Raw genomic sequence first — 56,461 nt, forward strand, 5'->3', positions numbered from 1 at the left:
CTTCTTCGCGGGCGCGGCGCGGATGCTGGAGGGCCGGTCGGCCGGCGAGTACATGGAGGGGATGACCTCCATCGTCCGCCGCGAGCCGATCGGCGTCTGCGCGCAGGTCGCGCCGTGGAACTACCCGATGATGATGGCCGTGTGGAAGTTCGCCCCGGCGCTCGCCGCGGGCAACACGGTCGTGCTGAAGCCGTCCGACACCACCCCGGCGTCGACCGTCCTGATGGCCGAGATCCTCGGCGGCATCCTCCCCAAGGGCGTCTTCAACGTCGTCACCGGCGACCGTGACACCGGGCGTCTGATGGTCGAGCACCCGACTCCGGCGATGGCCTCCATCACCGGCTCCGTACGCGCCGGCATGCAGGTCGCCGAGTCCGCGTCCAAGGACCTCAAGCGGGTCCACCTGGAGCTGGGCGGCAAGGCGCCGGTCGTCGTCTTCGAGGACACGGACATCGCCAAGGCCGTCGAGGACATCTCCGTCGCCGGCTTCTTCAACGCCGGCCAGGACTGTACGGCCGCCACCCGCGTCCTCGTCCAGGAGTCCATCCATGACGAGTTCGTCGCCGCGCTCGCGAAGGCCGCGGCCGAGACGAAGACGGGCCGGCCGGACGACGAGGACGTGCTGTTCGGGCCACTGAACAACCCGAACCAGCTGAAGCAGGTCTCCGGCTTCATCGAGCGGCTCCCCGCCCACGCCAAGGTCGAGGCCGGCGGGCAGCAGGTCGGCGACAAGGGCTACTTCTACGCCCCGACCGTCGTCTCCGGGCTCAAGCAGGACGACGAGATCATCCAGAACGAGGTCTTCGGACCGGTCATCACCGTCCAGTCCTTCACGGACGAGGACCAGGCCACCGAGTGGGCCAACGGCGTGGAGTACGCGCTGGCGTCTTCCGTGTGGACCAAGGACCACGGCCGGGCGATGCGGATGTCCAAGAAGCTGGACTTCGGCTGCGTGTGGATCAACACGCACATTCCGCTGGTCGCGGAGATGCCGCACGGTGGGTTCAAGAAGTCCGGGTACGGCAAGGACCTGTCGGGCTACGGGTTCGAGGACTACACGCGGATCAAGCACGTGATGACGTCCCTGGAGGGCTGATTCTTTCGGCTGTGGCTGTGGCTGCGGCTGTGGTTGTGGCTGTGTGCGGGTGCGTGGGGGCTGGTCGTGCAGTTCCCCGCGCCCCTTCAGGTGGGTTGCGCTGCCCGGGGTTGGGAAGTCCCCCGGGCAGCGTTTTGTTGGCAGCTCCCCGGGTCACGGGGCATGTAACTCCGTGTTGACCTAGGTCATCGACAAGGTGTCGGGTCCGCGGTGGGGGTCTCGACGCAGCGTCGATTGCCCGGTCACAGGGAGGCGAGACATGCTTCAGGTGTGCCCCAGACTCCTTCTCGAACGCCCGAGCTGTCCCGTCGTTCCCTGATGCGCGCGCTCGGCGGCACCGCCGCGCTCGGCGCCCTGGCCGGCTGCGGGGTGCCCGCCGCCTACGTCAAGGCCGGCGACCGGACGGTGACCGACCTGTCCGCCCAGGACCACAGGCTGGTCTTCGCGAACTGGCCGCTGTACATCGACGTCGACGACGACAACCCGAACAAGCGGCCCACCCTCGACGCCTTCGAGAAGCAGACCGGGATCTCCGTCGACTACATCGAGGAGATCAACGACAACGACGAGTTCTTCGGCAAGATCAGCCCGGCGCTGATGAACCACCAGTCCACCGGCCGGGACCTGATCGTCATCAGCGACTGGATGTGCGCGCGGTTCGTCCGCCTCGGCTGGGTCCAGAAGATGGACCGCGCCCACCAGCCGAACGTCGCGAAGTACCTGGACCCGCTGCTCCGCTCGCCCGCCTTCGACCCGGGCCGCCTCTACACGGTGCCGTGGCAGTCGGGCATCACCGGCATCGCGTACAACCGCCGGAAGCTGGGCCGCGAGATCCGGCACGTCAAGGACCTGTGGGCGAGTGACCTCAAGGGCCGGGTGACCCTGCTCTCCGGCCTCGACGAGGCGTTCGCGCTGCTGATGCAGGGCAACGGCGTGGACATCACCAAGTGGACGGCCGACGACTTCTACGACGTCTGCGACGAGGTGGAGAAGCAGGTCGCCCGCGGCCAGATCCGCCGCTTCACCGGCAACGACTACACCAAGGACCTGGTCAGCGGCGACGTCCTGGCCTGCCAGGCGTACTCCGGCGACGTCATCCAGCTCCAGGCCGACAACCCCGACATCCGCTTCCTCGTCCCGGAGGAGGGCGCGGAGCTGTGGTCGGACTCCCTGATGATCCCGGACCGCGCCGACCACAAGACCAACGCGGAACGCCTCGTCGACTACTACTACGAACCGGAGGTGGCCGCCGACCTGGCCGCCTGGGTCAACTACGTCTGCCCCGTCCCGGCGGCCCAGCAGGTCCTCGCCGACTCCAAGGACAAGGACACCGCGGCCCTCGCCGAGAACCCCCTGATCTTCCCGAACACGGCGATGCGCAGGCGCCTGGCCATCGCCCGTGACATCACCTCGACCGAACGCGTGGACTTCGCGAAGCGATGGAACAAGATCGTGGGGTTGTAGCCGGTGGTGCACCGGTGTGTGACGAGGATTTTCGGTTGGCACAAAAGAGGGACAGTCGGCACCAAGATCGCGGGTGTTCTCACAGGTGGCGGCGCATCACCTCGATGCACGCGCTCGGGCCGCGTTTGATCGGTCCCTGGGGTACGGGACTGCGAGGTTCATCCCGCTGTCGGTGGTGATCGGCGGCTGGTTCCAGGCGAGACTCATCTGCGCGCCGGCCTCCGCTCGTGCCGTGGCCACGACAGAGTCCGCTCAGTGCGGCGAATCGGCCTCTCAGGGTGACGGTCAGGCCGGCGGGGCCACGGTCAGGCCAAGTTCTCGCAGTGCCGATCTCGCGGCGTTGTGGCCGCACATGCCGTGCACGCCCGCGCCCGGTGGCGTCGCCGCCGAGCACAGGTAGACGCCGGGGATGCCCGTTGCGTACGGGTCGAGGGCAGGGCGTGGGCGGAATGCGAGCGAGGCGAGGGAGTTGGCGCCGGTGAGGATGTCTCCGCCGACGTAGTTGGGGTTGTACGCCTCCAGCTGGACCGGGGAGCGGGCGGACAGGCCGACGACGCGGTCGCGCAGTCCTGGGGCGTACTGCTCGATCCGGTCCAGGACGGCGGCCGTCGCGTCGCCGTCGTAGCCGTGCGGGACGTGCGCATATGCCCAGACGGGGTGAATGTCGCCGGCCGAACGCCTGGGGTCAGCGAGGTACTGCTGGGCGACCAGAACGAAGGGACGCCGGGGCATCCGCCCGCGGGACGCGGCCTGTTCGGCGTCCGCGATCTCCTCCGCGGTTCCGCCGAGGTGGACGGTGCCCGCCTTGCGGCACACCTCGGCATGCCATGGCACGCCTCCCTCCACCGCCAGGTCGACCTTGTACGCGGCGAGCCCGTGCCGGTAACAGGTGTAGGCGCGTCGGATGCGGGCGGGAAGACGCGGACCGCACACCCGCGCTGCCGCGCGGGGAGCCAGGTCGAGCAGGATCGTGCGGGCGGGGGGAAGGTCTCGCAGGGAACGAACGGGGGTGCCCGTTTCGATGGTGCCGCCGAGTTCAACGAGACGGGCGGCGAGCGCGTGGGCGATGGCCTGAGAGCCCCCACGGGCGACGGGCCAGCCGTGCCGGTGCGCGGCGGCGGTGAGCATGAGTCCGATGGCGGAGCTGCCTGGGGCGGCGAGCGGCTGCAGCGCGTGGGCGGCGATCCCTGCGAACAGGGCGCGGGCCGCTCGGCCCCGCCATCGGCGCAGGGTCCACTGCGTGGGTTGGGCCGCCAGAAGCCCGAACCTGCCCGTCAGGACGGGGTGACGGGGCAGCCGCGCCAAGGGGCGCATGAGGTCTTCGCTCAGGGCGTCGTAGTGGGCGGTCAGGGGTGAGAACAGACGACGCCAGGCCGGGCCGTCGACGCCGAGACCCCGCACGGTCGCGGCCAGATCGCGCTGGAGCACGGCAGCGTGGCCGCCGTCGAGGGGGTGGGCGAGGGCGGTCTCGGCGTGCTCCCAGCGCAGTCCGTGGCGTTCGAGGCCGAGAGTGCGCAGGTAGGGCGATGCGACGGCCATGGGATGCACCGCGGCGCAGTGGTCGTGGAGCAGGCCGGGCACGGTGATTTCGCCGCTGCGTGTCCCGCCGCCGATGGTGGCGGCGGCTTCCAGGACGGTCACGGAAAGGCCCGCCTGGGCGAGCGTGACGGCGCCCGCGAGACCGTTGGGCCCCGCTCCCACGACGATGGCGTCGGCGGTCACCGCAGGGCGCCCTTGGTGTGCTGGAACCAGCGCAGGTATCCCGGGGCGGGGGAGCCCAGGCCCGTGGCGTCGTCGTAGCCGCGGTGCGCGGGCAGGCCGAAGTCATGGCCGAGCGTGTAGAGGATGTAGCGCTGGGCGCCGGTGGAGGTGTCGGTGTCGGGGCCCTCGTCGCGGACCACGGTGAGGGGCGAGGATCCGGCGTTCGCGGGCCGGTCGGTGACGTCGTGGAAGACCTGGGTGCGGGAACCGGAGAGTGCGTACAGGAGCGGGTTGGCGAAGCCGATCCGGTGCCCGGAGGCTTGTTCCGCGTCGGCCTGCAGGGCGGCGAAGGCGGGGGTCGCCGCCGATGTGCCGCCGAATCCGATGAGGTGGAAGGTTCCGGCGTCCGTGAACCCGACCAGTACGGGCAGTGCCCCGTCACCCTCCATCGCGACGTCGGGTGTCGTGCGGTGCCCGGTGTCGCCGGTGCCGCGGTCGCGCTGGTACCAGGGCTGCGGGAAGTCGCTCGCGCCTCCTCCGCCGCCGAAGGCGAAGACGCCGGGGATGGGCCCCCAGGGTCCGTTGCCCTGGTCGGTGCGGATGGACAACTCGTCGCCCATGCTGGTCTCCCAGGCGTAGTCGCCGTGCCGGTCCAGGGCGAGGGTGGTGCCGCCGACCGAGGTGACCCACGGGGAGCCGCTGGGGAAGTCGGCCTGGGCGCGGGTGGTCTTCGGGTCGCAGTTGACGCCGGTCTGAGCTGCCTGGGGCGAGGAGTCGCCGCAGTCACCCGCCGCGAAGTAGACCCCGATGCCTTCGGCGGCGGCCTGTTGGAACAGCAGGTTCCACGCGGCGACCAGGGTAGGGGTGAGATGCCCCGGGTCGGAGTGGATGATCTCGGCCCAGGAGTTCGAGATGACGTCCGCCCGGCGGCCGTCTATGACATACGACTCGGCGTTCATCAGGTCGTTGTCGAGGCAGGAGTTCGCGCCGACGTAGAGGACGTTCGCGTCCGGGGCGAGGCCGTGGGCGAGGTCGATATCGAGAGCCTGTTCGCCGGCCCAGGTGCGCGGAGGCGCGCACGCGTCGCCGATCTGCCACTGGGAGGGGGTGACCTGCTCGCGGTACTGGCCCGGCCGGAAAGGACGGTCGCCGGTGGCGCGGGCGTAGCGGGCCGTGTCGGCGGCCATGTCCGGCGATCCGTAGGCGTCGACGACGGCGACGGTGGTGCCGCGGCCGGTGGCGCTGCCCCTGCCGCCCGCGCCGTAGGCGTGGCGCAGCTGGGCGGGGGTGTAGGGGCAGGGCGCGTAGGTGGAGGTCCTGCCGTACGCCTCAGGCATGTTCGTGGCGGGCTTCTGCCCGAAGTGGCCGGAGCAGACGGCACCGTCGGCGGGTACGTCGAGGGCGGGCGCCGGGGTGGACAGCGGGCGGGCCGCGCCGGGGAGGGACAGGCCGGTGACACCGAGCACGGCGGAGCCGAGGGAGGCGGGCACGCTGAGGTCGGCCGAGGGGGCGTCGATGGTGTCGCGTCCGGTGCGGTAGCGATGCAGGCTCGTGCCGAAGGCCTGCCGGACGGCGCGGGCGGGGCCTCCGATCCGCAGGTAGTGGGGGGTCTGGCCGGTGACGGTGAACCCGGACCTGGCCAGCCATGCCGTGACGGTCTGGATCTGACGGTCGGCCGGGCCGAAGCGGCGCTGGTACTGCGCGGGGGTGAGGAAGTGCCGGTAGTGCGGGCTCCGGGGGTCGGTGACATCGCGCAGGAACGCCTCCAGGCCCCGCGGGTCACGGGAGTTGAGATAGAGCCGTGCGCTGACGCGCCGGTCGCCGGGCACTGGTCCCGCGTCGGCGGCCGGCGTCGCGTAGGCGGGCCGGGATCCCATGAGCGGATGCCGGTCGGCGGCGTGGGCGGTGGGCAGGAATCCCGCGGTGCACAGCAGGGCGGCACAGGAAGCCGCGACCACCGAGCCGCGCAGACGGCGCAGCGGGCGTATGGGGGCAGGGAGGGGCACGGGTGAAGACCTTCTGGTGAGGGGGTGCCGAGGACGCGCAGGACGTGACGAGGCGGCCCGGGCCCGGGCACGTCGTCCGTGCGGGCCGGAGGGCTGCCTGCCGTGATGAAGGGCGTGGTGTGGTCTACGAGCGGACGGTCCGGCCCCGGCACAGCGGGCCCGAGACCCCCTCGAACTCCAGGTCGAGGCCGACGCCGTCGCGTTCGGCGTGGATGTGCAGGTGCGGCTCGGTGCTGTTGCCCGAGTTGCCGACCTCGCCGAGCACCTGCCCGGCGCGCACGGTGTCGCCCTTGGCCACGGTCACGGTGCCGGGGCGCAGATGGACCAGCTTGACGATCTCGGCGCCCGTGTCGATCCACACGTGGTTGCCATAACGGGGCTGGTAGCGGATGAGGCCGGGTTCCTGGTCGTCGATGTGGTCGGCGGCGGAGACGACCGTACCGTCGCAGGGGGCGTGCACGGGCTGCCCGTACACGAGATAGCTCATGTTCTTTCCGCCCGCGCGGTCGCCTCGGGCGCGGTGGCGCGCCCGTGCACCGCCGGGGCCGACCTGGAGGATGTCCAGGGCACCCCGCTGTTCGGGGAAGGCGAAATGGTGGTTGAGGCCGCGCCCTCCGCCCTGCGCGATGTACCAACTGCCGCCCCGCAGGGGGAACACGAGGGGGCGGGAGACGGCCGTTCCCCAGCGGTGGCGTCGTGCCCGGACGAGCAACGCGCCGAAGACGCCGACCAGGACGAGGCCCACGACGGGTTCGGCGGCATTGCCACCGGAGCCGGGCAGCCCGGGCAGACGCCACGCGGAGGCAAGAGCGACGAGCGCCCCGGCCTCCACGGGCCGGCGGATCCACCACGGGAGCCGAGCGGGGGTGAACCGGCCCTCCAGGGCCACGTAGCCGGCCACCACCATGAGCACCCTCCCGCACCAGACGATGCGGGAGGGTGCCTCCCAGCACGCTTCGATGCGCAGGACGAGCAACAGTGCCAGGACGATCCACCCGAACGCTCCGCGCACCTCCGGCGGGATGCGCAGGCGCGGTGGCTGGTACGCCCCCGGCTGGATCAGGAGCTCGTCGAGTCGCAGGCCGTCCTGGCTGACGGCGAAGGCGAGGGCTCGGCCGGTGGTGCCCTCGATCACCAGGCCGTCGCGGCTGTCGCGTATGCCGGTGACGTCTCCGATGCGCGCGAGCGTGACGTCCACGATCTCGTCGAGCCGTGCGCGGCCCACGGCGGCGACCACGCGCGGCGCGAGACGCTCCCGGTCGGCGGCCTCGGCGGTGAGGAAGCGGTACAGGGCTTGCGCCGCGGCACCTGCCGGTCGGGGGTCCGGCCGCCCCGCCTGGCGGGGCGTCGCCGATTCCCCGGTCGTGTCACGCATCGGCCGCACCGTCCTGTCCGGCCACCATGGCCACGGGGGTCATTCCGCCTGTGGGCAGCGGTGCCCAACGACGTTGCGACAGCCGGTCCTTGACGGACCGGAAGCGCCGGGCAAGCGACTGGTAGTCGTCGTCACGCAGGCAGGTGCAGTCCGCGCCGATCATCAGCAGGCCGAAGCATATGAGGCCCATGAAGGCCATGATGCCCAGGTGCAGGCACTCCAGGGCCACGGTGTTGGCCTTCCGGACCCATGGGCGGGCGGACAGGATGGCGAAGGGCAGCGCGAGTTCGATGAAGATCGTGAAATAGCAGACGGCGGTGCCCACGAAGGCGTTGTTCGTGAGATGCGCATAGGCCGACGACATCTCGAAGCCGGTGATCCGGCTGATGTAGTACATGGCCACGCCGTCCTGCCACATCTTCCCCGTGATCTTCCAGTAGCCGGCGGCGAAGTACAGCACCGCGGTCTGGAAGACGATGAGAAAGGCGGCCAGGTTGTGCAGCACGGTGGGGACCGTCGGCTGTTCCTGCTCCCGCATCCGTGCGCGCCGCTGCTTCGCGCCGGGCGCGAAGTAGGCGTTGGAGACGGTGAAGACCATGAACAGGACGAGGATCTGGGCGAGGTTGTCACCGCCCTCCAGGATGTCCTGGTTGCGGTTGTGCAGCGACCACATCATCACGGCCTGCACGAGGGTGAGCGCCCGGCCGCCGAAGATCATGAAGGCCAGGGCGACCAGGATCGCGGCGTGGAAGACGATCTCGAACCAGAGCGTGGAATGACTCCACAGGAAGATCGAGAAGTTCCAGCGCGGCAGGGCGGCCTTCGCCGTGGAGATCGAGTCGTAGGAGTCCGGTCCCCACAGGAAGCGCCGCTTCGAGTAGTCGGACAGGCAGTACAGAACGGTGGCGAAGCCGATGACGACACGGAGGATGGCCACGCCGATCAGCCGGTGCCTCCTGGTCGCGAGGCGCAGCAGCACCGCGTCCAGCCGAGCCGTGCCGTCCCGCCACATCCTGCCCAGCAGGGTGAACACGCCGGTCACTCCGCCACCCCCGGTATGTAGGTCAGCCACGACGTCGCCAGGACCCCGTGCTCGTGCTGCGACGGCTTGGGTACCGCGTACCGCGCCGAGAACGGAACGATGGGCCGGGTTTTGAAGGTCGCCTGGACGGCGCTGATCCGCGCGCCGGGGTAGAGCGTCTTCGCCTGTACGGAGAAGAACCGCTGCATCTCCTCGAAGTTCGGCTTGAACTGTTCGTCGAGACGTTTGCGGGCTGCCTCACGCTCGGCCGCGGGTAGTTTCTGGAGCTTGTTCGCGATCCCCGCGTACCGGTTGGCGTCGGCATCGAACGCGAGCAGCACGCCGGGCAGTTTCGTCGGGTTCACGCGGAAGTCGCGTGGTGATCTGTCGATGGCCTGCTCGATCTCGACGGGACTCGACTCCACGGTCTGTCCGGAGCCGGGAAGCGTCATCCGGACACGCAGGTATATGAGGTCGTCACTGTTTCCCGGGGTGGGTCCGAACAACTGCCAGTCCTGCCAGAAGACCGGGTTCATGAGAGCCGTGACCGGGCCCTTGACACGGTCCTTCGCGGGGGAGTCGGGGGCGTTGTACGCCAGGCAGCACAGGCAGTACATCGCTGCGGCCGCGAGGGCGGTCAGCGCACTGATCCGTACCCTGAGCGGGAGCGGGAGCGGCCCGCCCGCTGTCCGGGGTGTTCCCTCCGATTCGCGCGAGCGCGCGAGAACTCTCATCGCTGTCCACACTCCAGGTGGGGCCGACGTCCAGGTCGGTCGATTCGGGAAAGATCGAAAAGTTCGAAAAGGGCGGTAGGTTCGGGCGACACTGTGTGCCGGGGCGGGGCGCCCCGCCCCGGCACCGGGGGCCAGGCGGTGTGGGTGGTCACCCGGCACCGCATGTCACTCGCACCACTGGTCATGCGGTGGTCATGCCATCCGGCATCGATGGCCGGTCGATACCGGATGGCGTACGACCCCGCCGCCCCGGCGGTGCCGTGCTCCCCCTGCGCCGGACGTCCGCCGGCGCCACAGGTCGCGCGGCGCCGGTGGTCGGCCGGCGCCGGTGGGAGTCGCGCTGCCGCACATCGTGCGGCGTGGTGGAACTCGGGGCCTGACGGTCAGTTGGCGTCGTAGGCGGTGTCGCCCGGGATCACGCCGTGCAGCGACTTGGCGCTGAGAGCCGGGCCACCGCTGGAGGACGACGAGGACTCGCTGGACGACGAGGACTCGCTCGACTTGGGGAGCTTCGTCGTGACCCATTCGGACGCCTTGACGACCGTCGCCGCGGCGACGCTCTGGGCGATCCCGTGCCAGAACTGCGGCTGCACGCCCTTGCCCAGGACCTGGGCGGTGGCGACCGAGTGCTGGGCGGCGGCCTTGTGCTGCGGCAGGGAGGCAGCCGACGCGCTGGACGTGGTGAGACCCGCGGTGCCGACCGCGGCGAGAGCCGCGATGACCGCACCGGCGACGGCACGCTTGCCGTTCATGGTGGTTCCCTTCGAGTGGTGAGAATTCAAGAGGATGCGCGAATCGATTCGCAGACAAGTGCGCACTTTCTCCCGGGGCTCGGCATGGCACGCTTAATGCCTTGAGCAACCGGGGAGTGGCTTCACTCTAACCGTGACTTCACGGGACGCTCAACGGATTTCGCACCCGTCAAACGGAGTTGCATGCTCCAAGCTCAGTCAAAGCTCAAATCCAGTGGGGTTACTGATGGTTCTTACAGGTCATTGGCGTTCAGGTGCCACTTCGGATCGCGCAACCTTTACCTTCGGGTGGGATTTTCGAGAGGAAACTAAACCCGCGCTAACGCATCTCTAAATGGGCGGACAAGAGAGGGGCTTTCGTCCTTTCCGGCCTCTAGGGTTGTACTGTGAACGAGCGTTATCGGAACGGACGGCCATGGGTTCCGTCGGTGGCGGGCCATGTCTGCCGGCTGATCGGTGTCCTGGATCTGGTGAGTGCCGTCTTCGCCGGCTTCCGGCACTCCCGGGTGCACGGCTGGCTCGGTGAGCTTCCCGGCGGGGTGACCACACTGGCCGCGGTGGGCCAGCTGACCAGCGGACCGCTGCTGATCCTGCTGGCCCACGCGCTGCGTCGCCGCAAGCGCCGGGCCTGGTGCGCGGTGGTCGTGCTGCTTCCGGTGAGCGCGGCGCTTCACCTGCTGCACCGCCACCAGCTGGTCACGGCGGTCATCGCGCTGGTGCTGCTGGGGGCGATCGTGGTCCACCGACGTGAGTTCCACGCCAAGGCCGACCCGCGCACCCGGCTGCGAGCGCTCGTCGGCCTGCTCGGTCTCGGTGGTGTCAGCGTCCTGCTCGGCCTGCTCATCGTCAGGCCTGGCCGGGCGCCATCCATGCCTTCATGGCCGAGGCCCGTGAGCACGCCTGGGTGCCCGCCGTCGTGGGCTGCAGTGACGATCTGAAGGCGCTCCTGCACTTCGTGCCCTCGGGACACATGTCTAGGAGACCAGCGGAAGGGCGGCCCCGTCCTCCAGCCAGGAGGCCCGGGAGAGAATGGCGCGCTGCACCTGCCGGAGCCGCAGACTTGGTTCCATTCCCAGCCCTTCGACGAGTTTGTTCCGCAGGGTGTTGTAGACGCCGAGTGCATCGGCGGTGCGGCCGCTCCGATAGAGAGCCACCATCAGATAGAGATAGAGGTTCTCCCGTAGCGGCTGGTCCGCGACCAGACCATGGGCCTCGCTGATCACCCAGGAGTTATGGCCGAGCCGGAGTTCCGTTTCCACCCACAGTTCGTGAGCGGAATTCCGTTTCTCGTCCAGCTGGCGGCCCAGGTCGTCCAGCATGGGCAGGCTGCGGACGTCGGCGAGCGCCGGCCCGCCCCACAGGGCGATGGCTGAGGCCAGCAGTTCCGAGGCCTCCGCCATCCGCCCGACGGTTTTCAGTCCGTGGGCCCTGGCCACCGTCGACTCGAAGCGATGCAGGTCCAGTTCGTGCCGCTGCCCCAGGTCGAGGAGGTAGCCCGGGGCCTGCGTGGCGAGGACGCCCGGGTCCGCGCCCAGCGCCGACAGGTGCTTGCGCAGCCTGGACACGTAGACCTGCAGGGCGGTGGCTGCGGTGCGCGGCGGGTTGTCCAGCCAGAGGAGGTCGGTCAACTGCTGGGCGGAGACGACTCGCTCGGCGTTCAGGCACAACAGGGCCAGCAGCGCCCGCTGTTTGAGCGCGCCCGGGCCCGGCGAGGTCGAGCCGTCGACCGCCGAAATCTCGATTGGACCGAGTATGTGGAAGTTCAATTGTGTCCCCCGTGACGTTCTTCCGTGACGGCGAGATGGTCAGTCCCGCCAACGGTTGATCTTCCACAGCACGCCGGACCCCACGCAAGGTCACGACGTTCCTTTTGCCGAGAGTTGGCGTTTCTCTCACCGCGATTTGAGCCCCGGGGCGACTGGGGCGATCGGGTGTGACGTACGCCATCATTGTGGCAAATGCACTGTCCGTCGCATGAGTGCGAACGGTCCGGCGTATGGAGAAGTTCAGTGGTGCCGTCTGGTCTTTGAAATATCCGCACAACGTCATTTACGGGGGAAAGAGTTGGACGGCACTCGTCTGCCACTTCCGGTTGCCCGGTACGAGATACGGCTCGCCGAGCAGCTGAATCCAAAAGGGCGGCACTCTCGTATCGGTGAGTATCTGGAGATCCGTGGCCCCATCGACACGGAAAGATTCGAAGCCGCACTCCGGCGGACCATCGCCGAGGCCGAACCCTTCCGGGTCCGGTTCGGCGAAAGCGAAGGCGTGCCCTGGCGGATCCCCGACCTGGGCGACGACTGGATCTTCCCCGTTCTCGACGTCAGCGCCGAGGACGACCCCATGGCATCGGCCAAGGCATGGATGCGCGCAGACCTTGCCCGCCGGCTGCCACTGTCCACCGGGCCCTCTTCTCGTACGCCCTGTTCCGGCTCGGTCCCGAACACTTCGTCTGGTACCTGAGCGCTCATCACATCGTGGCTGACGGGCACAGCGGCGCACTGATCTCCCTCAGGGTCGCCGAGCTCTACAGCGCCGCCGTGGAACGGGCATTGGCCTGAGACGGCTTGATCGGGCATGGTGAGGATCGACTCGGGAGAGCCTTCATCGTGGTCCTTGACCGACGTACTGACCGGTCTCGCCATGCCTGGTCCGGTGCTCGTGTCCTGCGGACGTAGAGTCAGGACCTGAATTTCGCGAGCGGGGGGGCGAGCGACGCTGCGAATGCCTGTGGGTTGCCGTGTCCCGCTTCATGGGGGCCCTGGCACCGGGAAACGCCCTGTACATGCCATGCTGGATTGTGGTGATACCCCTCCTGACCTGCGATGTACCAAAGTGCCAACTAACTTGCTGATTCCGTACCTCAGTGGCGGAAACCTAGTTGGCATCAGAGCAGGTCACGAACGTGGCCTAGTGCCAACCAGCGATCGTGGTCACACGGTGCGACGAGGATTTCCGGTCGTGAACATCGCCTCCTCGCACGACCGTGCGCTGCCCCGAGGCGGGGGATTTTGCGGTCAGCTGGGCGCCAGCTGAGGCAGCACGAGGTCCCGGGCCGTGGTGAGGAGGGCGATCACCAGGGCGACAGCGGGACCACGATCGGGGCGAACGGCCTTGCCACGGCCCAGGCGGGCGATCTGCTGCTGGTGCCAGGCGCTGTTGAGGAGATCGTCGATGTTCTTGTGCCCGAGGGTCTTCGGCGTCACCAGGCTCTTCTCGGCGGTTCCGTCCAGGAGACGCTGCGGCAGATCCGGCTCGTAGGTGATGGGTCGGGCCAGCCCGACGACGTCGACCGCACCGCTGTCCAGCGCGTCGTTCATGCCTTGCCGGCTGCGGAATCCGCCCGTCAGCATGAGTGGCACCGACACCTCCTGGGAGAACCGCTCGGCGAACTCGAGGAAGTAGGCCTCCCGTTGACGGGTCGACTCCCGCTGCGGCGCGCCCGAGACCATGGCGGCGCTCTCGAATGTTCCGCCGGAGATCTCCAACAGGTCGATGCCCTCCTCCTCCAGGGCACGGGCGACGGCCAGGGAGTCCTCGGAGTCGAAACCACCACGCTGGAAGTCGGCGGAATTGAGCTTGACCACGATCAGGAACCGGTCTGAGGTCGCCGCCCGGACCTCGCGCACCGTCTCGATGAGCAGCCGCATGCGGTTCTCCAGCGACCCGCCCCAGCGGTCGGTGCGCTGGTTGACCAGCGGCGACAGGAACTGGTTGAACAGGTAGCCGTGCGCGGCATGGATCTCTACGCCGTGGAAGCCGGCATCGGCGGCGACCTTGGCGGCGCGGGCGAAGCGGCCGATGATCGCGGTGACTTCCTCGTCGGACAGCGCACGCGGCGACCGGAACAACGCGTTGCCACCCACGCCGAGGGGCACCGCGGAGGAGCTCACAACGTCCTGCCGACGCCCGGGCAACGCGTTGCCGCGCATCGTCTGCCGCCCAGGGTGTGACAGCTGAAGGACGAACTTGGCGTCGGTGCCCTCGGTCACGGAGGCCAGACGGCGCAGCCGGTCATGGTGTCGACCGTCCTCGATGACCACGTTGCGTGGCGCTTCGAGTGCCGCGCCGTCGATCATGACATTGCCGCTGATCAACAACCCGGTGCCGGAGAGCGCCAGTGCCCGGTAGGCCCTGATGAGCTGATCGGTGGGCGCTCCGTGACGGTCCGCCAGATGTTCGCTGGTCGCGGCCTTCGCAAGCCGGTTCGGCAGGGTGATGCCACTTCGCAGGGTCAGCGGGTTGGACAGCGTATTGAGCCTGCCTCCCGCGCGGTTCTCGTTCATTTGATGTCCCGTTCCGGAAAGAGTGACTGTACAACGTACATGGATGCCGTACAGGTGAACATGTACGGCGTACGGTTGTCAAGGTGGTCGAGGTGATCCCGGCGCGCGGGCGGTCTTGGCGCGTCCGGTGCGGCCCGAGCCGTGGGCGTTCGCGCCGACACGGTTCCTCTCTGGGGGGTCGGCGTCCGGGCGTCGGTCGTCCCTGTTGCCGCCGCGGTGTCGGTGGCGCTCTCGCGGTGGGGTCCCCCGTGCGCTAAGCCCTCCTTCGCTTGACGCCTGTACGTTGTACATGTTTACCTGTACAACGTCCATGTACATCGCATGGCGCACTGTGTCGGTGCGAACGCCCATGGCGTGGACGGAACCCTTTTTGGAGGTGACCGATGAGACAGACTTTGGAGAGTCGAAGGAGTACTTCCGCTGTCGGCGCGGGACGGCCGGACGCCCCACTGGTCCGGAGGCTGACGGCAGGGGTCGTGGCCACCGGCGAACCCGTGGCCACGACGGCCCCGTTCACCGGCGACACGCTCGCCCTTCTCCCTCAGTCCACGGCCGCGGATGTCGCGGCTGCCTTCGCCGCCGCGCGTGAGGCCCAGCGCGGTTGGGCGGCCCTGCCGGCGCGCCGCAGGGCCGAGCCCTTCCTGCGGCTCCATGACCTCATGCTGTCCCGCCGGAACGAGATCCTCGATCTGCTCCAGTGGGAGAACGGCAAGGCTCGCCACCACGCCTTCGAGGAACTGATGGAAGCGGCGTCGTCGACCCTGTACGCCGCTCGGCAGGCCCCGAAGGTCCTGCGGTCCCAGCGCAGGCAAGGAGCCTTCCCCCTGCTCACCCAGGCGGTCGAGACACCTCACCCCAAGGGCGTCGTAGGCATCCTCACGCCGTGGAACTATCCCCTGGCCCTCGGCATGGACGTGATCCCGGCCCTGCTGGCCGGCAACGCGGTGGTCCACAAGCCCGACAACCAGACCGCGCTGTCCAGCCTCTGGCCCCGCGCGCTGCTCCAGGAGCTGGGCCTTCCCGCAGACCTGTGGCAGGTGGTGTTGGGGCGGTCGAAGGTGGTGGGGGAGCCCATGATGGAGCAGGCCGACTTCATCGGCTTCACCGGCTCCACAGCCGTGGGCCGCACGATCGCCGAACAGGCCGGTCGACGTCTGATCGGCTGCTCCCTCGAACTCGGCGGCAAGAACCCGCTCCTGGTGCTGGCCGATGCCGACCTGGACCACACCGTGGACGCTGCCGTGCGCGCTTGCTTCGCGAGCTCCGGACAGCTGTGCGTTTCGGTCGAGCGCATCTACGTCCACTCTTCGCTGTACGAACAGTTCGTCACACGCTTCGGCGCGCGTGTCCGGGCCATGAAGCTGGGGGCGCAGCTGGACTTCACGGCCGACATGGGCTCACTCACCTCCCAGGCGCAGCTGGACCGGATCAGCGGTCAGGTCGAGGAGGCCCGCGCCGCAGGAGCGACCGTCGTGGCGGGCGGCCGGCCACGCCCGGACCTCGGCCCCTTCTTCTACGAGCCGACCGTGCTCACCGGTGTCACCCCTGAGGTGCCGCTGTGGCGGGAGGAGACCTTCGGGCCGGTGGTGTCCGTCTACTCGTTCGAGAGCGAGGAGGAGGCGGTGCGCGCCGCCAACGACTCCGTCTACGGACTCAATGCCAGTGTCTTCAGCCGCGACGTCCGCCGAGCCCGCCGAGTCGCCGCCCGGATCGAAGCGGGCACCGTGAACATCAACGAGGGCTACGCCTCCGCATACGCCTCCCAGGGTGCCCCGATGGGGGGCATGAAGGACTCCGGCCTCGGACGCCGCCACGGCCGGGCAGGTCTCCTCAAGTACACGGAACCCCAGAACGTGTCCAGCCAGCACCTGCTCGGCTTCGACCCCCCGGCCCGGATGAGCAGAGCCGACTACGCCGAACTGCTCACCGCGTCACTGCGCACCCTCAAGACCCTCCGCGTGCGGTGAGTTACTTCCGGTAGCCACACCGTGCGGACGGCCCCCGCCCCAACGCACTCCACCACCCCCCCCACCAAGAGAGATGATCATGAAGGTACTCATCACCGGCGCGACCGGCTACATCGGCCGGGCGGTCGCCCAGCGACTGCTCGCCGCCGGACACGACGTCACCGGCCTGGTCCGCAACGAACTCGGCATACGCACACTGACCACGGCCGGTATCGAGCCCGTGCACGGTGCACTCGACGACGCGGACTCGCTCCACACCGCGGTGGAAGGCGCGGACGCTGTCATCGAGACCGCGAGCGCCGACCACGCCACGTCCACCGCCACTCTGCTGAAGGCCGTCGCCGGCACCGGAAAGCGCTTCATCAGGACCAGCGGCACCGGCATCTACACCGACCTCGCCGGCGGAGAGCCCACCGCCGTCGTCCACACCGAGGACGACGGCTACACCCCCATCCCCCCGCTGGCGCCCCGCTACAGCCTGGACACCATGGTGCAGGAAGCCGCACAGGCCGGCGATCACACCATCGTGCTGCGCCCTTCCATGATCTACGGCTACGGCGGCAGCGAGCAGCTTCCCATGATGCTCCACGCCTCTCTGCGCGACGGCGTGAGCCGCTACCTCGGCCGCGGGCTGAACCGGTACGGCAACGTCTATCTCGATGACCTGGCCGACGCCTACCTGCTCGCGCTGGAACACGCCCCCGCCGGCAGCGTCTACAACCTCGCCGCCGATGAGTGCGACTTCCGTGGCATCGCGGAGGCCATCGCGAAACTGCTCGGCTTCGGGAGCGCCGTCTCGGCCACCGAGGAGGAGTTCGCCCAGGCCCTCGGCTTCTTGCCGGCCGCCGGCCTGGGCAGCAACAGCCGGGTCGACTCGACCAAGGCGCGCACCGAACTGGGCTGGGCGCCGCAGGGCCCGCCGCTGCTCGACGAGCTCGTCCACGGTTCATACCGCCGGATCTGGGGTCCCAAGGGCTCCACCGTCAACCCCGGACAGCCGACCACATGACCGAAGCACGCTGACACATCACGGCCGACCGCCGTTATCACGGCACACTGCCTTCCGGCTCGGAACGACAAGGGGCGTCCCTCGTTCCGGGCCGGAAGGCATGTGTGGGAGATGCATGATGCGGCAGCATGGAAAGGCCGTGCGGACGAGATCTCGTATCCGATGGTCCACGGGTATGCGGCCACGCGCCGTCAGGGGGATCCGGGTCCGGGCCGGCCGGGATCGGGGACTGGTCGAGGATCGACAGGCGCAGGCTCATGAGGTGCGCCCGCGCATGGTGGCCGGGATGATCCGGTAGTCGCGCTGGAAGACGAGATTGTGCAGCTCGGCGGAGGCGATGGCACGCAGCGTGGGGAGTTCTGCGGCGGCCTGCTCGGGTGTGAACGCGTTCAGCGGCCAGTCCCCCACGGTGCCGCCGCGCAGGTGCGGGTGGTGGAATCCGGTGCCGTAGAAGGCATGGAGGATGATCGGGTCGATGCCTGCGGTCCGCTGCTCGGGCCAGCCCAGCGCCCAGATCGCTTCCGTGCCGTCTTTGGATTTCCGGGCGCCGGTGGCAATGACCTGCCCGGTGCCGAGGAGCAGGTGGGCGTTGACCTCATCAAGTGCCTGGCGGGCGTAGGGGTCGAGCAGCTCAACCGTGGCGGCGAAGAGCTCTTCCTTGTCCCGGCGGGAGACCGCGTCTGCGTGAGTGCCGTCGCGGAGGTCGGCGAAGTGCCTCAGCAGCGCGGCGGTGTGCGCAGGGTGGGTGTCGTACATGAGGACGTCCTCCTGGTTGGGGCGGCGCTGTCCTGTGCGCAGGCGCTGATCACCCACTGCGGACCGTCAGAGAAGTTCGGGCCCGCCTGGTAGCGAGGCCTTCGGAATGGGCGGAGCCACCGCGTACCTATACAACATACATGTACAGAGTGCATCTGCGGTGTCCGGTCACGTCTCGTTCGGCCTGGGACGTCGGGTTGACCGGGCGGGATCGCGCAGTGGGTCCGCAAGAGCCGCGCCCGCTATCGGCTGACCTGGCGTCGATCGTGGAACGGCGGTCGGCGCGGGCGAGCCGGGCCGGCAGGCCGAAAGCGGCGCGCGCGTCCAGGAAAGCCCGAGGTCGACCTGACTGCCCGAGAGGCCCGCGCGGAGCGCACGGCGACCGCCCGCGGATGTCCGGGTGCCGATCAGTCGGAAGCCGGGTGTGGCGACAGGGCGGCCGGCGGGCCCGCCTCGTTGAGCGGTCGGCGCGGCCGGGGTGCCGCCGCGCAAGGAGGTTGGGCTGCCGTGCCATGCGCACCTCCGGAGCGGGATCGCACCGACGCGGCCCCGGCCGGCGCCGACGGAGCGGTCCGGCGGCATGCTGTGTGGCGCGCCGCTCACTCCGTTGTTCAGGAAGCCGCCTCGGCCTCGGCCTTCACGGGCTCGGTGGCGATTCCGTTGATGCCCGTGATCAGCATGTCCAGGCCCAGGCTGTAGTAGGCATCCGGGCTCGCGCAGGACGCCAGGGCGCTGGATGAGGCGACGATATTGGGGTAGCGGCGCGGGGACAGTGCGCCGAGCGAGGCTGCCCTGACGCGGATGGCGTCCTCGTGGGCCTCGTCGTCGTCGCCGTGCCGCTGGCCGGGCTCGCTCGTGACGAGGGTGACGACCGCGCTCAGGAGGTAACTGCCGATCTCGGCGGCATGCTCCGGCGAGAACCCGGCCTTCCTGAGATGGGAGAGGGTGCGCTCGGCAACGTTCAGGCCCGCCTCCGAGGTGAGAATGCGAGAGGTCACCAGCCCGGCCACCGCCGGGTGGGGGCGCAGGGCGGCCAGCAGTGCCTCCAGCACCCCTCGCAGCTGCTCGGGCCAGGGCTCCGTACTCACTGGCGGCAGGTCGACGTCGGTGAAAAGGCGTTCGGCAATGCCGTCCAGGAGTTGATCCTTCTCCTTGAAATGCCAGTACAACGCCATCGGCGACACGCCGTGATCCTTGGCGAGGCGACGGATGGTGACCGCCTCCAGGCCCTCGGCATCCGCCAGTGCCACGGCGCCGTCGGCGATGGCCTCACGGGTGAGCCTCTCGCGCGTCCGCCCGTCGCTCGCTGTCTTCTTCATGGTTGACAACTATACTCTGTACATGTTCACCTGTACATCGACCATGTACGACGTATGGTCGTGAGCCGCCTCAGGAGCACACCCGGTTGACCGCGGGCGGGTCCGGGGCACCAGCGTGTGGCGGCGGATGTGGCCGACGAAGACATCTCCATCGACGCCGAGCAGAGGGACACATGACCGACATGGCTCAACCGCGCACGTCACCGCTGGCCGGTGAACTCATCGCGGAGAACTTCGACGGATGGAGCCCGCCGCTGCGACGGGAGTTCGCCGACAACGCCCACAACCATCGGGTCGGCTCCGTCCTGCTGTCGGAAACCGACGAGGTGAAGGTATGGAGCATTCGACTGGCTCCAGGCGGACGAGTACCTGCCCACCGGCATGTTCTCGACTACTTCTGGACCGCCCTCACCGACGGGTCCGGCGTGCAGCACACCGACGACGGTACGACCAGACGGGTCACCTACCGGTCTGGCGACACCCGCCACTTCACCTTCCCCGACGGCGAGTACATCCTGCACGACCTGTGCAACGACGGGCCCACCGAGCTGGCCTTTCTCACGGTGGAGCACAAGCGCCGACCCCACCCCTGAAAAGGTGAGACCCCGGTGGGGGGCGGCCGGCGGCCACCGCATCGGCCGCCGCTCGGTGAAAACCGGCAGCCGGCGCTGGGCGCCGTCGCCGCCGACCCGGATCCCGGGATGTCGGGGACCACACCATCGTGCAGGACGTGCCGTAGGGCCGGGCGCGGCCCCTGCGACTCACGTGATGAGGAGTGCTCATGTCGGGAAAGTTCGAAGCGACGGTCGAGGTCGATCGGCCTGTCGAGGCGGTGTTCGCCTACCTCGCCGACGGACGCAACGATCCGCAGTTCAGCCCGCGCGTGCTCAGGATCGAGCGGGTTCCCGACGCCCCGACCACCGTGGGTACGGCCTTCCGGAGCACAGTCAAGGACGCCGGAATGAAGACCGCCAGGGAGTTCCGCATCACCGGCCTCGAGGCCCCGGTGAGGGTGCGGTGGGCCGAGGTGTCGAAGAACAGCGTGACGGTACGCGACGGAGGCTACGACCTGGAGTTGCTGGCCGACGGCAGGACCCGGGTCCGTATTTTCAACGTTCTGGAAGGCCATGGCCTGGGCAAGCTCCTCGTCGGTCTCGCACTCGCCGCCGCCCGCAAGGACGCAGAGGCCTTCGGCGCCCGGATCAAGGCGGCAGCCGAGGCGGCGATCGATCCGCGCTGACACCTTTCAGGGCGTTGGCACCGGCCAACGTTCGTGACCCGCACTGGTGCCCAGTGGCTTCAGCGATTGGAGGCACGGGGCAATCCTGGTCACGCCGGCCCTGGGGCCGGTGGGCTCGCATGTCGTGGTGTCGCTTGTGCGCGAGCTGCTTGGGGCGCCGGACGGTGAGTGGTCGCCTGGGCACCGCGGCGGCCGCGAGCCACTGACCAGAGCCGGCGGTCGACGAACTCGGCCCGGGCGGAGAGCTCGTTGAACGTCGTCATAGGGGAGTCCTTCCGGGACCGGCAGCGGATGCGGTCCCTGTCGAGCAGGAGTGACAGGCCAGAGGCCCGATCGAGGTCGGCGCCTCCTCGGCGCTCGCGAAAACCTGTTGGCGGAGCGCGGCCACCGCTGCTAGTTTCCGGGAGGCCGTGCGAGAGAACGAGGAGGTGGTACCCGTGAACGCAGTATCGACATGGGTGCTCCCCTCCGGGGCCACGGTCGGGCGATAGGTCGTCCGGGAGCGCCGTTCAAGCGCACTCCCGAAAGGCACGACTGTGCGATTCACTTCCGAACAGCGCCTCGACGACGGCGTCCTCGAGCGCGAATTCACCCTCGGCGAGATCCCCGGCACCCTGTGGACGTCTGGATCCGCACCGGCTCCGCTGGTCCTGATGGCCCACAACAACGGCCTGCCCAAGGCGGAACCCCGGCTGGTGGCCCGGGCCCGGTACACCGCGGCGCGCGGCTACGCGGTGGCCACCATCGACGCCGCCGGATGCGGTGAGCGTCCCCGTTCCGCCGCCGACGAGCAGGCCCGTGCCGACCTCCGGCGGGCGATGCGGGCCGGCGAGCCGGTCGACGAGATCTTCGAGTCCTTCATCGGCCCGCTGGTCGAGAACGCCGTCCCGGAATGGCGGACCACTCTGGACGCCCTCCTCGAACTGCCCGAGATCGGCGGGCCGGTCGGGTACTCCGGAGGGTGGACCGCCCTCGGTATTCGGCTGGCGGTGGCCGAGCCGCGCATCGCGGCCGCAGGCTTCTTCGCCGGCGGGTACGTGCCCCGTGCCCAGCGCGAGGAGGCCCGGCAGGTCACCATTCCGCTGCTGTACCTGCTGCAGTGGGACGACGAAGGCAACCCCCGGCAACGGGCCCTGGACCTGTTCGACGCCTTCGGCAGCAAGGAGAAGACCCTGCACGCCAATCTGGGAGGGCACACCGGCACCCCGTGGTTCGAGCTGGAGGACGGGTGCCGGTTCCTGGACCGACACCTGAAGTGAGGCCGGGCCGTCCGGCGGGCAGCAGCCGGTAGGCGGTGCCGGCCGGGATGCCGCCATCGAGGACAGGTCGTCCCGGCCTTCCTCGGTGGCGGTGTCCAGCAGATGCGCGACCCCCGATCGCGCCGGTACCGGCCATCGGCGGTACCGGCCGGTCGGGGTGTGCCGGCGCTCCACGATGAGGGATAAATGATGGCCTCCATGAAGGCGAATTGACGGGTTCAGGGGCTTCGCAACCCTTCCCCCGCGGACCTAGCGTTGCGGTCACGTAAACGGCCTGGCCGTTGGCCGGGCGACACCCCCGCCACCCGCGAGGCGTCGGACACGGCCGTGTTCCGACGGCTTCCTGAAGGGAGAGGGCGATGGCGCCCGTGGAGTTGCCGATCGGCAGTCGCCGGCAGGCGGCCGGGGGAACCGCACGGACCCGGGAGGCCACGTCGCCGTTCGACGGCTCGACGGTGTGCACCGTGGCGCTCGCCGGAACCGCGGTCGCCGACCCCGATCCCGACCACCACCACCGAAAGGCCACGGCATGACCACCTCACCGCTCGACCGGATCGCCGGCGCGCCCATCTCCTGGGGCGTCTGCGAAGTGCCCGGCTGGGGATACCAGTTGACGCCCGAACGGGTGCTGAAGGAGATGCGCGAGGTCGGCCTGGCCGCCACCGAGATCGGCCCCGAGGGCTTCCTGCCCGCGGAGCCGGACGCCATGGCCCAGGTGCTCGCCCACCATGACCTGCACGCCGTCGGCGGCTTCACTCCGCTGCTGCTGCACGTCCCGGGCCACGACCCGCTGCCCGAGGCGGAACGGCTCCTGGAGAGCTACGCCGCCTCCGACGCGGAGGTCCTCGTCCTGTCGGCCATCACCGGCCAGGACGGCTACGACTCACGGCCCGAACTCGACGCCGACGGCTGGAAGCTGCTGCTGTCCCACCTCGACCGGTTGACGGCGCTCGCCGCCGAACGCGGGGTACGGGCCGTCCTGCACCCGCACGTCGGCACGATGATCGAGAACGGCGAGGAGGTCCGGCGCGTCCTGGAGCACTCGTCGATCTCCCTCTGCCTCGACACCGGGCACCTGCTCATCGGCGGCACCGACCCCGCCGAACTGACCCGGCAGGCACCCGAGCGCATCGCCCACACCCACATGAAGGACGTGGACGCCTCCCTCGCCGCCAAGGTCCGGTCCGGCCGTCTCACCTACACCGAGGCCGTGCGCGAAGGCATGTACCGCCCGCTCGGCGCCGGCGACGTGGATGTGCGGGCCATCGTCACCCGTCTCGCCGCCTGTGGATACGACGGCTGGTACGTCCTGGAACAGGACACCATTCTCACGGCGGAGCCCAAGGGAAAGGGGCCCGTCGACCAGGTCTGGGAAAGCGCCGAGCACCTGCGCTCGGTGCTGCGCGTCAGCGCTTGACCGTCGGGCCGGGTGATGAATGGCCAATGCATCAAAAAAAGGAGACGGAATGGCTCAGGCCATTTCAGGTTCAGAAGGCGCCGCAAAGGACGTCGAGCGCATGTTCCGACATCGTGTCCTGATGGATAAATGATGTCACTACAAACGTTGACCCCCGGGGTCCATGGCGGTTCCATCTCGTCAACTGATCACGATCTCTGGAGACATCGGGACATGTCATCTCAGCGAGCGCTGCGCGTCGCCGTCGTCGGCACCGGCACGATGGGCGCGGACCATGTGCGCAGACTCCGGCACGTCATCGGCGGAGCACGCGTGACGGCCGTCGTCGACATCGACGCGGAACGGGCCAAGTCGCTGGCCGACGTGACGGAGGGCTGCACGGCGTACACCGAACCCGCGGTCGCCATGGCCGCGCGGGACGTGGATGCCGTCATCATCGCCTCACCGGGGCCCGCCCATGAGGCGGCCCTGACCGAGGCCCTGCGCCGGGACCTGCCGGTGCTGTGCGAGAAGCCGCTCACCCCCGACGCTGCCTCCGCCCTGCGCGTGCTGGAGGCCGAACAGCGGCTCGGGCACCGGCGCGTCCAGGTGGGTTTCATGCGCCGGTACGACACCGAGTACCTGAAGCTCAAGAGGCTTCTCGACGACGGTGAGCTGGGCCGGACGCTGATGCTGCACCAACGGCACCGCAACCCGGCCATGCCCGCGTGGTTCACCGAGGAAATGCTCATCAACGACTCGGTCGTGCACGAGATGGACGTGACACGCTGGCTCCTCGACCAGGAGATCACCGCCGTCACCGTGCACAAGCCGGCACCGTCGGCACAGGCGCCCGCCGGAATGAGCGACCCCCAGTTCGTGCTCTTCGAGACCGAGTCGGGCGCGCTCGTCGACGTCGAGATCTTCGGGCACTGCGGCTACGGCTACCAGGTACAGGCCGAGGCCGTGTGCGAACACGGCACCGTCCGCATGGGCGAAGAGCACGGACCGTGGGTCAGCGCCGACGGCCGCTGGGGCGGACGGATCACACCGAACTACATCGAGCGTTTCCAGGATGCCTACGACCGCGAGGTCCAGGCCTGGGTCGATGCCACCCGTCGCGGGGAGGTCACCGGCCCCAGCAGCTGGGACGGTTACGCGGCCGCGGCCGTGTGCGAGGCGGGAGTGCTGTCCCAGCGGGAAGGGCGGCGCGTGCAGGTGGAGCTGGCGGAGCGGCCGGCCTTGTACCGGTAGCCGTGCACACGGAACAGGGGGAGAAGGCGGTACCGCGCCTTCTCCCCCCGCTCTTTCTCTTCATCCATCCCTGTCACGCCGTGGTCGGAAGCGCCGTACGCGGCCGGGCGGGGAATCCGGCCGCCCGGTAGCACTCGTCGATCAACCGCATGGTGGTCAGCGCGTCGTCGGCGTCGAGCGCCAGCGGTGCGCCGTGGCGCAGATGTGCGGCGAACGCCTCCAGTTGGTACGTGTACGACGACCGGCGGCCGAGCTCCTCCGTGCGCTCACCGCCCGCCGCACGCACCACCACCCGGTCGTCCAGATGCGGTTGGACGAAGTTCATCGCTGTGGCCTCGCCGCGCGTGCCCACGACACGACAGCTCATCTGCCAGGTGTGGTATGCCATGTGACAGCGGGCGGTGCCGGTGGCGCCGCCGGGGAACTCCAGGTCGGCGTAGAGCCGTTCGTCGACTCCCGGGGCCCTCTCGCCGCCGTTCGCACCGACCAGCCGGGGTGCGCCGCCGGCCCAGGGCGCGAGCATCCGCAGCGCGTGCAGGCTGTAGCACCCGAGGTCCATCAGCGCACCGCCGGCCAGCGGCAGCGACCACCGAACGTCGCTGTCCGGCGGCGCCGGCATGGCGACCATGGCCTCGACGTGCCGGAGTTCGCCCAGCTCCCCGCTGTCGAGCAGTTCGTGCAGGCGTCGGGTGACCGGGTGGAACAGGTAGTGGAAGCCCTCCATGAACACGGTGCCCGCCTTGGCGACGGCCTCGTGGACCTCGGCCGCCTCCTGGGCGTTGCTCGCGGAGGGCTTCTCGGTGAGCACATGCTTGCCGGCCCGGAGCGCCGCCAGGTTCCACGGTCCGTGCAGGCCGTTGGCCAGCGGGTTGTAGACGACCTCGACCTCCGGGTCGCCGACCAGGTCGGCATAGGAGCCGGCCACCCGCTCCACGCCGTGCGCGGTGGCGAACGCCTCGGCCCGGTCCCGGTCGCGGGCGGCCACCGCCACCAGCCGGTGGCCGCTCGCGCGGGCCGGCCCCACGATCGACAACTCGGCGATCCGGGCCGCGCCCAGCACACCGATCCGCAGCGGTTCGTCCGTCATCCCTTGCGTACCTCCCTACGAGCGGGCGGCCCGGTCCCGGCCGCCGAAGACGGTGTCCCGACGACCTCGGCCTCGAGAAGTCCCACGGGTGCGCTGTCCGGTTCAGTTCCGGCGGCGCGCGGCGGCCGTGTCCAGTTCCTCGCGCAGCCGCTCGGGGGTCCAGCCCTCGGCCACGGCCTGCCAGAGGAGATCCGCCTGGGAGGGCGGCGCCAGACCGTCCACCGGCGGGTCGAGGTCCAGGTTCGTGGGGAAGGGGTAGCCCTCGGCGGTGGCGGCTATCAGGCGGCGCAGCCAGTCCTCCGAGGCGCCGTCGGCCCTGCGGCGCAGCAGCACCGGGAAGAGGGCGTTGGCCATCGCCGCGCGGTCCACCGTCTCCATCGCGCGGCCGAAGGCGGAGGAGATCTGCAGCAGGTTGGCCATCCGGCGGATGTCGGTGGACCGGTTGTGCCCGGCGGCGTGGAAGAGCGCGGGGTTGAAGAAGACGGCGTCGCCCTTGTCCAGGGGGAGTTGGACGTGCTGGGCGTCGAAGTACTCGACGAACCGGGGCAGTCGCCAGGCGAGGTAGCCCGGCTCGTACTTCTGCGAGTGCGGCAGGTACAGGGTCGGGCCGGACTCGACGGGCATGTCGCAGTGGGCCACGGCACCCTGCAGGGTGAGGACGGGGGAGAGGCGGTGGACATGCGCCGGGTAGGCGGCGGCGCGCTCCTGGGAGAGGAAGCCGAGGTGGTAGTCGCGGTGCACACTCTGCGCGGCACCGCCCGGATTGACGACGTTGACCTGGGAGGTCACCTGGTAGGCGGGGCCCAGCCAGGCCTCGGCGACCAGCGCCAGCAGGTCGTTGGCGTAGTAGTCGGCGAACACCTCCGGTGCCCGTACGGCGATCTTGTCGAGGGCGTTCCAGACCCGGTCGTTGGCGCCGGCCCGGGCGAAGTGGTCGCCGCGGGCCGTGCCTTCGCGGCGCTCCTCCTCGATGAGCGCGGCGAAGGCCTCCGACACCCGGTCCACGACCCGCGCCTGAGCGAACGCGCCCTTGAGGACCACGATGCCGGGCCCGTCGAGCAGCGCCCGGATCAGCTCCTCCTGTACGTCGCGACGCCCCTGGTCCGTGGCCGTGCGGCCACGGAGCCGGGCGCTGTCGTAGAGCAACACGTTCTGCTCCACGCCCGCGGCCGACGGGTAGTCCCCGATGTCGGTCTTCTGCTCGACGAGTGAGCGGAGCGTGTCGAGATCGCAGTCGGCCTCGGTGAGCCATGTCCGCTTCGCTGCTGGGGAAGGCATCCCGGTCCTTTCGCAGTACCTGCTTTTCTGCCAGTCTTGAGAATCCGCACCCATCAATCAATGCTCAGCGGTAAATCAAAAATCCATCATCATTCTTTGGGATCAGCCATGCATCACCCCTATCCGATCAGGGAAATCGCCCGTCAGGCAGGGCTGAGCACCGCCACGGTGGACCGTGTCCTCAACCGCAGGGGCAATGTGCGGGAGAGCACCATTCGTGAGGTACAGGAAGCCATCAAGGACCTGGACCGTCAGCAGACCCAGGTCCGGATCGCGGGCCGGACGTTCATGATCGACATCGTCATGCAGACACCGGAGCGGTTCTCCACCGCCGTACGCGAGGCACTGGAGGCCGAACTTCCCTCCCTGCATCCCGCCGTCGTGCGCTCACGCTTCCACTTCCGTGAGACCTGCTCGCCGACGGAGCTGATCGGCACCCTCGACAAGATCGCCAAGCGCGGTTCGCAGGGCGTGATCCTCAAGGCCCCCGACCTGCCGGAGATCGCCGCCGCCGTCGGGCGGCTGGTCGCGGCCGGCATCCCGGTCGTCACGCTGGTGACCGACCTGCCGCACAGCCCGCGCCTGGCGTACGTCGGCATCGACAACCGCGCGGCGGGCGCCACGGCCGCCTACCTCCTCCAGCAGTGGCTCGGCGACCGGCCGGGCACCGTGCTCACCACGATCAGCCGCGGTTCCTTCCGGGGCGAGGAGGAGCGCGACATGGGCTTCCGCAGCGCCATGCGGCTCGCCGGCGCCCAGCGTTCCCTGGTCGAGGTCACCGACAGCGACGGCCTGGACGCCACCCAGCACGACCTCGTTCTCGGCGCGCTCAAGCGCGACGAGGACATCGTGGCGGTCTACTCCATGGGCGGGGGCAACCTCGCCACGCTGGACGCGTTCGACGATCTGGGCAGGTCGTGCGCGGTCTTCATCGCACACGACCTCGACCACGACAACACCCGGCTGCTGCGGGAACGCCGCCTCTCCGCCGTCCTCCACCACGACCTGCGCCAGGACGTGCGCCGCGCCTGCCAGACGGTCATGCGGGCCCACAAGGCATTGCCGGACGACGGCCCGACCCTCCCCTCGGCGATCCAGGTGGTCACCCCCTTCAATCTGCCACCCGACGTCTCTTCCGCGCCGGCCACGGGCTGAGGCCCGCGCACCTTGGTCGGGCTTCTATCTCCAACCTGCGTTGTTCCTAGAATGGCGGGGTGAACGACATCGACGCGATCGCGGCGCTGCAGGATCCGGTGCGACGCCGACTGTACGAGTACGTGGCGGCGCAGGGCCGCGAGGTCGGCCGCAACGAGGCCGCCGAGGCGACCGGGGTGGCGCGTACGCTCGCCGCGCACCACCTGGACCGGCTGGCCGAGGCCGGGCTGCTCGACACCGGCAGCCGCCGCCTGACGGGACGTTCGGGGCCGGGGGCCGGGCGTCCCGCGAAGGTGTACACGCGGGCCCGGGAGGAGCGGGCGGTGTCGCTGCCCGCCCGTGACTACCGCACCGCCGCCGAACTGCTCGCCGAGGCCGCCGAACAGGCCGGGCTCGACGCCGGGCTCTGTGCGGCCGCCCGCCGTCGCGGCGAGGCCCTGCGTGGCTCGGTGGCGCCCTGCGGCAGCCTCGAAGAGGCCGTGGAGACGCTGGCCGCCCGCGGCTACGAACCGCACCTGGAGGGGGTGGGGGGTCCCGGCGGCGACCGGGGTGCCGAGGGGGCGGGTGAAGAGGCGGCCGTCGTCCGCATGCGCAACTGTCCCTTCCACGCCGTCGCCGAACGCTTTCCGCCGCTCGTCTGCGGCATGAACCTCGCGCTGCTGGAGGGGCTGCTCGGTACGGACGGGCCCGTCCGGGCCCGCATGGACGCCCGGCCGGGACAGTGCTGTGTCGTGCTCGAAAGTTCTAAAAACAACAACGATTGACATAGAGATGGGGGCGTGCTGACATGAGGTCATGACCGCATCCGGGTATGCCGTTCACCTTGCCCAGCTCAATGTCGCCACGCTCCGCCATCCCCTCGACGACCCGCGCATCGCGCCGTTCGTCGAGATGCTCGACTCGGTCAACGCCGCCGCCGACGGCGCGCCCGGCTTCGTGTGGCGGCTGGTGGCGGAGGGGGAGGCCGACGCCACCGCCCTGCGCCCGGCGGGCGAGAACGTCATCGTCAATCTGACGGTGTGGCAGACCCAGGAGGCGCTGTGGGGCTTCACCTACCGCAGTGAGCACCTGGAGGTGATGCGGCGGCGGCGCGAGTGGTTCGAGCGGCACGTCGAGGCGCACCTGGTGCTCTGGTGGGTCCCCGCCGGTCACCTGCCGACCGTCGGCGAGGCCCTGGAGCGGCTGGCGGACCTGCGCACGCACGGACCGTCCGCGCGCGCCTTCACCTTCGCCTCCTCCTGGTCGGCCGCCGAGGCGGCCCGGGATCTCCGGGCCGTGGTGCGGGAGTAGCGGAGGCCGGGGGAGTCGCGGTCCCTGTCGGGCCTGTCCGTGGACTAGCTCGTCGGCCGGGCCTGGTCGGGGAGTTCGATCGGGTAGTCCTGGCCGAAGTCGGCCGATCGGCCCACCTGTTCCCAGGCGGCGGCCTCCTCCAGTTGGCCGCGCGAGTAGCTCTGCGCCATCTGCACGGCCCCGACGCCGAGGAGCAGGTGCGTGGGCGGGTTCTTCGCCTTGACGACCCGGACCAGGATCTCGCCGGCGCGCCCGGGGTCGCCGGCGGCGGCGACGGAACCGCCGAGCAGGCGGGCCATCTCCCCGACGGTGGGGTCGTACTCCGGGGCGACCTCGGGGATCCGCATGGAGGGGCCGGCCCAGTCGGTGGCGAAGCCGCCGGGCTCCACGACCAGGCAGCGGATGCCGAAGGGCGCGGTCTCGGCGGCGAGCACCCGGGTGAAGCCGTCGACGGCGAACTTGGCGGCCTGGTACGAGCCGAGGCCGGGGGTGCCGCCGACGCGGCCGCCGATGGAGGAGAACTGCACGATGGTGCCGCCGCCTTGGGCCCTGAGGATCGGGAGCGCGGCGGTGGAGACGTGGTAGACGCCCCAGAAGTTGGTGTCGAACTGACGGCGGAAGTCGTCCTCGGGGGTGGTCTCCACGGCGTCGAGGTTGGCGTATCCGGCGTTGTTGACCACGACGTCGACCCGGCCGAAGCGGTCGACGGCCGCCCGGAGTCCGGTCACGGCGGCCGTCCGGTCGGTGACGTCGAGGGCGACGGGCAGCACGCGGTCGCCGTACTTCTCGACGAGGTCGTCGAGCTGCTCGGGCCGGCGGGCGGTGGCCACGACGTTGTCGCCGGCCTTCAGAGCCGCGATCACGAGGTGGCGGCCGAAGCCGCGGGACGAGCCGGTGATGAACCAGGTGTAGGTGCTCATACCGACAGCACAACACGGTTTCGTTATTAGTGCAACCGTGTTGTGTTAAGCGGCGGTGCTCAAGGGCGCCGCGGCACCCCGCCCGTCCCGGCCGTCGTGTTCAGGGCGTGGTCGAGGAAGCGCCGGGTGGCCGGGGGCAGGGTGCGGGCGGCCAGAGAGGCGACGCCGATGTCCCGGGCGGCCCGGACGTCGGTGACCGCGAGGTAGCGGATGGGGAGGTCCGGGTTGGTCTCCGGGGCCGCGGTGGCGTCCGGCGCGGCCGGGATCAGGGAGACGCCGAGCCCGGATGCGACCAGCCCGCGCAGCGTCTCCACCTCCTCGCCCTCGAAGCCGACCAGCGGGCTGAACCCGGCCTGGTGGCAGAGGGTCTCGGTGACACTGCGCAGTCCGTAGCCGGGCTTGAGCACGATGAACTGCTCGTCGGCCACCTCGGCCAGCCGCACCCGCCGGCGCTGCGCGAGCCGGTGGCGGGCGGGGACGGCCAGCCAGAGGGGCTCGACCAGCAGCCGCCGCAAGGTGATCAGCGGATGGCCGGGGTCCTTGCCGGTGATGATGAGGTCCGCGGTGGAGTCCAGGAGGTGCTGGGTCAGGCCGTTCTCGTCCGCCTGGTGCAGTTCGAACCGGACGGCGGCGAAGCGCTGCCGGAAACCGGTGAGCAGTCTGGGGACGAGCCAGGTGCCCAGGGTGTGCAGGAAGGCCAGCGACACCACGCCCGTGTCGGGGTCGACGACCTCGGCCACCGCCTGCCGCCCCCGGTCGTAACCGTCCAGCACGGAGTCGACGTACTCCTTGAACACCCGCCCGGCCGGGGTGAGTCGCAGCACCCGTCCGACCCGCTGGAAGAGTTCCGCGCCGACCTCGCTCTCCAGCCGGTTCAGGGCCCGGGAGAGGGCGGGCTGGGTGATGTGCGCGGCGGCCGCGGCCTCGGTGACGGTCACGCCCTCGGCCACGGCCTGGAAGGAGCGCAGTACCTGGAGTTCCATGGTCCTATTCTCGTGCCGCATCGGACGGGCCGAATTCAGGCCGTGGGGGCATGCCGTGGGGGTACGGGAAACCCTCCCCGGTCACCGCGTGGAGGCGCGGCGGCTCAGACGGCCTTGATCGGCGGGTACACCGGCTGCCATATCGCGGCCCGCACCCGGTCCTCGACGGCGTCGTCCACCGTCGCGCGGGCCACCCCGTCGGCGGCCGCGGCGCGGGCCACCGCGACCGCCACGGCCACCGACGTCTCGCGCAGCTGGTCGGTGAGGGGCAGGATCGGCGCGCCGGGACCGGTGGCGTCGGTCTGGCCGGCGACGGCGTGCGCGGCGGCGGCCAGCATGCCGTCGGTGACCCGGGTGGCGCGGGCGACGATCGCGCCGAGCCCGAGGCCCGGGAAGATCAGCGCGTTGTTGGCCTGCCCGATCGCGTACCTGACCCCGTCCTGCTCGACCGGACGGAACGGGCTGCCGGTGGCGATCAGGGCGCGGCCGTCCGTCCAGGCCAGCAGGTCCGCCGGGACCGCCTCGGCCAGGTCCGTCGGGTTGGACATCGGCAGGACGATCGGACGCTCGGCGTGGGCGGCCATCGTGCGGACGATGTCCTCGGTGAAGGAGCCGCCCTGGCCGGAGGTGCCGATCAGGACCGTCGGCCGTACCCGCTCGACGACCTCGGCCAGCGCGATGCCGCCCACCTTCTCGTCCCGGCGCCAGTCGGCGACCTCGGCGGCCGGGCGGGCGTAGCGGACCTGGAAGTCGCGCAGCCCCTCCTGGTCCTCGGTGAGCAGGCCGTAGCGGTCCACGCCGAAGATGCGGGCGGTGGCCTCCTCGGCGGTCAGTCCGTCGGCGACCATGGCGTCGCGCAGCTGGTCGGCGATGCCGATGCCGGCGGTGCCCGCGCCGAAGATCACCGCGCGGTGGTCGCGCAGCCGGATCCCGCTGGCCTTCACCCCGGACAGCACGGCGGCGAGGTTGACGGCGCCGGTGCCCTGCACGTCGTCGTTGAAGGTGAACTCGTCGGGGCGGTAACGGTCCAGGATCCGGCGGGCGTTGGAGGCGCCGAAGTCCTCCCAGTGCAGCAGGGCGTCCGGGAAGAGCCGGCGGGCGGTGGTGACGTAGGCGTCGATGAAGGCGTCGTACGTCTCCCGGTCCACCCGCGGGTGCCGGTTGCCCAGGTAGAGCGGGCTCTCCAGGAGTTCCTGGCGGTTGGTGCCGACGTCCAGCATGACCGCCAGGGTGCGGTTCGGGTCGATGCCGGCCGCCGCGGTGTAGACGGCGAGCTTGCCCACCGAGATGTCGATGCCGCCCACGCCCCAGTCGCCGATGCCGAGGATCGCCTCGCCGTCCGTGGCGACGATCAGGTCGAGGTCGTCCGGGCCCAGGCCGGTGGCGGTGAGCGCCCCCTCGATCTCCTCCGGTGCGTCCACCGACAGGTACACGCCGGCCGGGCGCCGGTACTCGTTGCTGTAGCGCTGGATCGCCCTGCCGACGGTCGGGGTGTAGACGATGGGCAGCATCTCGTCGAGGTGGTCGCCGAGCAGCCGGTAGAAGAGCACCTGGTTGCGGTCGTGCAGCGCGTTGAGGTTGACGTTCTTGGCCAGATCGGTGGGCTGGGCCGCGTACTGCTGGTACGCCCGCTCGGCCTGCTGCTCCAGGGTCAGGACGGCGGGCGGGACCAGGCCCACCAGGCCCAGTGACTGCCGTTCCTCCCGGGTGAAGGCCGTGCCCCGGTTGAGGCGGGGCTGGGAGAGCACGGCACGGCCACGGGCGGTCGTCTCGATGTGCCCCTCGTCGGCGTTCCACTGGGTCCCCATGATCGGCTCCTTGTCCGTTTTCCGCGTTGCTTCCAGGGTGCTTCCTGAGCGCGTCCGGGTCGCTTCGAGGAGCTTCGGGGTGCCTCGTGCCGCCGGGGGAACGCGCTCTCCGGAAGCCTCGCAGCCGGATATGCATGCGTCCAATGCCTGAAAAAGGAGCGATCCATGAGCCTGGTGCATGTATGCCGAGTCGCCTCGGCGTTCGGCGGGGCATGGCGGTGCCCGGCGCGGGGCGGTCCCGCGGTGCCTAAGCCGTCGGTCAGCCGCGGCGCGCGGTGGCGTAGGCGCGCTCCAGCTCCGCGACCGTGCTGAGGAAGTCGGCGCCCTCCAGTCGGCGCAGGGTGTCGGTGGCGAGCCGGTCGAGGGTGGTCCAGAGGTCGGCGAGCGGCTCGCGGAGCGCCTCTCCGCCCTCGGTGAGTGAGACCACGAAGGCCCGGCGGTCGTGCTCGGCGCGGGCCCGGGCGACCAGGCCCGCGTCCTCCATGCGGCGGATCGATCGCGAGACCGTGGAGTGGTCGAGCCCGACCGCCTGCTGCAACTCGGCCTGGGTCTGGCCGTCCCGGTCGAAGAGCCGCATGAGGATCAGTTCCTGGCCGGGGTGCAGGCCGAGCCTGAGGAGGAGTTCGGCGCCGTAACCGTGCAGTTCGCGGGAGAGGGCGAAGAGCCCGAAGCTCACCGGGGCGCGCTCGACGAGGCTGGGCCGAGGCATCACCGGATCGGGCTTCGCGGCTGGCATGGCGCTCCTCGTCTGGGGGCGAGAGGGCGGAAACTCGCTGCTCCGCCGCTTCCGGGGCTGCGAACACCTTAGTCGCAGCGGATGCCGGGAGCCGGTTGGCGGTCGGCTCCCGGGGGCCTCACACGTTCGACGCCGCTGCGGAACAAGGCCCTAATTACTTGCCTGCGCAAGCTAATTGGCGCTACGGTGAGCCCGTTGCGCCGGGCGGGAGTCGCAGGGGTGGATCGCCCCTGGCCCTCCTGGGACCGTTCCGAAGGGAATCGACATGTCAGCCAGCTCCGAATCCGGAACCGATCGCCGTTCGTTCCTCGCCAGAGTCGCCGCGGCCACCGCCGTACCGGCCGCCGCGGCCCTGGTCGCCGGGGGTGCCGCGACGCCGGCCTCGGCGGCCGCCTCCCGCAGCTCGGCCGCCGGATCCGCCGACGCCGGTCTGCCGGACTACGCGCCGGTGCCCGCGGGATCCCTCGGCCCGGCGGTGAACAGCCAGGGCTACTACGTCGGCCGCGTGAAGGACAACCTCTACTGGGTGACCGACGGCGACTACCAGGCCGCCTTCCTCACCACCAGGGAGGGTGTCGTCCTGTTCGACGCGCCGCCGACCATCGGCCACAACCTGCAGCGCGCCGTCGACGAGATAGCCGCCGCCAACGGCACCAGCAACAAGGTCACCCACATCGTCCACTCCCACCACCACTCCGACCACGTCGGCGCGTCCGGGCTCTTCGGCCGCAACGTGGTCCGGATCGGGCACGAGGAGAACCGCCGGCTGCTGCGGCGCGACAACGACCCGAACAAGCCCGCGCCCGAGGTCACCTTCGCCGACCGCTACACCCTGCACGTCGGCGGCGAGCGGGTCGAACTCGCGCACCACGGCAGCAACCACTCGCCGGACAACATCTACATCCGGTTCCCGCACCACGACGCGCTGATGCTGGTCGACATCACCATCCCGGGCTGGGCCCCGTTCGGCGCGCTCAACTACAGCGAGGACATCCAGGGTTACCTCGCGGCTCCGGCCAAGGCACTGTCGTACCCCTGGAAGTACCACATCGCCGGTCACATGGGGCGGCTCGGCAGGCGTGCCGACGTCACCGTGCACCAGCAGTACATCGACGACCTGACCGCCTCGATCGAGCAGGCGCTCGGGACCGTGGACTACGGCGTCTACGCGGCGAAGTACGGGAACAACATCTGGGCCGTCGTGAAGACCTGGCTCGACGAGGTCTGCAGGCAGGCGGCCGCCCCGGTCGCGGCCAAGTACACCGGGACGCTCGCGGCCGCCGACGTCTTCACCGAGAGCAGCGCCTTCTCGCTCGTGGAGTCCCTGCGGCTGGACCTCGGTCTGGGCAGCGCCATCCACGCCTGACGGGCTTTTACCTCAGCATTTCATTGCTGACACAAGCAAATATGACGGCCGGTGCGGTACGTGGATGACGTGGGGGAGTCGTCGGCCTACCGCACCGGCCCTACCAGTGGGAGCACTTGATGTCCGAGAACCCCACCGCACCCAGGGTCGCCGTCGTCGTGGGCGGGGCCGGGGTCATCGGCGGCGCCATCGTCCGCGAACTGGCCGCGCGCGGCCACACCGTACGGGTCCTGGACCGCGCCGGCGACATCGTCTGCGACCTGGCCGACGCCGGGGACGTACGGGCGGCGGCGCGCCGTGTGCTGGCCGAGAACGGCCGGTGCGACGTGCTGGTGCACGCGGCCGCCGCCACCGACCTGATGGACGTGGAGACCGTGGACCTGGATGCCTGGCGCCGGGTCCAGGCGGTGAACGTCGAGTCCGCGGTGCTGCTTGCCCAGGCGTTCGTGCCCGGGATGCGGGAGCGCGGCTTCGGCCGGATCGTGCACATCCTCTCCGACACCTTCTGGAAGCCGCCGAGCCCGGACCTCCTGGCGTACGTGACCAGCAAGGGCGCGCTGGTCGCCGTCACCCGCTCGCTCGCGGCCTCGCTCGGGCGGCACGGGATCTCGGTGACCGGAGTGGCGCCGGGTCTGACCCGGACCGCGTCCACCGCCTACCAGCCGGACGCCGCCTTCGAGGCCTCGCGGGCCGGGCAGGCGCTGCCCCGTGCGCTGACGCCCGAGGACGTGTCGGCGGCGGTCGGCTTCCTGGCGAGCGACGCCGCCGAGGCGCTGACCGGCCAGATCCTGACCGTGGACGGCGGGGGCGTCTTCACCTGAACCGCCGGACCGCTTGACTTATGTGGCTAGCCAAGTAATTATGTGGCTAGCCACATTAATGCGTGAGTCGCTCCGCATGCGGCCCACTCCGTATCACGATGGGAAACGAATCATGAGCCAGACCCTCTCCGCCGCCGACCTGGTGCAGCGCAGCCTCGACATCTTCCTCTCCAAGGACATGAAGGCGTGGGCGGACCAGTGCGACGAGAACGTCGTCGTCGAGTTCCCCTTCGCCCCCGAGGGCAACCCCACCCGGCTGGAGGGCCGGACCGCCGTCTACGAGTACCTGCGCGGCTACCCCGACCTCATCGACGTGCAGCAGATCACGTCGGCGACCGTCCGCGGGACCGACGACCCGGACACGGCCATCGCCGACTGGAGCGTCACCGGCCGGGTCCTGGCCAACGGGAACCCGTACGACATGAGTTACGCGACGTTCGTGACGTTCAAGGACGGCAAGATCGTCAAGTACCGCGAGTACTGGAACCCGCTCGCGTTCATCAAGGCCCTGGGTGGCGAGAGCTTCTAGGCCGCCGGCCGGATCAGCCCCGACTCGTAGGCGAAGGCCACCGCCTGTACGCGGGCGCGGGCACCGATCTTCGTGAGGACGTGGCTGACGTGCGTCTTCACGGTGGTCGGGGCGATGGACAGCCACTGTGCGATCTCGGCGTTGGACCAGCCGGAGGCCACGGCGACCAGGACATCGCGCTCGCGCTCGGTGAGGGCGCCGAGCCCCGTGGTGCGGGGGAGGGGGCGGACGGTGTGCTGCTCGCGGACGGCGTCGATGAGCGCGCGGGTCAGACCGGGCGTGATGACGGCGTCCCCGGCGGCCACCACCCTGATGGCGGCGGTCAGTTCGGCCGGGTCGGCGTCGTCGAGCAGGAAGCCGCCGGCGCCCGCCCGCAGGGCGGCCCAGGCCTCCGCCTCCTGCTCGGCGGCGGTCAGCACCAGAACCCGTGGGGCGTAGGCGTCCTCGGCGGCGGCGGGGAATCCGGGGGTGCGGGTCGTCCGGAGGGCGGGGCGGGTGAGGCGCCGGATGGTCTCGGTGCCGGCCGCCCCGGACAGCCGGCTGTCCATGAGGACCACGTCGGGGCGGAGCGCGGCGCTCGCACGGATCGCCCCGTCCCCGTCCGTCGCCTCCCCGGCGACCGTCAGGCCCGGCTCGGCGGTGAGGAGCAAGCGCAGGGCGAGGCGCTGGAGGGATTGGTCGTTGACGACGAGTACGGAGACCATGCCTGTCTTCTCCATGCGAGGTCCGTTCCGTGAACGAAACTGTTTCGTTCACATGCTACGCCTGGATCGGCGGCCCCGGGAGAGTGGGCCTGCTCACTCGTTTCGCGCACGGGCTCTGCTTGCGCCGCCGCCCGTCAGGTCCTGCACGTCGGAGGCCGGGGGTGGAAAAAGTGTTATCGGGGAGTCCCGTACTCCGTCTCCGCACTGTGATCCCCGACATTGCCAAGCTCGCCGCCCCGGCTGAGAAGGTGCGGTCATGAGGACGGACGTGCACGTGTCGCGGCAGTGGCGCACCACCATCGCGGCCGCGCAGGCGGGCGACCGGCGAGCGCTGGACGAACTGGTCGAGGGCTGGCTGCCCTTGGTCTACAACGTGGTCGGCCGCGCCCTCAACGGCCATGCCGACGTCGACGACGTCGTCCAGGAGACCATGCTGCGCGCCGTCGACCACCTCGGCACCCTCCGCGACCCCGACAGCTTCCGGTCCTGGCTGGTGGCCATCGCCATGCGGCAGATACGGGACCGGGCGCGCCGCAGGCAGGAGCCGAAACTGGACGAGGGTGTCCCGGACGGCACCGCGGACTTCGCCGAACTCACCGTGCTGCGCCTCCAGTTGGCGGGCCAGCGGCGGGAGGTCGCGGAGGCGGTGCGCTGGCTGGACGCCGAGGACCGGCAGCTGGTGTCCCTGTGGTGGCTGGAGGTCTCGGGCGAACTCACCCGGCGTGAGCTGGCGGCGGCCGTCGGCATCAGCCGGCAGCACGCCGCCGTCCGCGTGCAGCGGATGAAGGAACGGCTGGAGACCTCGCGGGGCATCGTGCGCGCGCTGGGCGGTGCCTGCCCCGAGCTGCGCGAGCTGACCGCCCGCTGGGACGGGCACCCCGACTCCGTCTGGCGCAAGCGGCTGGCCCGGCACGTCCGGGGCTGCGGCTACTGCGGCGACACCCGCGACTCCGTCGTACCGGCGGAACGGCTGCTGGCCGGCATCGCGCTGGTGCCGGTCCCGGTCGGCTTCACCCTGTCGCTGGCGCTCGGCGGCAAGACGGCGGCCGCGGCGACCTCCGCCGGCTGGTCGGCGAAGGTGCTGGGCGCGCTGGCCAAACCCGCGGTGGCGGTCACGGCGGGGGCGACGATCGTGGCGGGCGGCGCGTACGTCGTCGTACAGACACCGGATCGTCCGGCACCGCGTACGGCCACCGCCCCCACGGCGGCGGGCACCGGCGCGCCGGCGCCGACCCCGGCGACCACTCCCGCGCCGTCCCCGTCGGCCTCGCTCTCCGCCGCGCCGTCACCTTCCCCGTCGGCGAGCGCCGCCCGGTACGGCTCGGTCGTCGACGCGGTCGACAGGGTGCCGGACCCGGACACCAGGCCCGGCACGCTGCCGCACCGGCCGGAGACGGGGATCACCAGCACGGGCGGGGCGCACGCCGTGCTGAACCACCGCGGGGACGACGTGACGCTCACCGGGCGGGGCTATGTCCTCGTCCGCTGGCAGATCTCCCCGCAGTACCGGGCCGGCAGCCTCGTCATGCCGAGCTGGACCGGCCTGAAGGGCAAGCTGTTCCACGTGGCGTCGGGCGGCGGCCGCCGGATGGACGACCGCGTCAGCGGCACGGACGCCTCCGCCACCGGCATGGGCAGCTCGGCCACCGGCTATGCGGTGCTGCCGGCCGGCACCCAGCAGATGTGGCAGAACGAGTACTTCTACGTCGACGGCAGCGTGACGTTCACGGTGAACGAGCGTGGGGCGGACTACGGGGTGAGCGTCTTCCCCTCGACCTGGGACGCGGTGGAGAAGGACGTGCAGGACGGCCCGCCGGACGGGCTCATCCGGTACGGGCTGGTCCGGGACGACGGGAAGGACTCGGCGCCGGTTCCGCAGTACCTGACACGGGGGACGCCGAGCGATCCGGCGACGGTCGCTCAGCGGTCGGTGGTGTAGCGCCGGAGCGGGTCGAGCACGTCCACCCGGTTCGTGGTGATCGAGTCGACGCCCATGTCCAGCAGGCGGCGCATCGCGCGGCGGGTGTCCGGGGTCCAGCAGGAGACCAGGTAGCCGCTGCGGTGGACGTGTTCGGTCAGGGCGTGGTCGAGCAGGGTGAAGCGGTAGTTGAGGTAGCGCGGGCGGATCACGTCCAGGAGCGCCGGGCGCACGGGCGCCAGCGTCTTGCGGGTCAGGGCGATCTCCGCCGCCGCGTCCGCCGCGCGTACCGCCAGCATCGCCGCCGCGTCCCCCGTGTAGTAGACACGGTCCGTCGCACCGCACTCCCGGGCCACGGCCACGATCCTGGCCACCGCCCGCTCGCTCGGAGCGCCGGGCAGGTCGATCATCACCCGGCTGTCCTGCGCCGCCGCCAGCGCCTCGGCGAGCGTCGGTACCCCGTCCTCGGTGAGGCCGCGCACCTCGTCGGCGGAGAGCGCGCTCAGCGGGCGGTCGACCTCCCAGAGCCGCTTCAGGGTCTCGTCGTGCAGGAGGACGGGGACGCCGTCACGCGTCAGCCGTACGTCGATCTCCACCGCGTCCGCGCCCTGTTGGAGCGCGGAACGCAGGGAGGCCGACGTGTTCTCGCGGAAGCGGTAGGGGTCGCCGCGGTGGGCCACGGCGGTCACGGTCTGCATGGGTCCATGCTCTCAGGGCCCCGCAGGGGTTTTTCAGGGGGCGAGCCATGCCTTCGTGTACGCGTCGATCTCGGCCGAGAGCGACGCCTTGCCCGTCCGGTCCAGGAAGGACGCCTCCACCGCGTTCTTGGCGAGGTCGGCCACGCCGCGCTCGTCGAGGCCGAGCAGACGGGCGGCGACCGCGTATTCGTTGTTCAGGTCGGTGCCGAACATCGGCGGGTCGTCGGAGTTGACCGTGACCAGCACGCCCGCGTCCACGAACTCCTTGATCGGGTGCTCGTCCAGGGTGCGGACCGCGCGGGTGGCGATGTTGGAGGTCGGGCACACCTCCAGGGCGATGCGCCGCTCGGCGAGGTGGGCGAGGAGCTTCGGGTCCTGCGCGGAGCTGGTGCCGTGGCCGATGCGCTCGGCACGCAGGTCGACCAGGGCGTCCCAGACCGTCTGGGGCCCCGTCGTCTCACCGGCGTGCGGGACGGAGTGCAGGCCGGCCGCGACGGCCCGGTCGAAGTACGGCTTGAACTGCGGCCGGGGTACGCCGATCTCGGGGCCGCCGAGACCGAAGGAGACCAGGCCCTCCGGACGGAGCCGGTCGTCGGTCGCGAGCCGGACCGTCTCCTCGGCGGCCTCCAGGCCCGCCTCGCCGGGGATGTCGAAGCACCACCGCAGCACGGTCCCGAACTCGGTTTCCGCCGCCTTCCGCGCGTCCTCGATCGCGTCCATGAAGGCCCGTGCGTCGATCCCGCGCCGGGTGGAGGAGAAGGGGGTGATGGTCAGCTCGGCGTAGCGCACCTGCTGGCGGGCCAGCTCGCGGGCCACCTCGTAGGTGAGCAGCCGGACGTCCTCGGGCGTGCGGATGAGGTCGACGACCGACAGATAGACCTCGATGAAGTGGGCGAAGTCCGTGAACGTGAAGTAGTCGGCCAGGGCCTCGGGGTCGGTGGGCACCTTGGAGTCGGGGTGCCGGGCGGCCAGTTCCGACACGATCCGGGGGGAGGCGGAGCCGACGTGGTGGACGTGCAGTTCGGCCTTGGGCAGCCCGGCGATGAAGGCGTGCACGTCGCGGAGGGCGGGTTCGGCGTGGCGGTCGGTCAAGGGTTCCTCCCCGGAACGGCGCGGGGCGGTCTTCGGCGGTGGTACGGCCGTGAGCCGGCCCCTTGCGCGGTGATCGGCTGATCGGTGATTCGGGGCCATCGTAGGCCGGACCGGCGTTCGAGGTGGACGGGCCTTAGCATGACGGCGGCACGCGTGCGGGAGAGGGGACATCGCGAGATGGCTGACGAGGCGCCGGAAGCTCCGAAGATACGGCTGGACAAGACGGCCGACGCGGGGGAAGGGGCGGGGGCCGGGGCAGAGGCGTCGATGCCGCCCTCGATCCATGATCAGGTCCCGCCGCCCCCGATCCATGACCAGCGGACGGTCGCGGCGATGCCGGGGGCGGAGGACGGGGTGCCGCCGCAGGGCTGGGCGAACCCCTATGCGGCGCCGTCGGCCGCGGCGCCGGCCGCGCCGGCCAACCCGTTCGCGGCGCCGGGCGCGCCGGGCGCGTACGCGGCACCGAGTCCCTACGCCCCGCCGCCGTATCCGCAGAGTGCGGCGGTGCCTCCGCCACCGATGGCTCCGGACGGGCCCGGTCAGGTTCCTTACGGCTACCCGGCCGCACCGGCTCCCGGGCCGGGGTACGGCTACCCCGGGCAGCCGTTCCCGCCGTACCCCGGCGGGCCCGGGGGATACGGCGGCTGGCCCGGTATGCAGCCGATGCCCAACAACGGGCTGGGCACGGCCTCGCTCGTCACCGGGATCATCAGTGTGGTCGGGTTCTGTGCGTGGCCGATCGCCCTGGTGATGGGCGTGCTGGCCATCGTCTTCGGTTCGATCGGGCGGGCCCGGGTCGGGCGCGGGGAGGCCACGAACGGGGGGCAGGCACTGGCCGGGATCATCTGCGGGTCGGTGGGGCTTGTGCTCGTCGTGGGGTTCATCGCGGTGGTCGTGGTGGCGAGCACGCGGTAGGCGGGGGCGGCCGGTGGTCGGGCGTGGGTGGACGGGGGCTGGTCGCGCCCACGCGGCGGAGCCGCAGATCGGATACAGCCCCGCGCCCCTTCAGGTGGGATCAGCGGGATCAGCGCTCGTCGGCCAAAGGCGCCCCACCCGTAGGCCTACACCCCCGCCGCCCGCAACCGCTCCCGCGCCTCCATCAGTGCGAACCCCAGCAGGTTCAGCCCTCGCCAGCGGGACGGATCCGCCGCTCTCTCGTCCGTCGCGGCCAGGCCGATGCCCCATACCCGGTCCACCGGGCTCGCCTCCACCAGTACCCGGTCGCCGGTGGCGAGCAGGTACTCGCGCAGCCGCGGGTCGGCCGTGAACTTGTGCACGCTGCCGCGCGCCACTATCTCGAAGCGCTCCCGCTCCCATGTCGCCTCGTCGAAGTTCCGGACCAGCCGGCCCGCCTTCTTCGCCGCGGCGGGATGCCCGGCCGCCACGACCCGGCGCTCCGCCTCCGCGTCCCCGAACAGGCGGGCCTTTCCTGCCATCATCCAGTGCTCGGCGGTCGCGTACTCGACATCGTCGACCACGAAGCGTGACGGCCACCACTGGCTCAGGCAGCTCGCCGAGAGCTCTCCGTCGGGCCTCGGCCGGTGTCCCCAGAAGTGCAGGTACTTGATCCCGGCCCCCGCCCGGACGGCCCTGATCAGGGCTTCCGCGGAATCGATCTTCGCCATGCACGCCAGTCTGGCAGGCACCACTGACACTCCGTCCTGCCTTTTCCGTCCCGACTCGACACCTGGTCGACAGATTCCGTCGCGTAACCAAAAGGCAACAACGGAATCACTTGTTGGACTCCCCTTGCTCTGTCAGGATCGGCAGTCAAATCCAGCTGGAGCTACGCCACCCACCCCTCGGGACGGGACGACGGCGGAGGAGAAGCGACATGGACAACCCGGGCACCGCCACCCCGGAGACCTTCCCCGCGCAGGAGCGGCTCGCGGGCGGCGCACAGTACATCGCGGGACGGTTCAGCAAGGGCACGTCAGGCCGTACGCACGCCGTCGTGGACCCGGCCACCGGCGCGGAGGTGTACACCTACGAGCTGGCGGGGACGGACGACGTCGACCGGGCCGTGGCCGCCGCGCGGGACGCCTTCGACGGGTGGGCGGGGGCGACCCCCGGCGAGCGGTCGGACGCGCTGCACCGGTTCGCCGCCGTGCTCGCCGACCGCGCGGAGGAATTCGCCCGCGCCGAGTCCCTCCAGTGCGGCAAGCCGCTCAAGCTGACGCGTGAGTTCGACGTACCGGGGACCATCGACAACACCGCGTTCTTCGCGGGGGCCGCCCGGCATCTGCAGGGGCAGGCGGCCGGTGAGTACTCCGGCGACCACACGTCGTACGTCCGCCGCGAGCCCATCGGTGTCGTCGGGTCGATCGCGCCCTGGAACTACCCGCTCCAGATGGCCGCCTGGAAGATCCTCCCGGCGATCGCGGCCGGCAACACCATCGTGCTCAAGCCGGCCGAGCTGACCCCGCTGACCTCGTTGCTCTTCGCCGAGGCGGCCACCCTCGCCGGCATCCCCGACGGTGTGATCAACATCGTCACCGGGACCGGGAAGGTGGCCGGTGAGCATCTCGTCGGGCACCCCGATGTCGCCATGACCTCCTTCACCGGCTCCACCGGTGTCGGAAAGCGGGTGGCGGAGGTCGCCACGGCGACCGTGAAGCGGCTGCATCTGGAACTCGGCGGCAAGGCGCCGTTCGTCGTCTTCGACGACGCCGACCTGGAGGCGGCCGTCAACGGGGCCGTCGCGGGGGCGCTCATCAACACCGGGCAGGACTGCACCGCCGCCACCCGCGCGTATGTGCAGCGGCCGCTCTACGAGGCCTTCGTCGAGCGGACGGCCGCCCTGATGGAGACCGTACGGCTGGGCGACCCGTTCGCCCCCGGTACCGACCTGGGGCCGCTGATCTCGCACGCCCAGCGGGACCGGGTCGCCGGGTTCGTCGAGCGGGCGCGGGGCTACGCGCGCGTGGTGACCGGCGGCGAGCCGCCGCAGGACGAGCTGAAGAGCGGCGCGTACTACCGGCCCACGCTGATCGCCGACGCGCCGCAGGACAGTGAGATCGTCCAGGCCGAGATCTTCGGTCCGGTGCTGGTCGTTCTGCCGTTCGACAGTGATGATGAGGGCATCCGGCTGGCCAACGACACCCCGTACGGTCTGGCCGCCTCCGCGTGGAGCAGCAGCGTCTACCGGGCGAACCGCGCAACCCGCGAGATCAAGGCGGGGTGTGTCTGGGTCAACGACCACATTCCGATCATCAGCGAGATGCCGCACGGCGGCTACAAGGCGTCCGGCTTCGGCAAGGACATGTCGGTGTACTCGTTCGAGGAGTACACCCAGGTCAAGCACGTAATGTTCGACAATACGGCGGTTGCTCGGAAGGACTGGCACCGCACGATCTTCGGGGACCGATAGTCATACCTGCGGCCGCTCATCACGGCCCTCTTCCCGAAAGGGCATCAAGCGCATGAGGCAGTACGAGCCCGACCGCCCTTCGCCGGTCGAAGTGGCCGCCATCCGGCGCAGCCTCCGCACCGGCAGGGCCGCCCTGGCCCGCCGGTCGTTCCTGGGCGGTGCGCTAGCGGTGGGCGGCGTCGGGGCACTGAGCGCCTGCGGTATCCCCGCGGCCGGCAAGTCCCAGGGCGGCGTCTCCGCCGACGACCACTCGGCGAAGGAGAAGGTCGTCAACTTCTCCAACTGGCCCGAGTACATCGACGTGGACGACAGCGAGAAGCGCCATCCGACCCTGGACGCGTTCCGCAAGCGGACCGGCATCACGGTGAAGTACACCGAGGACATCAACGACAACGACGAGTTCTTCGGCAAGATCCAGCCGCAGCTCGCCGCCGGCCAGGACACCGGCCGGGACCTGATCGTCCTCACCGACTGGCTGGCCGCCCGCATGATCAGGCTCGGCTACGTCCAGAAGCTGGACGCGTCCAACCTGCCGCACGCCTTCGCCAACCTGTCGGACCAGTTCCGCAGCCCCGACTGGGACCCCGGCCGGGCCTACTCGTACCCCTGGCAGGGCATCTCGACCGTCGTCGCCTTCAACAAGAAGGCACTCAACGGCGTCGAGGTGAAGTCGGTCTCCGACCTGCTCGACAACCCCGCGCTCAAGGGCCGGGTCGGCCTGCTGACCGAGATGCGGGACACCGTGGGCATGACCATGCTCGACATGGGCATCGATCCGGCGACGTTCACCGGCGACGACTACGACTCGGTGATCGCCCGGCTCCAGAAGGCCGTCGACAAGGGGCAGATCCGCCGCTTCACCGGCAACGACTACACCTCGGACCTCAGCAAGGGCGACCTGGCCGCCTGCGTCGCCTGGGGCGGCGACATCGTGCAGCTCCAGGCCGACAACCCGGACGTCGACTACGTCATCCCGGCCAGCGGCTACATGACGTCGACCGACAACATGCTGATCCCCAACAAGGCGCGCCACAAGACGAACGCCGAGCGGCTCATCGACTACTACTACGAGCCCCAGCAGGCCGCGGAACTCGCCGCCTACATCAACTACGTCAGTCCGGTCGCGGACGTACAGCCGTACCTTGCCAAGATCGACAAGTCGGCGGCCAGCAACCCGCTGATCGTTCCCGACAAGGCCATGCAGGCCAAGTCCCGTGCCTTCCGCTCCCTGAGCTCGAAGGAAGAGACGGCCTACCAGCAGAAGTTCGCGAAGCTCACAGGGGCGTGACGACACCATGACGACAGACAGCAGCGGCGACGTCCGCCTCACCGGCATCGGCAAGACCTACGACAACGGCTTCACCGCCGTACGGCCGATGGACCTGACCGTGCCGCAGGGCTCCTTCTTCGCCCTCCTCGGTGCCTCGGGCTGCGGCAAGACCACCACCCTGCGCATGATCGCGGGCCTGGAGGAGCCGACCAGCGGCACCGTGCACCTCGGCGACCAGGACGTGACCCGTCTGCCGCCGTACAAGCGGCCGGTGAACACGGTCTTCCAGTCCTACGCCCTCTTCCCGCACCTCGACATCTTCGAGAACGTCGCCTTCGGACTGCGCCGGCGCGGCATCAAGAGCGTGAAGAAGCAGGTCGAGGACATGCTGGACCTGGTGCAGCTCGGCGAGCAGGCACGCAAGAAGCCGCACCAGCTCTCCGGCGGCCAGCAGCAGCGGGTCGCGGTGGCCCGGGCGCTCATCAACCACCCCAAGGTGCTGCTCCTCGACGAGCCGCTCGGCGCCCTCGACCTCAAGCTGCGCCGTCAGATGCAGCTGGAGCTCAAGCGGATCCAGACCGAGGTCGGCATCACCTTCGTCCATGTCACGCACGACCAGGAGGAGGCCATGACCATGGCCGACACGGTCGCGGTGATGAACGCGGGACGGGTGGAGCAGCTCGGCTCGCCCAGCGATCTGTACGAGAACCCCAACACGACCTTCGTCGCCAACTTCCTCGGGACGTCGAACCTCATCGAGGCCGAGGTCGACACGAAGAGCGGGGACGACATCATCCTCAAGGCCGGCGGCGGCAAGCTGGTGCTGCCCGAGGCGCGATGTTCGGCGCCGACCCGGACGGGCGGCAAGGTGCTCGTCGGCATCCGGCCCGAGAAGATCTCCCTCACGCACGCCGACGACGCCGGCTCGATCCCCGAGGGGCGCAACCGGATCACCGGCAAGATCGCCGACGCCAGCTTCATCGGTGTCTCCACGCAGTACGTGATCGACAGCGCGGTCTGCCCCGAGTTCGCGGTGTACGTGCAGAACGTCGACCGCGACGGCCGGCTCGTCCCGGGCGCCGACGTCGTCCTGCACTGGAGTCCGGCCCACACCTTCGGTCTCGACGCCGACCAGGACATCGACGCCGGCACCGAGGAGGAAGCCGCCTGATGGCCACGCTCTCCGAGGCGCCGCCGCCCCTGGCGCCCGCCGAACCCACGAAGAAGCCCCCGCGCAGGCGGGGCCGGTTCACGCCGTACTGGCTGCTGCTGCCCGGCCTGCTCTGGCTGGTCGTCTTCTTCGCGCTGCCGATGATCTACCAGGCGTCCACGTCCATCCAGACGGGTTCCCTGGAAGAGGGCTACAAGGTCACCTGGCACTTCGCGACCTACTGGAACGCGCTGAGCGAGTACTGGCCGCAGTTCCTGCGGTCCGTCTTCTACGCGGCCGCGGCGACCGTGCTCTGCCTGCTGCTCGGCTACCCGCTGGCGTACCTGATCGCCTTCCGGGCGGGCCGCTGGCGGAACCTGATCATGATCCTGGTGATCGCGCCGTTCTTCACCAGCTTCCTGATCCGCACCCTGGCCTGGAAGACGATCCTCGCCGACAACGGCCCGGTCGTGCACGTACTGAACTCGCTGCACATCCTGGACCTCACCGACTTCCTCGGCTGGACGGCCGGCGACCGCGTCCTGGCCACACCACTCGCCGTCGTCTGCGGTCTGACGTACAACTTCCTGCCGTTCATGATCCTTCCGCTCTACACCTCGCTGGAGCGCATCGACGGTCGGCTGCACGAGGCGGCCGGCGACCTGTACGCCAAGCCCTGGACGACGTTCCGCAAGGTCACCTTCCCGCTGTCGATGCCGGGCGTGGTCTCCGGCACGCTGCTGACCTTCATCCCGGCGGCCGGTGACTACGTCAACGCCGAACTCCTCGGCTCGACCGACACCCGCATGATCGGAAACGTGATCCAGACGCAGTTCCTGAGGATTCTCGACTATCCGACGGCGGCCGCGCTCTCCTTCATCCTCATGGCCGCGATCCTGTTCATGGTCACGATCTACATTCGCCGGTCCGGGACGGAGGATCTGGTCTAAATGCCCTTCGTCAACTGGTTCAAGAAGCGTCTCGTCGTCATCGCGGGACTGCTCACCCTCGGATATCTGCTGCTTCCGAACGTCATCGTCACGGTGTTCTCCTTCAACAAACCGAAGGGGCGCTTCAACTACGAGTGGCAGCAGTTCTCACTCGACGCCTGGAAGCAGCCGTGCGGAGTCGCCGACATGTGCGGCTCGCTCTCCATCAGCCTCCAGATCGCCGTCTGGGCGACCATCGGCGCCACGCTTCTCGGCACGATGATCGCCTTCGCCCTGGTCCGCTACCGGTTCCGCGCCCGTGGCGCCGTGAACTCGCTGATCTTCCTGCCGATGGCGATGCCCGAGGTCGTCATGGCGGCCTCGCTGCTCACCCTGTTCCTCAACATGGGCGCCCAGCTCGGCTTCTACACGATCCTGATCGCCCACATCATGTTCTGCCTCAGCTTCGTCGTCACCGCGGTCAAGGCGCGCGTGATGTCGATGGATCCGCGCCTGGAGGAGGCGGCCCGGGACCTCTACGCCGGACCGGTGCAGACGTTCGTCAGGGTCACCCTCCCCATCGCGGCCCCCGGAATCGCGGCGGGTGCGCTGCTGTCCTTCGCGCTCTCCTTCGACGATTTCATCATCACCAATTTCAACGCGGGCTCCACCGTCACCTTCCCCATGTTCGTCTGGGGTTCGGCACAGCGCGGCACGCCCGTCCAGATCAACGTCATCGGTACGGCCATGTTCCTGGTCGCGGTACTGCTCGTGCTGGTATCGATGCTCATCACCAACCGCCGCACCAGGCAAAAGGCATGAAGCACCATAAAAACTCTGTAGGGAGTTGAAAATCATGGCCCCAAGCGCCATGAGCCGTCAGGCAGATTGGACCAGGTCTCTCTCCGAAGCACAGCCGGTCCCGTACTGGCTCGAAGACCCCGGCAAGCCCCACCCCGAGCCCGCGCTCACCGGCGCCGACACCTGCGACCTGCTGGTCGTCGGCGGCGGGTACAGCGGACTGTGGACCGCGCTCAACGCCAAGGAGCGCGACCCCGGGCGCGAGGTGGTCCTGCTGGAAGGCCGCGAGGTGGGCTGGGCCGCCTCCGGCCGCAACGGTGGCTTCTGCGCCGCCTCCCTCACCCACGGGCTGCCCAACGGGATCGGCCGCTGGCCCGGTGAGATCCATCGCCTGGAGGAGCTGGGCCGGCGCAACCTCGACGAGATCGAGACCGCGGTCGCCCGGCACGGCATCGACTGCGAGTTCGAGCGCACCGGCGAGATCGACGTGGCCACCGAGCCCTACCAGGCCTGGGAACTGCGCGACTGGCACCGGGAGCTGGAGGGCAAGGGCCTCGCGGACGGCATCGAGTTCCTCGACGCCGAGGCGCTGCGCGAGCAGGTGAACTCACCCACCTTCGAGGCCGGCCTGTGGGACCGCAGGGGCGTGGCCATGGTCAACCCGGCCAAGCTCGCCTGGGGCCTCAAGCAGGCCTGCCTGGCCCTCGGGGTCCGGGTGTACGAGCACACTCCCGCCCTCGAACTGAAGGCGTACGGCGCCGGCATGGCCGTACGCACCCCGTACGGCTCGGTCCGGGCCCGGCGGGTCGCGCTCGGCACCAACATCTTCCCGAACCTGGTCAAGCGGGTCCGCGCCTACACGGTCCCGGTCTACGACTACGCCCTGATGACCGAGCCGCTCACCGCCGAGCAGCTCGGCGCGATCGGCTGGAAGAACCGGCAGGGCCTCGGCGACTCGGCCAACCAGTTCCACTACTTCCGCCTCTCGGCCGACAACCGGATCCTCTGGGGCGGCTACGACGCCATCCACCACTACGGCGGCCGGGTCCGCGCCGAGTACGACGACCGCCCGGAGACCTACGCCAAGCTCGCCGGGCACTTCTTCACCTGCTTCCCGCAGCTGGAGGGCGTCCGCTTCACGCACGCGTGGGGCGGCGCGATCGACACCTGCTCCCGCTTCTCGGCGTTCTTCGGCACCGCCCATCAGGGCCGGGTGGCGTACGCGGCCGGGTACACCGGCCTCGGCGTCGGCGCGACCCGGTTCGGCGCCGACGTGATGCTGGACCTGCTGGCCGGCGAGGAGACCGAGCGCACCCGTCTGGAGATGGTCCGCAAGAAGCCGCTGCCGTTCCCGCCGGAGCCGTTCGCCTGGACCGGCATCGCCCTCACCAAGTGGTCGCTGGCCCGCGCCGACGCCCGTGGGGGCCGCCGCAACCTGTGGCTCAGGGCGATGGACCGGGTGGGGCTGGGCTTCGACAGCTGACCCCGGCATGTGATCCGGGTCACCCCAACGGGGTGGAAAAACCCGCGTAATGCCCCAGGAAGACCTCCCTCTCTCCTCGTGACGCGACACCGCGTCGACGAGGCGGGACTGGGAGGTCTTCTGATGACTGGGGCGAAGACGGCGGTCGAGTGGCTGGCATCCGTCGCACCTGACCCCGAGGCGTGCCGCTGGGAGTGGGAGCGCAGCCCTCTGGGGGTCGCGCTGCTGCCCGCCGGCCGGGCCTGGGACGTACTGATCCTGCCGGGCGAGCTCGGCTACCCCACCCTCGACGTGCTCACCCGCGTCCTCGATCAACCGGGGCCTGTCCTGGTCGACTTCGGGGACAACCGGGTGGGCTTCTTCGTGCCGCCCGGAACGGCCGCCCGGTGGCTCGGCACCGGGATCCGCACGGCGGGCGCCGGCACCTGGATCGTCGTGCCGTATCCCGGCCGGTCGACCCAGGGGGTGCGGTGGCTGGTGGTGCCGGACGGGTCGGGGACGCTGACGGATCCGGCGCTGCTGGAGTTGGCCATGCACGAGGCTGCCGCCGGTTTGGCCGATGACCAGGCGCCGTTCGCGTGAGGTTGTCGGTCGGGTGCGGGTGTGTGGGGGTTGTTCGCGCAGTTCCCCGCGCCCCTTGGCGGGTGGCAGGTCTGCGGGCGGTTCGTTGCCGTAGCTCTTGACAGGTAAATTGGTCTGGACCAAATTGAGTGCGCATCCCACCTCCAATTCCCCCATCACCGGAGGCACTTGTGGTACGCGCGAGACCTGTTCTCACCATGCTCACGGCCGGTCTGCTGGCCGTGTCCGGTATCACCGCGCTCTCGTCGGCCGCCCGTGCGGCCGACGCGGACCTCGCCAGGAACGGCGGCTTCGAGTCCGGTCTCGACAACTGGAGTTGTACGGCCGGTACGACGGTCGGCTCACCCGTGCACAGCGGCGGCTCCGCGCTCCAGGCGACCCCGGCCGGCAGCGACAACGCCCAGTGCGCGCAGACGGTGACCGTACAGCCGGGTGCGCAGTACACCCTGTCCGGTTACGTCCGCGGCTCCTACGTCTACCTCGGCGCGAGCGGCACCGGCACCACCGACGTCTCCACCTGGACCCAGTCCGCCCCCGACTGGCAGAAGCTCACGACCACCTTCACCACCGGCGCCTCGACGACCAAGGTCACCATCTACACCCACGGCTGGTACGGCACCGGCGCCTACTACGCCGACGACATCTCCCTCGTCGGCCCGGGCGGCACCACGGGCCAGCCGCCCGCCGCGCCCACCGGCCTGAAGACCGGCACGATCAGCTCCTCCAGCGTGGGTCTGTCCTGGACGGCGGTCACGGGTGCCACCGGCTACGCGATCTACCGCAACGGCACCAGGGTCCAGACGGCGACCGGGACGTCTGCCACGGTCACCGGTCTCACGCCCGCCACCGCCTACAGCTTCCAGGTCACCGCGGTGAACGACGCCGGCGAGTCCGCGAAGTCGGCCGCGGTGACCGCCACCACCACCGCCGGCTCCTCCGGCGGCTCCACCGACCTGCCCACCCACGCCCTGGTCGGCTACCTGCACGCCTCCTTCGCCAACGGCTCCGGCTACACCCGGCTCGCCGACGTCCCCGACAGCTGGGACGTCATCGACCTGGCCTTCGGCGAACCGACCTCGGCCACCTCCGGGGACATCCGCTTCAACCGCTGCCCGGTCACCGAGTGCCCGAACGTCGAGAGCGACGCCGACTTCAAGGCGGCGATCAAGGCCAAGCAGGCGGCCGGCAAGAAGGTGCTGATATCGATCGGCGGCGCCAACGGCCAGGTCCAGCTCACCACGACCGCCGCCCGGGACACCTTCGTCTCCTCCGTCTCGAACATCATCGACACCTACGGCCTGGACGGCCTGGACGTCGACTTCGAGGGCCACTCGCTGTCCCTGAACGCGAACGACACGGACTTCAAGAACCCGACGACCCCGGTGGTCGTCAATCTCATCTCCGCGCTGAAGACCCTGAAGGCCAGGTACGGGTCGAAGTTCGTGCTCTCCATGGCGCCCGAGACCTTCTTCGTGCAGATGGGCTACCAGTTCTACGGCACCGGCAAGTTCGGCGGCCAGGACCCGCGCTGCGGGGCCTACCTCCCGGTCATCTACGCCCTGCGCGACGACCTGACCCTGCTGCACGTCCAGGACTACAACTCGGGCCCGATCATGGGCCTCGACAACCAGTACCACTCCATGGGCGGCGCCGACTTCCACATCGCCATGACCGACATGCTGCTCACCGGGTTCCCGGTGGCGGGCGACGCCAACAACGTCTTCCCGCCGCTGCGCCCGGACCAGATCGCGATCGGCATGCCGGCCTCGACCAACGCGGGCAACGGCTATGTGGCCCCGGCCGAGGTCACCAAGACCCTGGACTGCCTGACGAAGAGGACGAACTGCGGCTCGTACGCGACCCACGGCACCTGGCCTGCCCTGCGCGGCCTGATGACCTGGTCGGTCAACTGGGACCGGTTCTCGAACTGGGAGTTCCAGAAGAACTTCGACGCGTACTTCGGCTGAGCAGCAGCCGCAGTGCCGTCAGCAGGACCGTGCACAGGCACCAGCTGGCCGCCACGTCCAGCGGCCAGTGGTAGCCGCGCCGGACCAGGCCGTAGGAGACGGCGAGGACCAGGACCGCGCAGCCGGTGACGACCGTGCGGCGGGCGGCGCGGGAGCGAAGCCAGGGGAGGAGGAGCAGGGCCGCGGAGCCGTACGCGATCGCCGCCGTCGCCGTGTGGCCGGAGGGGAAGTAGCCGACCGCCGGGGGCACCACCGGGGTCCCCGGACGGGCGGTCCACTCCTTGACGGGCACGATGATCGCCGGGACCAGGGCCATCAGGGCGGCGGCCGCGGCGGGCGGCAGCCACCAGCGGTCTGTACCGGTGGAACGGCCGCGCCGGACGACGTATCCGATGACGATCACCAGGACCGGAACCGCGACCTGCACGTTCCCGAGGTCGGAGAGCAGCTCGGAGAACCGGTCCGGGTGGACGAGTGCGCCGCTCAGACGGCTGTCCAGGTGGAGCAGGGGGCCATGGGCCACGACCTGCCAGGTGATCAGCGCGAAGAGAAGGGCCGGAAGGCCCACGAGCCCCAGGAGTCCCGCGAGGGGAAAGCGAAGGAAGGAGGTCGGCCGCCCCGGAACAGGGGGGGTGGTTCCGGGGCGGCCGTCCGGATCGGAACGCCGCGCGCCCCGGGGGGTTTGGGGCGAGCGACCGTCCGATCGGTGAGGAGATCCGGAGCCAGAGGCCCCGGTTGTGTGCGCGAGGGCACGACCAGGTCGAAGCTGGGGAGGCCCCGGCCTGAAGTCGCCCACAGTCCCCTGTGGGCGGGGTGTATCTCTCATCTGCTTAGAACCTACGGCAGGGGCAGGCGTGGCGACAGGCGGAATCGCGTCCCGTCATCCACCTCGCACACCTTCTTCACATGGCCTGACGGTGGCCGCCCCAGCCCCCCACATCACGCCAGGTGGGAGGGGAGGGGCGGCGGTGACACACGGGTTCGGCACCCTGTGGGCGGGCTGCGCGAAGCCTGTGGCTCAGATCCGGGCGAAGGCCTGCTCGATGATGTCGAGGCCCTCGCTCAGCAGGTCCTCGCCGATGACCAGCGGCGGCAGGAAGCGCAGCACGTTGCCGTAGGTGCCACAGGTAAGGACCAGCAGGCCCTCCTGGTGGCAGGCCTTGGCGAGGGCGGCGGTCGCCTCCGGGTTCGGCTCCTTGGTCGTACGGTCCTTGACCAGCTCGATGGCGATCATCGCGCCGCGGCCCCGCACGTCGCCGATGACGTCGAACTTCTCGGCCATGGCGGACAGCCGCGGCTTCATGATCGCCTCGATGGCCTTCGCCTTGGCGTTGAGGTCCAGCTCCTTCATGGTCTCGATGGCACCGAGCGCACCGGCACAGGCGACCGGGTTGCCGCCGTAGGTGCCGCCGAGGCCACCGGAGTGCGCCGCGTCCATGATCTCGGCGCGGCCCGTGACGGCGGCCAGCGGCAGACCACCGGCGATGCCCTTGGCGGTGGTGATCAGGTCCGGGACGATCCCCTCGTCCTCGCACGCGAACCACTGACCCGTACGGCAGAACCCGGACTGGATCTCGTCGGCGACGAACACGATCCCGTTGTCCTTGGCGTACTGGCTGATCGCCGGCAGGAAGCCCTTGGCGGGCTCGATGAAGCCGCCCTCGCCGAGCACCGGCTCGATGATGATCGCGGCCACGTTGTCCGCGCCGATCTGCTTGTTGATCATGTCGATGGCCTGGGCGGAGGCCTCGGCACCGGCGTTCTGGGGGCCGGTGAGCCAGCGGTAGCCGTACGCCACGGGCACCCGGTAGACCTCCGGCGCGAACGGCCCGAAGCCGTGCTTGTACGGCATGTTCTTCGCGGTCAGCGCCATGGTGAGGTTGGTCCGCCCGTGGTAGCCGTGGTCGAACACCACGACGGCCTGCCGCTTGGTGTAGGCGCGGGCGATCTTCACGGCGTTCTCGACGGCCTCGGCGCCGGAGTTGAACAGCGCGGACTTCTTGGCGTGGTCTCCGGGCGTCAGCTCGGCCAGCGCCTCGGCGACCGCCACATAGCCCTCGTACGGGGTGACCATGAAACAGGTGTGGGTGAAGTCGGCCAGCTGGGCGGCGGCCCGGCGTACGACGGCCTCGGCGGAGGCACCCACGCTGGTGACCGCGATACCGGAACCGAAGTCGATCAGGCGGTTGCCGTCGACGTCCTCGATGATGCCGCCGCCGGCGCGGGCGGTGAACACCGGCAGCACGGAACCGACGCCCTGCGCGACCGCGGCGGTACGGCGGGCCTGCAGCTCCTGCGACTTGGGGCCGGGGATGGCGGTGACGACGCGGCGCTCCTGCGGAAGTGCGGTCATGGGGGCTCCCTGATCAATCGTGCGTTCCGGGGCGCTGTGCGTGTCCGGCGGCCCCGGGGCGGCTCCGGCGGTGCGTATCCGGACGCTCTCCTTCTTTCTTCGCAGGCTAGGGCCGCTTATGAGAGGTGGGCATGCTCCATGTGGGTGTTGTCGGAAGACGGCGTTGTCCGTGGTGGACATAGGGCTCCGGACGACGCCGGGATCCGGCTGAGGGTTCCTCGGCCGTGTAAGCGGTGAACTCCCCTTCGGAGGGCGTTAGATTGACTCGCTGACGGTGGACGGAACAGCTGGTCAGGGGGAAAGGGCGATGGACAGCGACGGGACGCGGGACACGCGGGGCACGCACGCGCACCCTGTGCCGCGTCCGGCGGGGCCGCAGGACGCGGGCAGGACGCCGGGCGAGGCCGCTGCCGTGCCGCCGCGGCCGAGCCTGCCTCCGGGGACGCCGAACCTGCCGCCCGGGGCGCCTCCGATGCCCGACGGCTCGGCCTTCGTGAGCTGGCTGCGGGCGCCGCGCCCGGAGGCCGCGCCCGGGGTGTGGCGGTTCCGGTACACGCCCAGGCCCGAGGAGGAGCCCGAGCGGATCCCGGCCCGGCAGCTGCTGAGCGGTGCGCTGATCGCGTTCCTGGTCGGCTGGCTGTTCTGGTCGCTGCTGTGGAACGGCTACCTGGGCGGCTGGTGGGTGGTGCCCCTGGAGCTGTTCACCCCGGACTCCTGGCGGCACAGCGACGACCGCGTCGGCAACGCCTTCCTCTGGTACGGCTACTACACGCTCATCGCCCTGGCGATCATGCTCGTCGTCGGCCGCCTCGGCCGCTGGGGCGAGGTCTGGCGCCGCTACGGCCCGCGAGCCTGGACCCGGGCCGCCGCCGCCCCCGCCGCCGAACGGCCCCCCGCCCCCGAGCAGGACCCCGCCCAGTGGCCCCACCTCCGGGCCGCCGGGGCGCACGATGCCGCCGACCGGCTGGCCGCCGAGGCGCGGGCCGGGCTCATGGGGGACGTGGACCAGGCCCGGATCGCCCGCGCCTGGCAGGGCGTGCGCAGCGGCCGGCACAGCATGGCGTCCTTCTCCGCCGCCGTGGTCAAGGACGGCGCCGCCGCCTGCCTGCACCCCTCCGGGGAACGCGACCTGCCCGCCCGGCACGCCCGGCACGACCTGGTCACCGGCCAGGTGCGGCTCGGCACGACCGCCGACGACCCCCGCAACGCCTACCGCTACCGCGGCGCCGGTCTCGCCCTCGGCCCCGAACTGCTCGGCACCTCCCTGCTCGCCGTCGGCCCGGCCGGCTCCGGCAAGACCGGCGCGCTGGTACGCCCGCTCGCCGAGTCGCTGTGCCTGCACGCACTCGCCGGCCGCGCCTCCGTGGTCGTCGTCGGCGCGGCCGGTGCCGGACTGGGACCCGCCGACTCCTACGACGTCGTCGTCCGCATCGCGCACCCCGAGTCCGTCTACGACCTCGACCTGTACGGCGGCACCACCGACCCCGACGAGGCCGCCGCCATAATCGCCGAGGCCCTCGTCGGCGACCTCGCCGA

Annotated in this window: 50 protein-coding genes and 1 pseudogene (2 of these 51 running past the window's edge); 29 read left to right on the top strand and 22 right to left on the bottom strand. The window is 70.3% G+C overall.

Going from position 1 to position 56,461, the window contains the following annotated elements; translation table 11 throughout:
• Both ABZ642_RS19245 and ABZ642_RS19250 read left to right on the top strand, forming a co-directional pair.
• Positions 1-1,096 carry the 3' portion of a gamma-aminobutyraldehyde dehydrogenase gene (locus ABZ642_RS19245; protein WP_360484972.1) on the top strand. 344 nt of this gene lie to the left of the window's left edge, so 1,096 of the gene's 1,440 nt are visible here — the last part of the coding sequence; its start codon lies off the left edge, out of view; its stop codon occupies positions 1,094-1,096.
• Between the two features lie 270 nt (positions 1,097-1,366).
• On the top strand, positions 1,367-2,560 hold the full coding sequence (locus ABZ642_RS19250) for an extracellular solute-binding protein (protein ID WP_360484975.1): 1,194 nt from the start codon (positions 1,367-1,369) through the stop codon (positions 2,558-2,560).
• A gap of 285 nt (positions 2,561-2,845) precedes the next feature.
• On the opposite strand, the gene ABZ642_RS19255 is transcribed toward ABZ642_RS19250, so the two are convergent.
• The 6 genes from ABZ642_RS19255 to ABZ642_RS19280 form a co-directional block, all read right to left on the bottom strand.
• Positions 2,846-4,282, bottom strand: a complete 1,437-nt coding sequence (locus tag ABZ642_RS19255) for an NAD(P)/FAD-dependent oxidoreductase (protein WP_360484978.1) — start codon at positions 4,280-4,282, stop codon at positions 2,846-2,848.
• Positions 4,279-6,267 (bottom strand): S53 family peptidase, encoded by a 1,989-nt coding sequence (locus tag ABZ642_RS19260; protein ID WP_360484981.1) that lies wholly within the window; start codon positions 6,265-6,267, stop codon positions 4,279-4,281. Before ABZ642_RS19260 ends, ABZ642_RS19255 begins: the two co-directional genes overlap by 4 nt.
• 124 nt (positions 6,268-6,391) lie before the next feature.
• Entirely contained in the window at positions 6,392-7,642 is a 1,251-nt protein-coding gene (locus ABZ642_RS19265; protein WP_360484984.1) for a M23 family metallopeptidase, read from the bottom strand.
• Positions 7,635-8,684: a hypothetical protein gene (locus ABZ642_RS19270; RefSeq protein WP_360484987.1), complete on the bottom strand. Its 1,050-nt coding sequence runs from the start codon at positions 8,682-8,684 to the stop codon at positions 7,635-7,637. The genes ABZ642_RS19265 and ABZ642_RS19270 overlap by 8 nt, the downstream gene beginning before the upstream one ends.
• Positions 8,681-9,397, bottom strand: coding sequence for a DUF5819 family protein (locus ABZ642_RS19275; protein ID WP_360484990.1), 717 nt, complete (start codon positions 9,395-9,397; stop codon positions 8,681-8,683). Before ABZ642_RS19275 ends, ABZ642_RS19270 begins: the two co-directional genes overlap by 4 nt.
• Positions 9,398-9,780: 383 nt before the next feature.
• Positions 9,781-10,149 (bottom strand): hypothetical protein, encoded by a 369-nt coding sequence (locus ABZ642_RS19280; RefSeq protein ID WP_360484992.1) that lies wholly within the window; start codon positions 10,147-10,149, stop codon positions 9,781-9,783.
• Positions 10,150-10,535: 386 nt separating this feature from the next.
• Between ABZ642_RS19280 and ABZ642_RS19285 the strand changes: the two genes are divergently transcribed.
• Entirely contained in the window at positions 10,536-11,087 is a 552-nt protein-coding gene (locus ABZ642_RS19285; protein ID WP_360484995.1) for a hypothetical protein, read from the top strand.
• Positions 11,088-11,123: 36 nt separating this feature from the next.
• Here ABZ642_RS19285 and ABZ642_RS19290 read toward each other — a convergent pair whose 3' ends face one another.
• Positions 11,124-11,915, bottom strand: coding sequence for an AfsR/SARP family transcriptional regulator (locus ABZ642_RS19290; protein WP_360484998.1), 792 nt, complete (start codon positions 11,913-11,915; stop codon positions 11,124-11,126).
• A gap of 208 nt (positions 11,916-12,123) precedes the next feature.
• Between ABZ642_RS19290 and ABZ642_RS19295 the strand changes: the two genes are divergently transcribed.
• Positions 12,124-12,612, top strand: coding sequence for a condensation domain-containing protein (locus ABZ642_RS19295; RefSeq protein WP_360485001.1), 489 nt, complete (start codon positions 12,124-12,126; stop codon positions 12,610-12,612).
• A gap of 554 nt (positions 12,613-13,166) precedes the next feature.
• Here the strand turns inward: ABZ642_RS19295 and ABZ642_RS19300 are convergent.
• Positions 13,167-14,435: an NADH:flavin oxidoreductase/NADH oxidase family protein gene (locus ABZ642_RS19300; protein WP_360485004.1), complete on the bottom strand. Its 1,269-nt coding sequence runs from the start codon at positions 14,433-14,435 to the stop codon at positions 13,167-13,169.
• 383 nt (positions 14,436-14,818) lie between these two features.
• On the opposite strand from ABZ642_RS19300, the gene ABZ642_RS19305 reads away from it, so the two are divergent.
• Entirely contained in the window at positions 14,819-16,402 is a 1,584-nt protein-coding gene (locus ABZ642_RS19305) for a succinic semialdehyde dehydrogenase (protein ID WP_360485007.1), read from the top strand.
• Between the two features lie 79 nt (positions 16,403-16,481).
• Positions 16,482-17,411, top strand: a complete 930-nt coding sequence (locus tag ABZ642_RS19310; RefSeq protein ID WP_360485010.1) for an NAD-dependent epimerase/dehydratase family protein — start codon at positions 16,482-16,484, stop codon at positions 17,409-17,411.
• Between the two features lie 255 nt (positions 17,412-17,666).
• Here the strand turns inward: ABZ642_RS19310 and ABZ642_RS19315 are convergent, their stop codons facing one another.
• Together ABZ642_RS19315 and ABZ642_RS19320 are read right to left on the bottom strand one after the other, a co-directional pair.
• The gene (locus ABZ642_RS19315; protein WP_360485013.1) at positions 17,667-18,224 is read right to left on the bottom strand and encodes a hypothetical protein; all 558 of its coding nucleotides are present in this window, start codon (positions 18,222-18,224) and stop codon (positions 17,667-17,669) included.
• A gap of 554 nt (positions 18,225-18,778) precedes the next feature.
• Positions 18,779-19,486 carry a TetR/AcrR family transcriptional regulator C-terminal domain-containing protein gene (locus ABZ642_RS19320; RefSeq protein WP_360485016.1) on the bottom strand — a complete coding sequence of 236 codons (708 nt, stop codon included), beginning with the start codon at positions 19,484-19,486 and terminating at the stop codon, positions 18,779-18,781.
• A 173-nt stretch (positions 19,487-19,659) separates the two neighbouring features.
• On the opposite strand from ABZ642_RS19320, the gene ABZ642_RS19325 reads away from it, so the two are divergent.
• The 6 genes from ABZ642_RS19325 to ABZ642_RS19350 all read left to right on the top strand — a co-directional run bounded on the left by ABZ642_RS19325 (position 19,660) and on the right by ABZ642_RS19350 (position 24,635).
• Positions 19,660-20,079, top strand: coding sequence for a hypothetical protein (locus ABZ642_RS19325; RefSeq protein ID WP_360485019.1), 420 nt, complete (start codon positions 19,660-19,662; stop codon positions 20,077-20,079).
• A gap of 188 nt (positions 20,080-20,267) precedes the next feature.
• Positions 20,268-20,726, top strand: a complete 459-nt coding sequence (locus ABZ642_RS19330) for an SRPBCC family protein (RefSeq protein WP_360485022.1) — start codon at positions 20,268-20,270, stop codon at positions 20,724-20,726.
• A gap of 536 nt (positions 20,727-21,262) precedes the next feature.
• Positions 21,263-21,985: an alpha/beta hydrolase gene (locus ABZ642_RS19335; RefSeq protein WP_360485025.1), complete on the top strand. Its 723-nt coding sequence runs from the start codon at positions 21,263-21,265 to the stop codon at positions 21,983-21,985.
• Between the two features lie 359 nt (positions 21,986-22,344).
• Positions 22,345-22,518, top strand: a complete 174-nt coding sequence (locus tag ABZ642_RS19340; protein ID WP_360485028.1) for a hypothetical protein — start codon at positions 22,345-22,347, stop codon at positions 22,516-22,518.
• Complete coding sequence (locus ABZ642_RS19345) at positions 22,515-23,402, top strand: sugar phosphate isomerase/epimerase (RefSeq protein WP_360485031.1); 888 nt, start codon at positions 22,515-22,517, stop codon at positions 23,400-23,402. Before ABZ642_RS19340 ends, ABZ642_RS19345 begins: the two co-directional genes overlap by 4 nt.
• A 213-nt stretch (positions 23,403-23,615) precedes the next feature.
• Positions 23,616-24,635 carry a Gfo/Idh/MocA family oxidoreductase gene (locus ABZ642_RS19350; protein ID WP_360485034.1) on the top strand — a complete coding sequence of 340 codons (1,020 nt, stop codon included), beginning with the start codon at positions 23,616-23,618 and terminating at the stop codon, positions 24,633-24,635.
• A 73-nt stretch (positions 24,636-24,708) separates the two neighbouring features.
• Here ABZ642_RS19350 and ABZ642_RS19355 read toward each other — a convergent pair whose 3' ends face one another.
• Together ABZ642_RS19355 and ABZ642_RS19360 are read right to left on the bottom strand one after the other, a co-directional pair.
• Entirely contained in the window at positions 24,709-25,722 is a 1,014-nt protein-coding gene (locus ABZ642_RS19355) for a Gfo/Idh/MocA family oxidoreductase (protein ID WP_360485037.1), read from the bottom strand.
• Between the two features lie 102 nt (positions 25,723-25,824).
• Positions 25,825-27,000, bottom strand: coding sequence for a phytanoyl-CoA dioxygenase family protein (locus ABZ642_RS19360; protein WP_360485040.1), 1,176 nt, complete (start codon positions 26,998-27,000; stop codon positions 25,825-25,827).
• 108 nt (positions 27,001-27,108) lie between these two features.
• Here ABZ642_RS19360 and ABZ642_RS19365 point away from each other — a divergent pair, with 108 nt between their 5' ends.
• Genes ABZ642_RS19365 through ABZ642_RS19375 form a run of 3 tightly spaced genes read left to right on the top strand, consistent with a single transcriptional unit; the run spans position 27,109 to position 29,445 of the window.
• A complete protein-coding gene (locus ABZ642_RS19365; RefSeq protein WP_360485043.1) occupies positions 27,109-28,155 on the top strand; it encodes a LacI family DNA-binding transcriptional regulator in 1,047 nt (348 codons plus the stop codon).
• 59 nt (positions 28,156-28,214) lie between these two features.
• On the top strand, positions 28,215-28,919 hold the full coding sequence (locus tag ABZ642_RS19370; protein ID WP_360485046.1) for a transcriptional regulator: 705 nt from the start codon (positions 28,215-28,217) through the stop codon (positions 28,917-28,919).
• Positions 28,920-28,950: 31 nt separating this feature from the next.
• Entirely contained in the window at positions 28,951-29,445 is a 495-nt protein-coding gene (locus tag ABZ642_RS19375; protein WP_360485049.1) for a DUF3291 domain-containing protein, read from the top strand.
• Positions 29,446-29,489: 44 nt separating this feature from the next.
• Here the strand turns inward: ABZ642_RS19375 and ABZ642_RS19380 are convergent, their stop codons facing one another.
• The 4 genes from ABZ642_RS19380 to ABZ642_RS19395 all read right to left on the bottom strand — a co-directional run bounded on the left by ABZ642_RS19380 (position 29,490) and on the right by ABZ642_RS19395 (position 33,892).
• Positions 29,490-30,365 (bottom strand): SDR family NAD(P)-dependent oxidoreductase, encoded by an 876-nt coding sequence (locus ABZ642_RS19380; RefSeq protein ID WP_360485052.1) that lies wholly within the window; start codon positions 30,363-30,365, stop codon positions 29,490-29,492.
• 59 nt (positions 30,366-30,424) lie between these two features.
• The gene (locus ABZ642_RS19385; protein WP_360485054.1) at positions 30,425-31,348 is read right to left on the bottom strand and encodes a LysR substrate-binding domain-containing protein; all 924 of its coding nucleotides are present in this window, start codon (positions 31,346-31,348) and stop codon (positions 30,425-30,427) included.
• A gap of 104 nt (positions 31,349-31,452) precedes the next feature.
• Positions 31,453-33,156 carry an NAD-dependent malic enzyme gene (locus tag ABZ642_RS19390; RefSeq protein ID WP_360485057.1) on the bottom strand — a complete coding sequence of 568 codons (1,704 nt, stop codon included), beginning with the start codon at positions 33,154-33,156 and terminating at the stop codon, positions 31,453-31,455.
• 259 nt (positions 33,157-33,415) lie between these two features.
• Positions 33,416-33,892, bottom strand: coding sequence for a MarR family transcriptional regulator (locus tag ABZ642_RS19395; RefSeq protein WP_360485060.1), 477 nt, complete (start codon positions 33,890-33,892; stop codon positions 33,416-33,418).
• A gap of 265 nt (positions 33,893-34,157) precedes the next feature.
• On the opposite strand from ABZ642_RS19395, the gene ABZ642_RS19400 reads away from it, so the two are divergent.
• The 3 genes from ABZ642_RS19400 (at position 34,158) to ABZ642_RS19410 (ending at position 36,608) form a co-directional block, all read left to right on the top strand.
• Entirely contained in the window at positions 34,158-35,258 is a 1,101-nt protein-coding gene (locus ABZ642_RS19400) for an MBL fold metallo-hydrolase (protein ID WP_360485063.1), read from the top strand.
• A 119-nt stretch (positions 35,259-35,377) separates the two neighbouring features.
• A complete protein-coding gene (locus tag ABZ642_RS19405; RefSeq protein WP_360485065.1) occupies positions 35,378-36,079 on the top strand; it encodes an SDR family oxidoreductase in 702 nt (233 codons plus the stop codon).
• Between the two features lie 112 nt (positions 36,080-36,191).
• Positions 36,192-36,608: a nuclear transport factor 2 family protein gene (locus ABZ642_RS19410; RefSeq protein WP_360485068.1), complete on the top strand. Its 417-nt coding sequence runs from the start codon at positions 36,192-36,194 to the stop codon at positions 36,606-36,608.
• Here ABZ642_RS19410 and ABZ642_RS19415 read toward each other — a convergent pair.
• A complete protein-coding gene (locus tag ABZ642_RS19415; RefSeq protein ID WP_360485195.1) occupies positions 36,605-37,312 on the bottom strand; it encodes a response regulator transcription factor in 708 nt (235 codons plus the stop codon). The two genes, ABZ642_RS19410 and ABZ642_RS19415, sit on opposite strands and share 4 nt — an antisense overlap.
• A gap of 256 nt (positions 37,313-37,568) precedes the next feature.
• Between ABZ642_RS19415 and ABZ642_RS19420 the strand changes: the two genes are divergently transcribed.
• Positions 37,569-39,251 carry a sigma-70 family RNA polymerase sigma factor gene (locus tag ABZ642_RS19420; protein ID WP_360485071.1) on the top strand — a complete coding sequence of 561 codons (1,683 nt, stop codon included), beginning with the start codon at positions 37,569-37,571 and terminating at the stop codon, positions 39,249-39,251.
• Here the strand turns inward: ABZ642_RS19420 and ABZ642_RS19425 are convergent.
• Positions 39,233-39,928: a glycerophosphodiester phosphodiesterase gene (locus tag ABZ642_RS19425; RefSeq protein WP_360485074.1), complete on the bottom strand. Its 696-nt coding sequence runs from the start codon at positions 39,926-39,928 to the stop codon at positions 39,233-39,235. The two genes, ABZ642_RS19420 and ABZ642_RS19425, sit on opposite strands and share 19 nt — an antisense overlap.
• A 33-nt stretch (positions 39,929-39,961) precedes the next feature.
• Positions 39,962-41,160 (bottom strand): annotated as a pseudogene (locus tag ABZ642_RS19430) (adenosine deaminase).
• 37 nt (positions 41,161-41,197) lie between these two features.
• Here ABZ642_RS19430 and ABZ642_RS19435 point away from each other — a divergent pair.
• A complete protein-coding gene (locus ABZ642_RS19435; protein WP_360485077.1) occupies positions 41,198-41,935 on the top strand; it encodes a DUF4190 domain-containing protein in 738 nt (245 codons plus the stop codon).
• Positions 41,936-42,081: 146 nt separating this feature from the next.
• Here the strand turns inward: ABZ642_RS19435 and ABZ642_RS19440 are convergent, their stop codons facing one another.
• A complete protein-coding gene (locus ABZ642_RS19440) occupies positions 42,082-42,645 on the bottom strand; it encodes an NADAR family protein (RefSeq protein WP_360485080.1) in 564 nt (187 codons plus the stop codon).
• 209 nt (positions 42,646-42,854) lie between these two features.
• Here ABZ642_RS19440 and ABZ642_RS19445 point away from each other — a divergent pair, with 209 nt between their 5' ends.
• The 8 genes from ABZ642_RS19445 to ABZ642_RS19480 all read left to right on the top strand — a co-directional run bounded on the left by ABZ642_RS19445 (position 42,855) and on the right by ABZ642_RS19480 (position 52,572).
• Positions 42,855-44,390 carry a gamma-aminobutyraldehyde dehydrogenase gene (locus ABZ642_RS19445; RefSeq protein ID WP_360485083.1) on the top strand — a complete coding sequence of 512 codons (1,536 nt, stop codon included), beginning with the start codon at positions 42,855-42,857 and terminating at the stop codon, positions 44,388-44,390.
• Between the two features lie 52 nt (positions 44,391-44,442).
• Positions 44,443-45,678, top strand: coding sequence for a spermidine/putrescine ABC transporter substrate-binding protein (locus tag ABZ642_RS19450; protein WP_360485086.1), 1,236 nt, complete (start codon positions 44,443-44,445; stop codon positions 45,676-45,678).
• A 7-nt stretch (positions 45,679-45,685) separates the two neighbouring features.
• The gene (locus tag ABZ642_RS19455) at positions 45,686-46,831 is read left to right on the top strand and encodes an ABC transporter ATP-binding protein (RefSeq protein ID WP_360485089.1); all 1,146 of its coding nucleotides are present in this window, start codon (positions 45,686-45,688) and stop codon (positions 46,829-46,831) included.
• Positions 46,831-47,760, top strand: a complete 930-nt coding sequence (locus ABZ642_RS19460; protein ID WP_360485092.1) for an ABC transporter permease — start codon at positions 46,831-46,833, stop codon at positions 47,758-47,760. Before ABZ642_RS19455 ends, ABZ642_RS19460 begins: the two co-directional genes overlap by 1 nt.
• The gene (locus ABZ642_RS19465) at positions 47,761-48,561 is read left to right on the top strand and encodes an ABC transporter permease (protein WP_351712027.1); all 801 of its coding nucleotides are present in this window, start codon (positions 47,761-47,763) and stop codon (positions 48,559-48,561) included.
• A 34-nt stretch (positions 48,562-48,595) separates the two neighbouring features.
• On the top strand, positions 48,596-50,023 hold the full coding sequence (locus ABZ642_RS19470; RefSeq protein ID WP_360485096.1) for an FAD-dependent oxidoreductase: 1,428 nt from the start codon (positions 48,596-48,598) through the stop codon (positions 50,021-50,023).
• Positions 50,024-50,146: 123 nt separating this feature from the next.
• Complete coding sequence (locus ABZ642_RS19475) at positions 50,147-50,605, top strand: hypothetical protein (protein ID WP_360485099.1); 459 nt, start codon at positions 50,147-50,149, stop codon at positions 50,603-50,605.
• 197 nt (positions 50,606-50,802) lie between these two features.
• Positions 50,803-52,572 (top strand): glycoside hydrolase family 18 protein, encoded by a 1,770-nt coding sequence (locus tag ABZ642_RS19480; protein ID WP_360485102.1) that lies wholly within the window; start codon positions 50,803-50,805, stop codon positions 52,570-52,572.
• On the opposite strand, the gene ABZ642_RS19485 is transcribed toward ABZ642_RS19480, so the two are convergent.
• Entirely contained in the window at positions 52,511-53,398 is an 888-nt protein-coding gene (locus tag ABZ642_RS19485) for a phosphatase PAP2 family protein (RefSeq protein ID WP_360485105.1), read from the bottom strand. The two genes, ABZ642_RS19480 and ABZ642_RS19485, sit on opposite strands and share 62 nt — an antisense overlap.
• Before the next feature lie 192 nt (positions 53,399-53,590).
• Positions 53,591-54,925 (bottom strand): 4-aminobutyrate--2-oxoglutarate transaminase, encoded by a 1,335-nt coding sequence (gene gabT, locus ABZ642_RS19490; RefSeq protein ID WP_360485108.1) that lies wholly within the window; start codon positions 54,923-54,925, stop codon positions 53,591-53,593.
• Between the two features lie 307 nt (positions 54,926-55,232).
• On the opposite strand from gabT, the gene ABZ642_RS19495 reads away from it, so the two are divergent.
• On the top strand, positions 55,233-56,461 hold the 5' portion of the coding sequence (locus ABZ642_RS19495; protein ID WP_360485111.1) for an ATP-binding protein. It continues 961 nt past the right edge of the window; 1,229 of the gene's 2,190 nt are visible here — the first part of the coding sequence; the start codon lies at positions 55,233-55,235; the stop codon falls past the right edge of the window.

It is taken from the genome of Streptomyces sp. NPDC007157 (genome assembly GCF_040634235.1).
Classification (GTDB): Bacteria; Actinomycetota; Actinomycetes; order Streptomycetales; family Streptomycetaceae; genus Streptomyces.

Excerpts from the sequence above, each read along its gene's own strand:
- ABZ642_RS19265 (WP_360484984.1), bottom strand. The coding sequence starts at position 7,642 with ATGCGTGACACGACCGGGGAATCGGCGACGCCCCGCCAGGCGGGGCGG.
- ABZ642_RS19275 (WP_360484990.1), bottom strand. The coding sequence starts at position 9,397 with ATGAGAGTTCTCGCGCGCTCGCGCGAATCGGAGGGAACACCCCGGACA.
- ABZ642_RS19280 (WP_360484992.1), bottom strand. The coding sequence starts at position 10,149 with ATGAACGGCAAGCGTGCCGTCGCCGGTGCGGTCATCGCGGCTCTCGCC.
- ABZ642_RS19295 (WP_360485001.1), top strand. The coding sequence starts at position 12,124 with ATGAGTGCGAACGGTCCGGCGTATGGAGAAGTTCAGTGGTGCCGTCTG.
- ABZ642_RS19300 (WP_360485004.1), bottom strand. The coding sequence starts at position 14,435 with ATGAACGAGAACCGCGCGGGAGGCAGGCTCAATACGCTGTCCAACCCG.
- ABZ642_RS19305 (WP_360485007.1), top strand. The coding sequence starts at position 14,819 with ATGAGACAGACTTTGGAGAGTCGAAGGAGTACTTCCGCTGTCGGCGCG.
- ABZ642_RS19310 (WP_360485010.1), top strand. The coding sequence starts at position 16,482 with ATGAAGGTACTCATCACCGGCGCGACCGGCTACATCGGCCGGGCGGTC.
- ABZ642_RS19320 (WP_360485016.1), bottom strand. The coding sequence starts at position 19,486 with ATGAAGAAGACAGCGAGCGACGGGCGGACGCGCGAGAGGCTCACCCGT.
- ABZ642_RS19325 (WP_360485019.1), top strand. The coding sequence starts at position 19,660 with ATGACCGACATGGCTCAACCGCGCACGTCACCGCTGGCCGGTGAACTC.
- ABZ642_RS19330 (WP_360485022.1), top strand. The coding sequence starts at position 20,268 with ATGTCGGGAAAGTTCGAAGCGACGGTCGAGGTCGATCGGCCTGTCGAG.
- ABZ642_RS19340 (WP_360485028.1), top strand. The coding sequence starts at position 22,345 with ATGGCGCCCGTGGAGTTGCCGATCGGCAGTCGCCGGCAGGCGGCCGGG.
- ABZ642_RS19345 (WP_360485031.1), top strand. The coding sequence starts at position 22,515 with ATGACCACCTCACCGCTCGACCGGATCGCCGGCGCGCCCATCTCCTGG.
- ABZ642_RS19350 (WP_360485034.1), top strand. The coding sequence starts at position 23,616 with ATGTCATCTCAGCGAGCGCTGCGCGTCGCCGTCGTCGGCACCGGCACG.
- ABZ642_RS19355 (WP_360485037.1), bottom strand. The coding sequence starts at position 25,722 with ATGACGGACGAACCGCTGCGGATCGGTGTGCTGGGCGCGGCCCGGATC.
- ABZ642_RS19360 (WP_360485040.1), bottom strand. The coding sequence starts at position 27,000 with ATGCCTTCCCCAGCAGCGAAGCGGACATGGCTCACCGAGGCCGACTGC.
- ABZ642_RS19365 (WP_360485043.1), top strand. The coding sequence starts at position 27,109 with ATGCATCACCCCTATCCGATCAGGGAAATCGCCCGTCAGGCAGGGCTG.
- ABZ642_RS19375 (WP_360485049.1), top strand. The coding sequence starts at position 28,951 with ATGACCGCATCCGGGTATGCCGTTCACCTTGCCCAGCTCAATGTCGCC.
- ABZ642_RS19380 (WP_360485052.1), bottom strand. The coding sequence starts at position 30,365 with ATGAGCACCTACACCTGGTTCATCACCGGCTCGTCCCGCGGCTTCGGC.
- ABZ642_RS19385 (WP_360485054.1), bottom strand. The coding sequence starts at position 31,348 with ATGGAACTCCAGGTACTGCGCTCCTTCCAGGCCGTGGCCGAGGGCGTG.
- ABZ642_RS19390 (WP_360485057.1), bottom strand. The coding sequence starts at position 33,156 with ATGGGGACCCAGTGGAACGCCGACGAGGGGCACATCGAGACGACCGCC.
- ABZ642_RS19395 (WP_360485060.1), bottom strand. The coding sequence starts at position 33,892 with ATGCCAGCCGCGAAGCCCGATCCGGTGATGCCTCGGCCCAGCCTCGTC.
- ABZ642_RS19400 (WP_360485063.1), top strand. The coding sequence starts at position 34,158 with ATGTCAGCCAGCTCCGAATCCGGAACCGATCGCCGTTCGTTCCTCGCC.
- ABZ642_RS19405 (WP_360485065.1), top strand. The coding sequence starts at position 35,378 with ATGTCCGAGAACCCCACCGCACCCAGGGTCGCCGTCGTCGTGGGCGGG.
- ABZ642_RS19410 (WP_360485068.1), top strand. The coding sequence starts at position 36,192 with ATGAGCCAGACCCTCTCCGCCGCCGACCTGGTGCAGCGCAGCCTCGAC.
- ABZ642_RS19415 (WP_360485195.1), bottom strand. The coding sequence starts at position 37,312 with ATGGTCTCCGTACTCGTCGTCAACGACCAATCCCTCCAGCGCCTCGCC.
- ABZ642_RS19420 (WP_360485071.1), top strand. The coding sequence starts at position 37,569 with ATGAGGACGGACGTGCACGTGTCGCGGCAGTGGCGCACCACCATCGCG.
- ABZ642_RS19425 (WP_360485074.1), bottom strand. The coding sequence starts at position 39,928 with ATGCAGACCGTGACCGCCGTGGCCCACCGCGGCGACCCCTACCGCTTC.
- ABZ642_RS19435 (WP_360485077.1), top strand. The coding sequence starts at position 41,198 with ATGGCTGACGAGGCGCCGGAAGCTCCGAAGATACGGCTGGACAAGACG.
- ABZ642_RS19440 (WP_360485080.1), bottom strand. The coding sequence starts at position 42,645 with ATGGCGAAGATCGATTCCGCGGAAGCCCTGATCAGGGCCGTCCGGGCG.
- ABZ642_RS19445 (WP_360485083.1), top strand. The coding sequence starts at position 42,855 with ATGGACAACCCGGGCACCGCCACCCCGGAGACCTTCCCCGCGCAGGAG.
- ABZ642_RS19450 (WP_360485086.1), top strand. The coding sequence starts at position 44,443 with ATGAGGCAGTACGAGCCCGACCGCCCTTCGCCGGTCGAAGTGGCCGCC.
- ABZ642_RS19455 (WP_360485089.1), top strand. The coding sequence starts at position 45,686 with ATGACGACAGACAGCAGCGGCGACGTCCGCCTCACCGGCATCGGCAAG.
- ABZ642_RS19460 (WP_360485092.1), top strand. The coding sequence starts at position 46,831 with ATGGCCACGCTCTCCGAGGCGCCGCCGCCCCTGGCGCCCGCCGAACCC.
- ABZ642_RS19465 (WP_351712027.1), top strand. The coding sequence starts at position 47,761 with ATGCCCTTCGTCAACTGGTTCAAGAAGCGTCTCGTCGTCATCGCGGGA.
- ABZ642_RS19470 (WP_360485096.1), top strand. The coding sequence starts at position 48,596 with ATGGCCCCAAGCGCCATGAGCCGTCAGGCAGATTGGACCAGGTCTCTC.
- ABZ642_RS19475 (WP_360485099.1), top strand. The coding sequence starts at position 50,147 with ATGACTGGGGCGAAGACGGCGGTCGAGTGGCTGGCATCCGTCGCACCT.
- ABZ642_RS19480 (WP_360485102.1), top strand. The coding sequence starts at position 50,803 with ATGCTCACGGCCGGTCTGCTGGCCGTGTCCGGTATCACCGCGCTCTCG.
- ABZ642_RS19485 (WP_360485105.1), bottom strand. The coding sequence starts at position 53,398 with ATGAGAGATACACCCCGCCCACAGGGGACTGTGGGCGACTTCAGGCCG.
- gabT (WP_360485108.1), bottom strand. The coding sequence starts at position 54,925 with ATGACCGCACTTCCGCAGGAGCGCCGCGTCGTCACCGCCATCCCCGGC.